Below are 56,959 nucleotides of genomic sequence, written 5' to 3'. Positions count from 1 at the left end.
CCACCTCGACCTGCCCGCCATCGAGCAGTTGGAGTCGGCCCTCGACTCCTACGAGGGCACCCTCCTGCTGGTCACCCACGACCGCCGCATGCTCGACGCCGTACACGTCACGCGCCGCCTGGAGGTGGCGGACGGCAAGGTGACCGAGCGCTAACGGGCCGTCAGGCGGCGGGCCAGCCGGGGGTAGTCGACGACGTACCCCTCCTCGTCGAACTCCAGGTCGCTGCGGAAGTCACCGGAGGCATACCGGACCCGCCCGGGTCCGAGATGCGTGTACGTCTGCCGGGACGGCCGCACCGCCAGGTCCGGCACCGACACCCAGGCCATCAGGAACTCCCGTTCGCCGGGAGCCCGATGCAGCCCGTGACGGAGCACCGGCATGGTGTTGGTGAGCGGGCACAGCCCCAAGTCGCAGTCGAGGGCGCCGTCGACACCGGGCAGCGGCTCGCCGTTTCCGGTCCACGTGCCATGACCGTCGTGCCGCAGGTCGAGAACGCGTTCCTGCGCCGCTGTCTCCACTGTGACGCTCAGCCGCCGGGTCACGAACCCTTCAGCGGTTTCGAGCTCGTACGAGACCCAGTACGGCTCGGGGACGGTTCCAACAGCCCGCCCGCGCGCCCGCATCGCACCGCCCCCGAGGCCGACCCAGGCGGTCTCGACCCCCCGGCTCGCGGACACGTCCCAGGTGATGACACGCGAAGCAGACATACCGGCCACTCTAGATCGTGAAGGGCGCGAAGCGCCTCTTCACCAGGGCTGTGGGGAACTGCGCGACCAGCCACAACGGGCCCGCAGCTCCCCACAGCCGAACGGTCAACGCTTGCCGTTCTTGGGGTCGACCAGGCCCGCGCGGCGCAACGCGTCGGCCATCGCGCCGTTGGCAGGCGGAGGCGCCTGACGCGAACCGCCACCGCCACCGCCGCCACGGCCGCCGCCACGACCACCCTGCCGCTGCTGCGGCGGACGCCCGCCCCGCTGCCTGCGCTCGCCCGTGCCGTCCTGCCCCTGCGGGGCCGCCTCGTCGTCCAGGCGCAGCGTCAGCGAGATCCGCTTGCGCGGGATGTCGACGTCGAGGACCTTCACCTTGACGATGTCCCCGGGCTTCACCACGTCCCGCGGGTCCTTGACGAACGTCTTCGACATCGCGGAGACGTGCACCAGACCGTCCTGGTGGACGCCGACGTCCACGAACGCGCCGAACGCGGCGACGTTCGTCACGACACCTTCCAGGATCATCCCGGCCGACAGGTCGGAGATCTTCTCCACGCCCTCCTTGAAGACGGCCGTCTTGAAGGCCGGACGTGGGTCGCGGCCGGGCTTCTCCAGCTCCTTGAGGATGTCGGTGACCGTCGGCAGACCGAACGTCTCGTCCACGAAGTCCTGCGGCTTCAGCGAGCGCAGCACCCCGGTGTTGCCGATGAGCCCACCGACCTCCTGCCCGGCGGTCTTCACCATGCGCCGGACCACCGGGTAGGCCTCCGGGTGCACGCTGGACGCGTCCAGCGGGTCGTCACCGCCGCGGATCCGCAGGAAGCCCGCGCACTGCTCGTACGCCTTCGGGCCCAGCCGCGCCACCTTCTTCAGCTCACCGCGGGACTTGAACGGGCCGTTGGCGTCCCGGTGCGACACGATGTTCTCGGCGAGCCCGGAGGTGATGCCGGAGACCCGGGCGAGCAGGGGGGCCGACGCCGTGTTGACGTCCACGCCCACGCCGTTCACGCAGTCCTCCACCACCGCGTCCAGCGAACGCGACAGCTTCACCTCGGACAGGTCGTGCTGGTACTGGCCGACACCGATCGACTTCGGGTCGATCTTCACCAGCTCGGCCAGCGGGTCCTGGAGCCGCCGGGCGATCGACACGGCGCCGCGCAGCGACACGTCCATGTCGGGCAGTTCCTGCGAGGCGAAGGCGGACGCCGAGTACACGGACGCCCCGGCCTCGGACACCATCACCTTCGTGAGGTTCAGCTCCGGGTGCTTGGCGATCAGTTCCCCGGCGAGCTTGTCGGTCTCACGGGACGCCGTGCCGTTGCCGATGGCGATCAGCTCGACCGCGTGCTCCTTCGCCAGCCGGGCCAGCTTGGCGATGGCCTCGTCCCACCGGTTGGCCGGGACGTGGGGGTGGATGACGTCCGTGGCGACGACCTTGCCGGTCGCGTCGACGACGGCCACCTTCACGCCCGTGCGGAAACCGGGGTCGAGGCCGAGCGTCGCGCGCGTGCCCGCCGGGGCGGCGAGCAGCAGGTCGCGCAGGTTGGCCGCGAAGACCCGCACCGCCTCGTCCTCGGCGGCCGTGCGCAGCCGCAGCCGCAGGTCGATGCCGAGGTGGACGAGGATGCGGGTGCGCCAGGCCCAACGCACGGTGTCCAGCAGCCACTTGTCGCCGGGCCGGCCCCGGTCGGCGATCCCGAACCGGTGCGCGACCGTCCCCTCGTACGACGACGGGCCGTCCGTCGGCTCCTCGGGCTCCAGGACGAGGTCGAGGACCTCCTCCTTCTCGCCGCGCAGCATCGCCAGGATGCGGTGCGAGGGCAGCTCGGTGAACGGCTCGGCGAAGTCGAAGTAGTCGGCGAACTTCGCGCCCGCCTCCTCCTTGCCCTCCCGCACCTTGGCGGCCAGCCGCCCGCGCACCCACATGCGCTCGCGCAGCTCGCCGATCAGGTCGGCGTCCTCCGAGAACCGCTCGGTGAGGATCGCCCGGGCGCCGTCGAGGGCCGCCTGCGGATCGGCCACGCCCTTGTCGGCGTCGACGAACGCGGCGGCCGCGGCGAGGGGCTCGACGGTCGGATCGCCGAGCAGCCCCTCCGCCAGCGGCTCGAGACCGGCCTCACGCGCGATCTGCGCCTTGGTACGCCGCTTGGGCTTGTACGGGAGGTAGATGTCCTCCAGGCGCGCCTTGGTCTCCGCGCCCCGGATCCGCGCCTCCAGTTCCTCGGTGAGCTTGCCCTGCTCGCGCACCGAGTCCAGGATCGCCGCCCGCCGCTCCTCCAGCTCCCGCAGATAGCGCAGCCGCTCCTCGATCGTGCGCAGCTGCGCATCGTCGAGCATCTCGGTCGCTTCCTTGCGGTAGCGGGCGATGAAGGGCACCGTAGAACCGCCGTCCAGCAGTTCCACGGCGGCCCTGACCTGCCGCTCCCGTACGCCGAGCTCCTCGGCGATCCTGCCTTCGATGGACCCTACTTCGAGGGACCCGGGTGTCGTCACGATCCCGTACCGCCTATCCACTGAGGTTGCGCGGCAATTGTGGCAGGTGGCACCGACACTCGGGGGTCAGGGCGGCACCCGGCAGGTCGGGACCGTTCTTGTCAGACCCTGCGGCTGCGGGTGGAGGACGAAGCGCCGCCGAAGAGCCGGGCCAGGGCCCGGAAGGGCAGGGTCACGACGGTGGCGATGGCACCGCCGATCTGGCGCAGCACATCTGCAATGGCACGGAACACGAAATTCCCCTTTCTCCTCTCCCGACCGCAGCGGCCGGGAGGGAACGGGTACCTCGCCAAGGCCTCACCATGCGTCACGGCCGAACACCTGCCCGGCACGGTGCGCAGATGAGGGGCGGGCCGCTTCCGTAAGCCCCGGTCAGCGCTTGCCGAGCAAGTCCGCCGGAAAGGCCCCGGCCGCGAGCGCCGCCTGCGCGAACGCCGCCCCCAGCTCGGTCAGCCGCGCCACCCCCTCCGCGCCCAGGTGCTCGTACGGTGCCCGGTCCAGGCGGTCCGTCTCCTGCTCGATCTCCTCGCGCAGGGCGACACCGCGCTCGGTGAGCTCGCCGGCCGCGTCCAGCAGCCCGCGCTCACGCAGCCGGCCCGCCGCCGCGTCCCAGTCCTCCTGGGTCCAGCCCCGGCTGCCGAAGACCCACTTCGGTGCCATGCCCTTGCCCGTCGCCGTGTGGGTCACCATGGCCTCCAGCCCGTCCAGCCCCGCGGACATCAGCACGGCCAGATGCCCGTCGCCCCGGTGCTCGCGCAGCAGGGTGGCCGCATGCCAGTACGCGAGGTGCGGCTCCTCGGGGACGGGCAGGTCGGCATGGGCGGCGTACAGCGGCCGCGCCCCGCGCGAGCAGGCCTCGGTGGCGTGCAGCGCCAGCCGCGCGGCCTCGGCCATCTCCGCCGACGCCAGGGCCTCTTCGCCGAGCAGGCGGCGCAGCGTCGCGTCGACCGCACGCGCGCGTGCCGCCAGCACCTGGCCGGGCGTCGCGGTCTCCCACACCGCCGGCACGTGCCGGGCCACGAGTTCGTACTTGTAGTTGTAGAAGGCCGCCGCCACCGTCCCGGCCCCGACCGGTCCGAGGGCGGCGGCCCGCACGGCGAAGTTCACGGCGCGGGGTCGAGTGATCCCGACAGCACCCAGTTCCCGCCCCAGATCCGGCGAGAAGTAGTGCGTCGCGTGCAGGGAGTTGAGCACGTTCTGGCAGCGTCGGCCGGCGAGCGGCGAGAGGGCGGCAGTCGTCATGCCCGGCAGGTTACCAACCGCTTGGTATGTCCTCTACGGCCGTGCCCCTCATGGCAGAAAAGGTGGGGGACTCGTCATTGCGGTCACACTCCGGACCCGCGAAGAATCGACGGCATGGCCCAGCGCACCGTTCTCGCCGTCCTCTTCGAGGGCGTGCAGAGCCTCGATGTCACCGGGCCCGTGGAGGTCTTCGCGGGCGCGGAGCTGCTCTCCCCGGACGCGTACCGGATCCGCACGGCGTCCCTGGACGGCGCGCCGGTGCGCACGACCAGCGGCCTGACCCTCGTACCCGACGAGTCCCTGACCACGGCGTCCGACCCGGACATCCTCCTGGTTCCCGGGGGGACGGGCTCCCTGCGCCCCGACCCGCGCCTGGTCGACTGGGTACGCGAGCACGGGCCGCGGGCCGCCCGGCTGGTCTCCGTGTGCACCGGCGCGGCCGTGCTCGCCGCGGCCGGCCTGCTGGACGGCCGCCGGGCAACGACCCACTGGGCGTACTGCGACCAGCTCGTCCGTGACCACCCGGCCGTCGAGATCGACCCCGACCCCGTCTACGTACGCGACGGACACATCTCCACGTCGGCCGGTGTCACCGCCGGCATCGACCTCGCCCTCGCCCTGGTGGAGGAGGATCTGGGCCGGGACGCCGCCCTCACCATCGCCCGCCACCTGGTCGTGTTCCTGCGCCGGCCCGGCAATCAGGCCCAGTTCAGCGCCCAGCTCGCCGCCCAGACCGCACACCGCGAGCCACTGAGGGAGGTCCAGCGCTTCATTGCCGACCGCCCTGACGCCGACCTCTCCGTCGAGGCCCTCGCCACCCGCGCCCGCCTGTCTCCCCGCCACTTCGCCCGCGACTTCCGGTCCGAGACCGGTATGACGCCGGGCCGGTACGTGGACCGGGTCCGCCTCGAACACGCCCGCCGCCTGCTGGAGGACACCGCCGACGGCATCGGGGAGATCTCCCGCACCAGCGGCTACGGCACCCCCGAGGCCATGCGCCGGGCCTTCGTCAAGGCTCTGGGCACGCCCCCGGCCGAGTACCGCCGCCGCTTCCGCCCCGCGACGACCCCCTGAACCCCGCCCGACCAACGAGAGGGACCCATGCAGATCGCCATTGTCCTCTACGACGGCTTCACCGCTCTCGACGCCATCGGCCCCTACGAGACCCTCGGCCGGCTTCCGGACGCGGAGACCGTCTTCGTCGCCGAGGAGACCGGCCCCGTACGGAACGACTCCCGGAACCTCGCGTTCCTCGCCGAACGGACCCTGGCCGACGTACCGAACCCCGACATCATCGTGGTCCCCGGCGGCCCGGGCCCGCTCCCCTTAGCGGCGGACGGGCCCCTGCTCACCTGGCTGCGCACCGCCGACGCCACCAGCACCTGGACGACGTCCGTGTGCACCGGCTCCCTGCTGCTCGCCGCCGCCGGACTCCTCCAGGGGCGCCGCGCGACCTCCCACTGGCTGGCCCTGGAGGAGCTGAAGCGCCACGGCGCCGAGCCCACGGGGGAGCGGGTCGTCACCGACGGCAAGTACGTCACCGCCGCCGGCGTCTCCTCCGGCATCGACATGGGCCTGACCCTGCTCGGCCGGATCGCCGGCGACGACCACGCGCAGATCGTCCAGCTCGCCACCGAGTACGACCCGCAGCCGCCCTACGACGCCGGATCACCCGAGAAGGCGCCCACGCACATCGTCGAACTGCTCCGGTCGCACGCGGACGTCATCCTGACGTAGGCACACTCCAGCCGAACCGCGGCTGCCTGCGCTCCAGGAACGCGGCGACGCCCTCGGCGGTGTCGCCGCTCTCGCGTGCCTGTGCGGCCCAGTGGACGTCGCGGTCCGTGCGCCCGTTCGCGAACTCCTTGGCCGCGGCCTGCGTCAGCTGCGAACGGGACACCAGGACCCGGGTGAACTCGGCGACGCGCTTGCCCAGTTCCCCCTCGGGCAGCACCTCGTCGGCCAGCCCGGTGCGCAGCGCACGCTCCGCGTCGATCAGTTCGCCGGAGAACAGGAGGTACTTGGCGGTGGCGGGCCCGACCACGGAGACCAGCCGCCGGGTCGAGGACGCCGGATAGACGATGCCGAGCTTCGCGGGCGTCACGCCGAACAGCGACCCCTCCTCGGCGAACCGCAGATCACAGGCCGCCGCCAGCTGCGCCCCACCGCCCACACAGTGCCCGCGCACCGCCGCCAGCGTCGGCTTCGGGAACGCGGCGAGCGCCTCCTCCGCCTCCACGGCCAGCCGCTGCGCCTCCTCCGGCGAGCCCCGCAGCGTCGAGATGTCGGCCCCGGCGCAGAACGTCCCGCCCTCGCCGGTGAGCACCAGCGCCCGCACGGCCGGATCGCCCGCGAGCCCCTCCAGCAACGGCGGCAGGGAGCGCCACATGGCGGCCGTCATGGCGTTGCGCTTCTCGGGATGGCGGATGACGACCGTCGCGACCGAGTCGGTCACGCTGTACAGCAGCTGCGGCTCCATGGGCCGGATGCTATCCGGATGCCAAACCCGTACAACCCGAATAGTTCGCCGAGACGGCACAACAGGGACAGGACCAGTCCCACAACTGACCGTGTCATACGCCAACGGTCAGAAGTGCTCGATACTTGCTGACTTCTGGTCAGCTCCGGGGTAGGGAGCGCCTCGTTACCAACACTCGGGGTGTGGCGACAATCGAGCGCGAGGGTGGCGACCGGACGATGGACAACGACGGGCGTGGGTTCGGTCCACGCCCAGAGGGCGGCGCGGCGCCCCTCGGCCAGGGGCCCGAGGATCCGCTGCCGTACGAAGGGGTCTGGCGGTTCACCGCACCAGCGGTCGACGCCTCGGTGCCGCAGGCGCGGCACGCCGTACGGGACCTGCTGCTGCGTCAGGGGGTGCCCGTCTCGGACGACCTGGCCCAGGGGCTGCTGCTGATCGTCTCGGAGCTGGTGACGAACGCCGTGAAGCACGCGGCGGTGCTCTCGCCGACCATCGCCGTCGAGCTGGCCGTCGGCGCCGAGTGGCTGCGCGTGTCCGTGGAGGACAGCCACCCGTACCGGCCGACCGCACTGGAGACCGATCACGGCCGGACCGGCGGCCGCGGACTGCTGCTGGTGCGCGAGATCACCCGGGAGGCGGGCGGGGTGTGCGAGGTCGACTACACCCCGAGCGGCGGCAAGGTGATCTGGGCCACCCTGCCGCTCAAACCCGCGCGCTACCTCTAGAGGGGTGCCGTCAGGGCCGTCGTCACCATCCGGCCGACGTGCCCGTCAGCTCCCTGATCGCCGGCCGGGCCGCGTCCAGGACGGTCATGAACCAGGACGAGAAGGTGTCCTTGGCGTGCCGCTCCGCCAGCTCGGGCGGGGTCACGAACGCCGTCGACGCCACCTCTTCCGGATCCGGCCGCAGCACGGCCTGCAGCATGCCGACGAAGAGGTGGTTGTACTCCTGCTCCACCAGGCCGGACTCCGGGTCCGGGTGGTTGTAGCGGACCGTGCCCGCCTCGGCCAGCAGGGAGGGGGAGGCGCCGAGCTCCTCGAAGGTCCGCCGCGCCGCCGCCGCGAAGGGCGCCTCACCCGGGTAGGGGTGGCCGCAGCAGGTGTTCGACCACACACCGGGGGAGTGGTACTTGCCCAGCGCCCGCTGCTGGAGCAGCAGCCGGCCGTACTCGTCGAAGAGGAACACGGAGAACGCGCGGTGCAGCTGCCCGGGCGGCTGGTGGGCGGTGAGCTTCTCCGCGGTGCCGATCGTCACGCCGTCCTCGTCGACCAGTTCCAGCAAAATCGCGTCTGCGGTGCCGTTCGACGGGCTGTGCGTCGCGGTGGCAGGTGTGATCGGCATACCCATCCTTCACATCGGTCTTCGCGCCCCAAGTCTGCCGTACGAATCCGGCACTCCCGGCACTTCGCGCCGCGCCCGCATGTCCCGCGCGGCGGCGCGGAGCGCGGACGGCGCCACTCGGCCCGGGAACAGGGACCCAGTAGGTGAGCGTGCCCGGCCCGGTGGGCCGAAAATCGTCTCCGCCGGTGCGGTGAGAGCCAGGGCGCGGGCGTGCGCCGGAGTGCTGCGTACCCCGGCGCACTCAAGACCGAATGCGCCCCACGAGCGCCATCAGCCCCACACGCCTCAGCAGGGGGCGCGTCAGTGACAGAGGTGCGCCTCGTGCTCCCGGTGCCCGCTCGGCTCCAGCTGGAAGGTGCAGTGCTCCACGTCGAAGTGGCCGCCGAGGCAGTCCTGGAGCTCGTGGAGCATCTTCTCGTGGCCTATCGCGCTCAGCACCTCCGAGCTGACGACCACGTGCGCCGACAGCACCGGCATGCCGGAGGTGATCGTCCAGGCGTGCAGGTCGTGGACGTCCTCCACCCCGTCGGTCGCCAGGATGTGGGCCCGCACCTCCGCCATGTCGACGCCCTTGGGTGCCGCCTCCAGCAGGACGTTCAGGGTCTCGCGCAGCAGCTTCACCGTGCGCGGCACGATCATCAGCGCGATGACGAGCGAGGCGATCGGGTCGGCGGCCTGCCAGCCGGTGAACATGATCACCAGGGCCGAGACGATCACGGTGACCGAACCCAGGGCGTCCGCCGCCACCTCCAGGAACGCGCCGCGCACGTTCAGGCTCTCCTTCTGGCCCCGCATCAGCAGCGCCAGCGACACCATGTTCGCGACCAGGCCGATGGCACCGAACACGACAGCGAGGTGGCCCTCGGTGTCCGCCGGGGTGACGAAGCGCTGGACCGACTCGTACACCACGTACCCGCCGACCCCGAGCAGCAGCAGACAGTTGGCCAGGGCGGCGAGTATCTCGGCGCGGGCGTATCCGAAGGTCGCCTGGTCGCTGGGCGGGCGGAGCGCGAAGCGGATCGCCAGCAGCGCCATGCCCAGGCCCAGCGCGTCCGTCGCCATGTGCGCCGAGTCCGCGACGAGCGCGAGCGAGTCGGCGAGCACCCCGCCGACGATCTGGACCACCACGATGCCGATCGTGATCGCCAGCGCGACCCGCAGCCTGCCGCGGTACGCCGAGGTCGCCGTACCGCCGGCCGGCGCGCCGTGCGCGTGCCCGTGATCGTGCCCAGCCCCCATGAAAGCCATCCTCCCGTGTCCGCCCGAGTACCCCTCTGATCGCGCTCGGCACCCCAGTGAACTACGGGGAGGGGGTATGTGCAACGCGGCACTGAACACCGTTGTCATGTGCCCTGACCTGCGGAAACGATGCGCAGGTCAGGGCGCCCTCAGCGGGTCGCGAGCCGCGCTCAGGAGCCGTGGTGCAGGAGCCAGCCCCGCCACGCCGACTCGGCCATCTCGCGCACCCCGCGCCGCGCGGTCCACCCGAGTTCCCCGGCCGCCCGGGCCGCCGAGGCGACCGCCCGCGGCGCGTCCCCGGGGCGGCGGCCCTCGACGAGCGGTGGCCGCCGGTCGCCGGTGACCTCGCCGATGACCGTGATGAGTTCACGCACCGAGACGCCCTCGCCCCGGCCGATGTTGACCGTCAGATCGCCCGTGACGTCCCCGCCGGCGAGCCGCCGCGCCGCCGCGAGATGCGCCTCGGCCAGATCGGCGACGTGAATGTAGTCACGGACGCAGGTGCCGTCCGGGGTCGGATAGTCGTCACCGAAGATCCTGGGCGCCTCGTCGCGCGTCAGCCGGTCGAAGACCATCGGGACGATGTTGAAGACACCCGTGTCGGCCAGTTCCGGCGCGGCGGCGCCCGCCACGTTGAAATAGCGCAGGCATACGGTGGAGATCCCGTGCGCGCGGCCCGCCGCCCGCACCAGCCACTCCCCGGCGAGCTTGGTCTCGCCGTACGGGTTGACCGGCGCACAGGGCGTGTCCTCCGTGATGAGGTCCACCCCCGGGTCGCCGTACACCGCGGCCGACGACGAGAACACGAAGCGCTCGATCCCGGCTTCGGCGACAGCGTCCAGGAGGGTCACCAGACCGCCCACGTTCTCCTGGTAGTACCGCGTCGGCCGCGCGACCGACTCGGCGACCTGCTTGCGCGCCGCGAGATGCACCACACCCGTCACGCCGTGCTCGGCGAACACCCGCTTCAGCAGGTCACCGTCGAGCGAGGAGCCCTCGACGAGCGGTACGTCCGCCGGGAGCCGAGCGGGCACGCCGAACGACAGGTCGTCCAGGGCGAGGACGCGCTCCCCGGCCTCGTTCATGGCCCTGGCCACGTGGGCCCCGATGTAGCCGGCCCCGCCGGTGATCAGCCAAGTCATGGTCGTCCACCCTATGCGGCCACGGCCGGACCCGGCGCGATGTCCCCGATGTCCGATCTGGGGGGCGCGGTTTGTGGGGCAAGCCCCGGATCCACGATGATGATCGCGGCAAGGGCTTGTGCGAACCACGTAGATCGATCTGCCGAACAGGCGGTGAACGTGGCCCTCCCGGCATCCGATAGCCTCTGCCGACATGCCGCCCGGGAGCTTCCGGTGCGGGCGCCCCCACCATGTACAGCACTGGCGCGGACGCGTCGGTCCCCAGGGAGTGAATTCGGTTGTCGACCGCCATCCTCACCGGTCAGCCGGTCCCCGGATCGTCGATCGAGGGCGATCTGCGGTCCCTCGGCTTCGACGTGCGGATGGCGGCCGACGCCGCCGAGGCGGAGACCCTGCTCGCCGGGGTGCCGGGCGAGGAGAGGGTCGCCCTGGTCGACGCCCGGTTCGTAGGGCATGTGCACGCGCTGCGCCTCGGTCTGACCGACCCCCGCTTCCCGCTCGCCGCGATCCCGGGCGCCGTCACGGCCCAGCCGGCCGGCCGCCAGGCCCTGACCCGGGCGATGGCCCGCGAGAACTCCGCGGGCGGCGGCACCACCCTCGTCGACAGCCTCGCCGACCGCATCCTCACCGCCCTCGACGCCGACGGCGCCGACGTGCACCGCCCCGAACTGGGCAGCCTCGTCGCCACCGTCCCCGCCGACCCGCAGGCCCGCAACGAGGCACGGCAGGCGGTGGCGGACGTCGACGACGAGGCCGTACGCCTGAAGTCCGCCGTGAAGTCCCGCGACGGCTTCTTCACCACCTACTGCATCAGCCCGTACTCCCGCTACATCGCCCGCTGGTGCGCCCGCCGCGGCCTGACCCCCAACCAGGTCACCACCGCCTCGCTCGTCACCGCCCTCATAGCGGCGGCCTGCGCGGCCACCGGCACCCGCGGCGGCTTCGTCGCGGCCGGCGTCCTGCTGATCGCGTCCTTCGTGCTGGACTGCACCGACGGCCAGCTCGCCCGCTACTCCCTCCAGTACTCCACGCTCGGCGCCTGGCTCGACGCCACCTTCGACCGGGCCAAGGAGTACGCCTACTACGCCGGACTCGCCCTCGGTGCCGCCCGCGGCGGAGACGACGTCTGGGCCCTCGCCCTCGGCGCCATGGTCCTCCAGACCTGCCGGCACGTCGTGGACTTCTCCTTCAACGAGGCCAACCACGACGCCACCGCCAACACCAGCCCCACCGCCGCCCTCTCCGACAAGCTCGACAGCGTCGGCTGGACGGTCTGGGTGCGCCGCATGATCGTCCTGCCGATCGGCGAGCGCTGGGCGATGATCGCGGTCCTCACGGCGGTGACGACTCCCCGTATCACCTTCTACGCGCTGCTCATCGGCTGCGCCTTCGCGGCGACCTACACGACGGCGGGCCGGGTGCTGCGGTCCCTGACCCGCAAGGCCCGGCGGACCGACCGGGCGGCCGGGGCGCTCGCCGACCTCGCGGACAGCGGCCCGCTCGCCCAGGGCGTCGCGGAGGCCCTCAAGAAGCCCGCGCGCAGGCTGCCGGGCTTCGCGACCCCCGCCGTCGCCCTCCTCGGCGGTCTCGCCGTGGTCCTCACGGCCGCGCTGACCGGCTTCGGCGGACCCTGGCCGATCGTCGCCGCCCTCGCCTACGCCCTCACCTCGGGTCTGGCCGTCGCCCGCCCCCTCAAGGGCGCCCTCGACTGGCTGGTCCCCCCGTTCCTCCGCGCCGCGGAATACGGCACCGTCCTGGTCCTGGCGGCCCGGGCGGACGTGAACGGAGCCCTTCCTGCGGCTTTCGGGCTGGTGGCCGCGGTCGCCTACCATCACTACGACACGGTGTACCGCATCCGCGGCAACGCCGGAGCGCCCCCGGCCTGGCTGGTGCGTTCCATCGGGGGGCACGAAGGACGGACGCTGCTGGTCACCGTCCTCGCCGCGCTGCTCACCGCCTCGCAGTTCACGGTCGCGCTCACGGTTCTCGCCGTGGCCGTGGCCCTGGTGGTGCTCGTCGAGAGCATCCGCTTCTGGGTGTCCGCAGGGGCGCCCGCCGTACACGATGAAGGAGAACCCGCATGATCGGCCTCGTGCTGGCGGCCGGCGCCGGACGGCGTCTGCGCCCCTACACCGACAGCCTTCCCAAGGCGCTGGTGCCGGTGGGGCCCGCGGGCATAGAGGGCGAACCCACGGTTCTCGACCTGACCCTCGCCAACTTCGCCGAGGTCGGCCTCACCGAGGCCGCGATCATCGTCGGCTACCGCAAGGAGGCCGTGTACGCGCGCAAGGAGGCGCTGGAGGCGAAGTACGGCCTCAAGCTCACCCTCATCGACAACGACAAGGCCGAGGAGTGGAACAACGCCTACTCCCTGTGGTGCGGGCGTGACGCCCTCAAGGACGGTGTGATCCTCGCCAACGGCGACACCGTCCACCCGGTCTCCGTCGAGAAGACGCTGCTCGCCGCCCGCGGCGACGGCAAGAAGATCATCCTCGCGCTGGACACCGTGAAGGACCTGGCCGACGAGGAGATGAAGGTCGTCGTCGACCCCGCCAAGGGCATGACGAAGATCACCAAGCTGATGGACCCCGCCGAGGCCACCGGCGAGTACATCGGCGTCACCCTCATCGAGGGCGACGCGGCCGCCGAACTGGCTGACGCGCTGAAGACCGTGTGGGAGACCGACCCGCAGCAGTTCTACGAGCACGGCTACCAGGAGCTGGTGAACCGCGGCTTCCGGATCGACGTGGCGCCGATCGGCGACGTCAAGTGGGTGGAGATCGACAACCACGACGATCTCGCCCGTGGACGGGAGATCGCATGCCAGTACTGACCCGGCTCATCCCCTCGCCGCTGGTCGTGGACATCCGCCCGGGTGCCCTCGACGACCTGGCGTGCGTCCTCGCCGACGAGCGCATCTCGCACTCCGGCCGCCTCGCCGTCGCGGTCAGCGGCGGCTCCGGCGCCAAGCTGCGCGAGCGCATCTCGCCCGGCATGCCCGGCGCCACCTGGTACGAGGTCGGCGGGGGCACCCTCGACGACGCGGTCCGGCTGGCCGGCGACATAAAGGCCGGCCATTACGACGCGGTCGTCGGCCTCGGCGGCGGCAAGATCATCGACTGCGCGAAGTTCGCCGCGGCCCGGGTCGGCCTGCCCCTGGTCGCCGTGCCCACGAACCTGGCGCACGACGGCCTGTGCTCGCCGGTCGCCACCCTCGACAACGACGCCGGCCGCGGCTCCTACGGCGTGCCGAACCCGATCGCGGTCGTCATCGACCTGGACGTCATCCGCGAGGCCCCGGTCCGCTTCGTCCGCGCCGGCATCGGCGACGCCGTCTCCAACATCTCGGCGATCGCCGACTGGGAGCTGGCCAACCGCGTCAAGGGCGAGCGGATCGACGGACTCGCCGCGGCCATGGCCCGCCAGGCCGGCGAGGCCGTACTGCGGCACCCGGGCGGCATCGGGGACAACGACTTCCTCCAGGTGCTCGCCGAGGCGCTGGTCCTCAGCGGCATCGCGATGTCGGTGTCCGGTGACTCGCGGCCGTCCTCCGGGGCGTGCCACGAGATCAACCACGCCTTCGACCTGCTCTATCCGAAGCGGGCCGCCGCCCACGGCGAGCAGTGCGGTCTCGGCGCGGCCTTCGCGATGTGGCTGCGCGGGGCGCACGAGGAGTCGGCCTACATGGCCGGGGTGCTGCGCCGGCACGGGCTGCCCGTGCTGCCGGACGAGATCGGCTTCACGACGGACGAGTTCGTCAAGGCCGTCGAGTTCGCCCCGGAGACCCGGCCCGGCCGCTACACCATCCTCGAACACCTCGACCTGAACACCGAACAGATCAAGGACACCTACGCCGACTATGTCAAGGCCATCGGTAGCTGAACTACGCCCCGTCGTTCACCCCGCGGGGGTGAAGGACCGGCGCAGCGGTGAGCACTGGATGGGACGCCTCTACATGCGTGAGGTGTCCCTGCGGGTCGACCGTTACCTGGTGAACACCCGGGTCACGCCCAACCAGCTCACGTACCTGATGACCGTCTTCGGTGTGCTCGCGGCCCCGGCACTGCTCGTGCCGGGGATCGCGGGCGCCGTCCTCGGCGTGGTGTGCGTCCAGATGTACCTGCTGCTGGACTGCGTCGACGGCGAGATCGCGCGCTGGAAGAAGCAGTACTCGCTCAACGGCGTCTACCTGGACCGCGTCGGCGCCTACCTCACCGACGCCGCCGTGCTCGTCGGCTTCGGCCTGCGCGCCGCCGACCTGTGGGGCACCGGCCGGATCGACTGGCTGTGGGCCTTCCTCGGCACCCTGGCCGCCCTCGGCGCCATCCTGATCAAGGCCGAGACCGACCTCGTCGGCGTCGCCCGGCACCAGACCGGAAAGCCGCCGGTCCAGGAGACCGCGTCCGAGATGCGCTCCTCCGGCATGGCGCTGGCCCGCAGGGCCGCCGCCGCGTTCAAGTTCCACCGCCTGATCCTCGGCATCGAGGCGTCGCTGCTGATCCTGGTCCTGGCGATCGTCGACCAGGCCCGCGGCGACCTGTTCTTCTCCCGGCTCGGCGTCGCCGTGCTGGCCGGCATCGCGCTGGTCCAGACCCTGCTGCACCTGGTCTCCATCCTCGCTTCGAGCAGGCTGAAGTGAGCGGCATGAAGGTCGGCGCCGTCATCATCACCATGGGCAACCGCCCCGACGAGCTGCGCGCCCTGCTCGACTCGGTCGCCAAGCAGGACGGCGACCCGGTCGAGGTGGTCGTCGTCGGCAACGGCTCGCCCGTCCCGGACGTCCCCGAGGGCGTCCGCACGATCGAGCTGCCCGAGAACCTCGGCATACCCGGCGGGCGCAACGTCGGCATCGAGGCCTTCGGCCCGGCCGGCCGGGACGCCGACATCCTGCTGTTCCTCGACGACGACGGCCTGCTGGCCGGTCACGACACCGCCGAGCTGTGCCGGAAGGCCTTCGAGGCCGACCCGAAGCTCGGCATCATCAGCTTCCGCATAGCCGACCCGGACACCGGCGTCACCCAGCGCCGCCACGTCCCCCGGCTGCGCGCCGCCGACCCGATGCGCTCCTCCCGGGTCACCACCTTCCTCGGCGGCGCCAACGCCGTCCGCACCCGGGTCTTCGCCGACGTCGGTGGACTCCCGGACGAATTCTTCTACGCCCACGAGGAAACCGACCTGGCATGGCGGGCCCTCGACGCGGGCTGGATGATCGACTACCGGTCCGACATGGTGCTGTACCACCCGACGACCGCACCCTCGCGGCACGCGGTCTACCACCGCATGGTCGCCCGCAACCGCGTCTGGCTCGCCCGCCGCAACCTCCCCGCACCCCTCGTCCCCGTCTACCTCGGCGTGTGGCTGCTGCTCACCCTCGTACGCCGTCCCTCCCGCTCCGCCCTGCGGGCCTGGTTCGGCGGATTCCGCGAGGGCTGGACCAGCCCGTGCGGACGCCGCCGCCCCATGAAGTGGCGTACGGTGTGGCGGCTGACCCGACTGGGCCGGCCCCCCGTCATCTGACAAGCTCGTATCCGGAAGTATCCGGGAGCTCTCGGGCCGTACCCTGGCCCCCGGCTCATACCGGCCCGGACAGGCCGCGCATCTCGAAGACGAAAGTTTCCACTAGTGAGTGAGACAACGCACGACGCCACGGTCGCGGTGAGCGCGCCCGCGGCGCCCGACGAGGGACTCACGGCGAGGGAGCTCGCCGCCAAGTACGGGCTGAGCGTGAGCGGCGCCCGGCCGTCCCTCATCGAGTACGTCCGTCAGCTCTGGGGACGGCGGCACTTCATCATCGCCTTCTCCCAGGCGAAGCTGACCGCCCAGTACAGCCAGGCCAAGCTCGGCCAGCTGTGGCAGGTGGCCACACCGCTGCTGAACGCGGCCGTGTACTTCTTCATCTTCGGCCTGCTCCTGGAGGCCGACCGGGGCATGTCCCGCGAGGTGTACATCCCGTTCCTGGTCACGGGCGTCTTCGTGTTCACCTTCACGCAGAGCTCGGTGATGGCGGGCGTGCGCGCGATCTCCGGCAACCTCGGCCTGGTCCGCGCCCTGCACTTCCCGCGCGCCTCCCTGCCGATCTCCTTCGCGCTCCAGCAGCTCCAGCAGCTGCTGTTCTCGATGATCGTGCTGTTCGCCATCGCGGTCGGCTTCGGCCACTACCCGGACCTGTCCTGGCTGCTGATCGTGCCGGTGCTCGCCCTCCAGTTCTGCTTCAACACCGGCCTCGCGCTGATCATGGCCCGGGCGGGCGCCAAGACCCCGGACCTCGCGCAGCTGATGCCGTTCGTGATGCGGACGTGGATGTACGCCTCCGGCGTGATGTTCTCCATCCCGATCTTCCTCGAGGACAAGCCGGACTGGATCGCGAACGTCCTCCAGTGGAACCCGGCCGCGATCTACATGGACCTGATGCGCTTCGCCCTCATGAACGACTACGGCTCCGAGTACCTCCCCGACCACGTGTGGGCGGCCGCGGGCGGCTGGGCGGTGCTCTTCGCCCTGGGCGGCTTCGTGTACTTCTGGAAGGCGGAGGAGAGGTACGGCCGTGGCTGAGCAGACGCAGGACGAACGGATCCCCACCGTCGTCGCGGACGACCTGCACATCGTCTACCGCGTCAACGGCGCCAAGACCGGCAAGGGCAGCGCCACCGCCGCCCTCAGCCGCATCCTGAAGCGGGGCTCCGACGACGCGGCGCGGGGCGTGCGCAAGGTGCACGCCGTACGGGGCGTCTCCTTCGTGGCGTACCGGGGCGAGGCCATCGGCCTGATCGGCTCCAACGGCTCGGGCAAGTCGACCCTGCTGCGCGCCATCGCCGGTCTGCTCCCCGCCGAGCAGGGCAAGGTCTACACCGACGGCCAGCCCTCGCTGCTCGGCGTCAACGCGGCCCTGATGAACGACCTCACCGGCGAACGGAACGTCATATTGGGCGGGCTGGCCATGGGCATGTCCCGGGAGGAGATCAAGGAGCGCTACCAGGACATCGTCGACTTCTCCGGAATCAACGAGAAGGGCGACTTCATCACCCTGCCCATGCGCACCTACTCCTCCGGCATGGCGGCCCGTCTCCGCTTCTCCATCGCCGCCGCCAAGGACCACGACGTCCTGATGATCGACGAGGCCCTGGCCACCGGCGACCGCAAGTTCCAGAAGCGCTCCGAGGACCGCATCCGGGAGCTGCGCAAGGAAGCCGGCACCGTGTTTCTCGTCAGTCACAACAACAAGTCGATCCGCGACACCTGCAACCGCGTCCTGTGGCTGGAACGCGGTGAGCTGCGGATGGACGGCCCGACCGACGAGGTGCTCAAGGAGTACGAGAAGTTCACCGGAAAGTAGCCCGGTTCGGCCAGGGCCCCGACGGCACTGTTCCGGCGGGGCCCCGCGTCTGCAAAGGAAACGTCAACTCCGGCCCATCTCAGGAATCTTGGGGCCAATCGGTGTGTTCTCGTGATGTGCAGGACACCCTGACGAACCGTGATGCGTTGTACAACGTAAGCTGTACCGGTCCCGAAACACGGCAATCAGGGCAATAATGCGCGACACCGCTCGTCGGTCCACCGTGCGGACGGCTGGGCGGCGTGTCCGAAATAGTATGTATTGGGTCGGCAGTGTAGAACGGGAGATGTGACGGCAATGGCTACGGAAACTCCCCAGCTCCACGCAGCACGTGCCGTCCTCGAGCCGGGCAGCCGGCGGTGACGGGAACCGGCACGGCGCGCGCCCTCGATCCGGAGCGCGGCACGCTCGACAAGGCCGCGGGTGAGAACTTCCCCGTGGCCCCCTTCTTCTTGCCCCGGGCCTGGCGCACCGACCTCATGGCCGTCTACGGCTTCGCCCGTCTCGTCGACGACATCGGCGACGGCGACCTGACCCCCGGCGGCGCCGACGCCCGGCTGCTCGGCGTGTCCCCGCAGGAGGCCGAGGACCGGCTGGTGCTGCTGGACGCCTTCGAGGCCGACCTGCACAGGGTTTTCGACTCGACCCCGCGTCATCCCCTGCTGCGCCGCCTCCAGCCGACCGTCCGCCGCCGCTCCCTGACACCCGGGCCGTTCCTCGGCCTGATCGCCGCCAACCGCCAGGACCAGTTGGTCGGCCGGTACGAGACCTACGACGACCTCCTCGCCTACTGCGAGCTCTCCGCCAACCCGGTTGGCCGTCTCGTGCTCGCCGTCACCGGCACCTCGACGCCCGAGCGGATCCGCCGCTCCGACATGATCTGCACGGCCCTCCAGATCGTCGAGCACCTCCAGGACGTGGCCGAGGATCTCGGCCGCGACCGCGTTTACCTGCCCGCCGCCGACATGAAACGCTTTCACGTCCAGGAGGCGGACCTTGCCGCGGAATCCGCCGGAGCGTCGGTCCGTGCGCTGATTGCGTACGAAGCGCAAAGGGCCCTGGATCTCCTGAATGAAGGCGCCCCCCTGGTGGGTAGCGTCCACGGCAGGTTGAAGCTGCTGCTCGCAGGGTTCGTGGCGGGGGGAAGGGCGGCCGTCCGCGCCATCGCCGCCGCTGATTACGACGTACTTCCCGGCCCGCCCAAGCCCGGCAAGGTCCAGTTGCTGCGTGAGGTGGGCGTGACTCTGCGAGGAGAGGGGTGATCCGGACCGTGGAGTCGGAACCACACGCATCCCCGCCGGTACTCGCCGCCTACAGCTACTGCGAGGCCGTCACCGGGCGGCAGGCCCGTAACTTCGCCTACGGCATCCGGCTGCTGCCGACGCCCCAGCGCCGTGCGATGTCGGCGCTGTACGCGTTCTCGCGGCGGGTCGACGACATCGGCGACGGCGCGCTCGCCGACGACGTCAAGGTGGCCAGGCTGGAGGAGACCCGGACGCTGCTCAGCCGGATCCGCGAGGGAGGCGTGGCGGACGACGACATCGACCCGGTCGCCGTCGCCCTCACGCACGCCGCCGGGCACTTCCCGATCCCGCTCGGCGGCCTGGACGAGCTCATCGACGGCGTCCTGATGGACGTACGCGGCGAGACGTACGAGACCTGGGACGACCTGAAGGTCTACTGCCGCTGTGTGGCGGGGGCCATCGGGCGGCTCTCGCTCGGTGTGTTCGGCACGGAACCGGGGGCACGCGGTGTCGAGCGCGCGCCGGAGTACGCGGACACGCTCGGGCTGGCGCTTCAGCTCACCAACATCCTCAGAGACGTCCGCGAGGACGCCGTCGGCGGACGGACCTATCTGCCCGCCGACGACCTCGCCAAGTTCGGCTGCTCGGCCGGCTTCGGCGGGCCGCGGCCACCGGAGGGCTCCGACTTCGCGGGCCTCGTGCACTTCGAAGTGCGTCGGGCCCGCGCTCTTTTCGCCGAGGGGTACCGGCTGCTCCCCATGCTCGACCGGCGCAGCGGCGCGTGCGTCGCCGCCATGGCCGGCATCTACCGACGCCTCCTCGACCGCATCGAGCGCGACCCCGAGGCCGTGCTGCGCGGCCGCGTCTCCCTGCCCGGCCGGGAGAAGGCCTACGTCGCCGTGCGCGGTCTGTCCGGCCTCGACGCCCGCCATGTGACCCGACGAGCCGTCAGGAGGCGCGCGTGACGAACGAACCGGTCCAGGGGAATGCCCCCGGCGCCCGGGCTCACGCCCGCCACCAGACCGAGCAGGTGTCCTCCCTGGCCTGTCGCCGCAGGCGCGTCGCGGTCGTCGGCACCGGGTCAGGCGGTCCCACACGCGTGACCCCGTCAGCCGAGCGCCGCCACGACGTCCCGCAGGCCCGCTACGAGGCCGAGGCACTGTCCTCCTCGGTGCGCCGGCGGGGGAGCGCCCCGGTTTCCGGCGCCGGGCCGGGCGGTCCCGCCCGCGTCGCCCCGGCGGCCGAACGTGGCGACGACGTCCCGCAGGCCCGCCACGAGATCGGACCGGCGTTCTCCCTGGCCTGTCGCCGCAGGCGCGTCGCGGTCGTCGGCACCGGGTCAGGCGGTCCCACACGCGTGACTCCGGCGGCCGAGCGTGAGCACGACGCCCCACTCGCCCAAACCGTCGGAGACAAGCGGTGGGCAACCCTCCGGCGTGGGACGGCGTCCCCCACGGAGACGGTCGGTCGCGCACCGTTCGAGCTGGACGGCCGCCGCGCAGGGGAGGGCGCACGATGACCCACGGCACGGGATCCCGGGGACCGGTCGCGGACGGGCGGCACACCGTCGTGGTGGGCGGCGGCCTCGCCGGCGTCACCACGGCGCTCGCGCTCGCCGACGCCGGCGTGCGCGTCACCCTGCTGGAGGGCAGGCCGAGGCTCGGTGGCCTGGCCTTCTCCTTCCAGCGCGGCGAGCTGACCGTCGACAACGGACAGCACGTGTACCTGCGCTGCTGCACCGCCTACCGCTGGTTCCTCGACCGCATCGAGGGCGCGGCGCTGGCTCCGCTCCAGGACCGGCTCGACGTGCCCGTCCTGGACGTCGCGCGGCCCGCGGGGCGGCGCCTCGGCAGGCTGCGGCGCGACGCGCTGCCCGTGCCCCTGCACCTGGGCCGCAGCCTCGCCACCTATCCGCACCTGTCGCTCGCCGACCGCGCCAAGGTGGGCCGGGCCGCGCTCGCGCTCAAGGGGCTCGACCTCGCCGATCCGGCCCTGGACGCCCAGGACTTCGGCAGCTGGCTGGCCGCGCACGGCCAGTCGGAGCGCGCCATCGAAGCCCTGTGGGACCTGGTCGGGGTCGCCACCCTCAACGCGGTCGCGGGCGACGCGTCCCTGGGGCTCGCCGCGATGGTGTTCAAGACCGGTCTGCTCTCCGACCCGGGCGCGGCCGACATCGGCTGGGCGAGTGTCCCGCTCGGCGACCTGCACGACCGGCTGGCCCGCAAGGCGCTCGACTCCGCGGGCGTCCGCACCGAGGTCCGTACACGCGTCACCTCCGTCGCGCGCGACGGGAACGGCGGGTGGAGCGTCCAGGTTCCCGGCGAGACGCTTGAAGCGGACGCGGTGGTGCTCGCCGTACCGCAGCGCGAGGCGCACGACCTGCTGCCCGAGGGTGCCCTCGACGCGCCCGAGCGGCTCCTGGAGATCGGCACCGCGCCCATCCTCAACGTCCATGTGGTGTACGACCGCAAGGTGCTCGGCCGGCCGTTCTTCGCCGCCCTGGGCACCCCGGTGCAATGGGTCTTCGACCGGACCGAGGCGTCCGGGCTGCGCGAGGGGCAGTACCTCGCCCTGTCCCAGTCGGTGGCCCAGGACGAGATCGACGAGCCCGTGGCCGTGCTGCGCGAGCGGTACCTGCCCGAGCTGGAGCGGTTGCTGCCGCTGACCCGCGGCGCCGAAGTGAAGGACTTCTTCGTCACCCGGGAGCGCACCGCGACGTTCGCTCCCACCCCCGGCGTCGGGCGCCTCAGGCCCGGCGCCCGCACCAAGGCATCCGGCCTGTACCTGGCCGGAGCGTGGACCGCCACCGGGTGGCCCGCGACCATGGAGAGTGCGGTCCGCAGTGGTGTGAGCGCGGCGGACGCCGTGCTGGGCGCCCTGGGCCGGCCCCGCCCTCGCCACCTCTTCGAGTTCGAGGAGGCGGCGTGACGCTCGGACGGAGCGCGGCAGACGGCCCCCGCACCCCCGGTACCGCAACAAGAGGAGAGACTGTGCCCACTGTGCCCCCGGCCTCGAAGACTGCCGAGGCGGTGGACGTGACCGCGCTCCTGGAGCGCGGCCGGACCCTGGCCACTCCGGTACTGCGGGCGGCCATCGACCGCCTGGCACCTCCCATGGACACTGTTGCCGCCTACCACTTCGGATGGATCGACGCCCAGGGCCGGCCCGCGGTGGGGGACGGCGGCAAGGCCGTGCGCCCCGCCCTGGCGGTGCTGTCCGCCGAAGTCATGTCAGCCGCCCCCGAGACCGGCATCCCCGGCGCCGTCGCCGTGGAACTCGTCCACAACTTCTCCCTCCTCCACGACGACCTGATGGACGGCGACGAACAGCGCCGCCACCGCGACACGGTCTGGAAGGTGCACGGCCCCGCCCAGGCCATCCTGGTCGGCGACGCCCTGTTCGCCCTCGCCAACGAGGTGCTGCTCGAACTCGGCACCGTCGAGGCCGGCCGCGCCACCCGCCGTCTCACCACCGCCACCCGTGCCCTGATCGACGGTCAGGCCCAGGACATTTCCTACGAGCACCGTGACCGCGTCACCGTCGAGGAGTGCCTGGAGATGGAGGGCAACAAGACCGGCGCCCTGCTCGCCTGCGCCAGCTCCATCGGTGCCGTCCTCGGCGGCGCCGACGACCGCACCGCCGACACGCTGGAGAAGTACGGCTACCACCTGGGCCTCGCCTTCCAGGCCGTCGACGACCTCCTCGGCATCTGGGGCGACCCGGTCTCCACCGGCAAGCAGACCTGGAGCGACCTGCGCCAGCGCAAGAAGTCGCTGCCGGTCGTCGCCGCGCTCGCGGCGGGCGGATCCGCCTCCGAGCGGCTCGGCGAACTCCTCGCCGCCGACGCCAAGAGCAGCGACTTCGAGAACTTCTCCGAGGAGGAGTTCGCGGCCCGCGCCGCCCTCATCGAGGAGGCGGGCGGCCGCGAGTGGACCGCCGACGAGGCCCGCCGTCAGCACACCATCGCCATCGAAGCCCTCGACGCCGTCGACATGCCCGACCGGGTGCGGGAGCAGTTCACGGCACTCGCGGACTTCGTCGTCGTACGAAAGAGATGATCACTATCGGTCGAATAGCCCTCGCGTAGTCGCCGGCCGGTGCCGCGAGACACCACGGAGCACCGGCCGACGGCGGACCCACAGCAGCTGCACACCTTGCACCACTGCACGAAGGGGAAGCCATGACAGCGACGACCGACGGAAGCACCGGGGCCCTGCCACCCCGCGCCGCCGCGGCCAGCGAAACCGACACCGACACCCCCGTGGCGGCCGGGGTACGAGAAGCCGCCGCCCGCGCCGCACAGCGCGCCACGGACTTCCTGCTCTCGCGCCAGGACGCCCAGGGCTGGTGGAAGGGCGACCTCGAGACCAACGTCACGATGGACGCCGAGGACCTGCTGCTCCGTCAGTTCCTCGGCATCCTGGACGAGAAGACCACACAGGCCGCCGCGCTCTTCATCCGCGGCGAGCAGCGCGAGGACGGCACCTGGGCCACCTTCTACGGCGGCCCCGGCGAACTCTCCACCACCATCGAGGCCTACGTCGCCCTCCGCCTGGCCGGCGACGAGCCCGGCGCACCGCACATGGCGAAGGCCTCGGCCTGGATCCGCGAGCAGGGCGGCATCGCCGCCGCCCGGGTCTTCACCCGGATCTGGCTGGCCCTGTTCGGCTGGTGGAAGTGGGAGGACCTGCCCGAACTGCCTCCGGAGCTCATCTACTTCCCGAAGTGGATGCCGCTCAACATCTACGACTTCGGCTGCTGGGCGCGGCAGACCATCGTCCCGCTGACGATCGTCTCCGCGAAGCGGCCGGTACGCCCCGCGCCCTTCCCGCTGGACGAGCTGCACACCGACCCGGACCGTCCGAACCCGGCCGAGCCGCTCGCCCCGGCGTTCAGTTGGGACGGCGCCTTCCAGCGGATGGACAAGGGGCTGCACGCCCTGCGGAAGGCAGCGCCGCGCCGGCTGCGCAGAGCCGCGATGAACAGCGCCGCCCGCTGGATCATCGAGCGGCAGGAGAACGACGGCTGCTGGGGCGGCATCCAGCCTCCCGCCGTGTACTCGATCATCGCGCTGCACCTGCTCGGCTACGACCTCCAGCACCCCGTGATGCGCGAGGGACTCGCCTCGCTGGACCGGTTCGCCGTGTGGCGCGAGGACGGGGCCCGGATGATCGAGGCCTGCCAGTCACCGGTGTGGGACACCTGCCTGGCCGCGATCGCGCTCGTCGACGCCGGACTGCCCGCCGACCACCCGCAGCTGGTGAAGGCCGCGGACTGGATGCTGGGCGAGGAGATCCTCCGGCCCGGTGACTGGTCGGTGCAGAGACCCGGACTGCCGCCCGGGGGCTGGGCGTTCGAGTTCCACAACGACAACTACCCCGACATCGACGACACCGCCGAGGTGATCCTCGCGCTGCGCCGGATCGCCCACCACGACCCATTGCGCATGGACAAGGCCGTCGGGCGGGGCGTGCGCTGGACCCTCGGCATGCAGTCGAAGAACGGCGCGTGGGCCGCCTTCGACGTCGACAACACCAGCCCGTTCCCGAACCGGCTGCCGTTCTGCGACTTCGGCGAGGTCATCGACCCGCCCTCCGCCGACGTCACCGCCCACGTCGTCGAGATGCTCGCGGTGGAGGGGCTCGCCCACGACCCGCGCACCCGGCGCGGCATCCAGTGGCTGCTGGCCGAACAGGAACCCGACGGCTCGTGGTTCGGACGCTGGGGTGTCAACTACGTCTACGGCACCGGGTCCGTCGTACCCGCCCTGGTGGCCGCGGGCCTCCCCGCGGCGCACCCGGCGATCCGCCGGGCCGTGACCTGGCTGGAGTCGGTCCAGAACGACGACGGCGGCTGGGGTGAGGACCTGCGCTCCTACAAGTACGTCAGGGAGTGGAGCGGCAGGGGCGCCTCGACCGCCTCCCAGACGGCTTGGGCCCTGATGGCCCTGCTCGCGGCCGGGGAGCGGGACTCCAAGGCCGTCGAACGCGGCATCGAGTGGTTCGCCGCCACCCAGCGGGAGGACGGTTCCTGGGACGAGCCGTACTTCACGGGGACGGGTTTCCCGTGGGACTTCTCGATCAACTACCACCTCTACCGGCAGGTGTTCCCGCTCACCGCGCTCGGCCGGTACCTGCACGGGGAGCCCTTCGCCGACCGGCACCAGGGCGGCGGAGCTGCCGGGACGTCGCTCGCCGCGGCCAAGGGGAGCGGAGACACCGGAACGCCGCTCGCCGACGCCAAGGGGAGCTGATGAGCACACAGCCCGCTCCGGCCCCGCTGCTGATCGCCTGCGCGCTCGGCATCGAGCAGCTCGCCCTGCGCGCGGGTGACCGTGGCGGCGCCGGCGGGCCGGTCACCGTGCTGCGGACCGGTATGGGGCCGGCGGCGGCCGAGCGGTCCGTCACCCGGATGCTCGCCGACCCGGCCCTGCGCGACGCCGCCGTCCTCGCCACCGGCTTCTGCGCGGGGCTCGCGCCCGGCATGCACCCCGGTGACCTGGTCGTCGCCGAGGAGACCCGCGACCGGCGCGGTACGACCGCCTGCGTCGGGACCGACCTGCTGGTCAAGGAGCTGGGCCGCGCGGTGCCCGGGCGGACCGTGCACACCGGGCCGCTCACCGGCTCCGACCACGTCGTCCGCGGTCACGAACGGTCGGATCTGCGCGCGACCGGTGCGATCGCGGTCGACATGGAGTCGGCGGCCACGCTCCTGAGCGCCGTGCGCGCGGGCGAGCGCCCGGTTGCGGCCGTCCGGGTGGTCGTGGACGCTCCAGAACATGAACTCGTCCGGATCGGCACGGTGCGCGGTGGAATATCGGCTTTCCGTGTCCTTCGTTCCGTTCTTCCCGCATTCTTCGAATGGCACCGTTCCTTGCTGCTCCCCAGGAGGTGAGCCAGATGGCCATGCCGCTCCGACAGTCCATCAAGGTCGCTACATACTTGGCTGAACAGAAGCTCCGCCGGCGGGACAAGTTCCCGCTCATCGTGGAGCTGGAGCCGCTGTACGCCTGCAACCTCAAGTGCGAGGGGTGTGGCAAGATCCAGCACCCGGCCGGGGTGCTCAAGCAGCGGATGCCGGTCGCGCAGGCCGTGGGGGCCGTGCTGGAGTCCGGTGCCCCCATGGTGTCCATCGCCGGTGGCGAGCCGCTGATGCATCCGCAGATCGACGAGATCGTGCGTCAGCTGGTGGCCAAGCGGAAGTACGTTTTCCTGTGCACCAACGCCCTGCTGCTGCGCAAGAAGATGGACAAGTTCAAGCCCTCCCCCTACTTCGCCTTCGCGGTGCACATCGACGGGCTGCGCGAGCGGCACGACGAGTCGGTGGCGAAGGAGGGCGTGTTCGACGAGGCGGTCGAGGCCATCAAGGAGGCCAAGCGGCAGGGCTTCCGGGTGACCACCAACTCGACCTTCTTCAACACCGACACCCCGCAGACCATCATCGAGGTGCTGAACTTCCTCAACGACGACCTCAAGGTCGACGAGATGATGATCTCGCCCGCCTACGCCTACGAGAAGGCCCCCGACCAGGAGCACTTCCTGGGCGTGGAGCAGACCCGAGAGCTGTTCAAGAAGGCCTTCGCGGGCGGCAACCGGCGCCGTTGGCGGCTCAACCACTCCCCGCTCTTCCTGGACTTCCTGGAGGGCAAGGTCGACTTCCCGTGCACCGCCTGGGCGATCCCTAACTACTCGCTGTTCGGCTGGCAGCGCCCCTGCTACCTGATGAGCGACGGGTATGTGCCGACGTACCGGGAGCTGGTCGAGGACACCGACTGGGACAAGTACGGCCGCGGCAAGGACCCGCGGTGCGCCAACTGCATGGCGCACTGCGGCTACGAGCCCACCGCCGTCCTCGCCACCATGGGATCGCTGAAGGAGTCCCTGCGCGCCATGCGCGAGACGGTCTCCGGAAACCGGGAGTGACACTATGACCGCCATCTCGCTGGGCGTTCCCGAGGTACCGGTCCGGCCGATCGCGGAGCGGCGCGTCTCGCGCCGGATCCAGGTCGGTCCGGTGGCGGTCGGGGGCGGGGCCCCGGTGTCGGTGCAGTCGATGACCACGACCCGTACCTCGGACATCGGCGCCACCTTGCAGCAGATCGCCGAACTCACCGCGTCAGGCTGCCAGATCGTCCGGGTCGCCTGCCCCACGCAGGACGACGCGGACGCGCTCGCGACCATCGCGCGCAAGTCGCAGATCCCGGTGATCGCGGACATCCACTTCCAGCCGAAGTACGTGTTCGCGGCGATCGAGGCGGGCTGCGCGGCGGTCCGCGTCAACCCCGGCAACATCAAGCAGTTCGACGACCGGGTCAAGGAGATCGCGCAGGCCGCCAAGGACCACGGCACTCCGATCCGGATCGGCGTCAACGCCGGGTCGCTGGACCGGCGGCTGCTCCAGAAGCACGGCAAGGCGACCCCCGAGGCGCTCGTGGAGAGCGCGCTGTGGGAGGCGTCCCTGTTCGAGGAGCACGACTTCCGGGACATCAAGATCTCCGTCAAGCACAACGACCCGGTCGTGATGATCGAGGCGTACCGGCAGCTCGCCGAGCAGTGCGACTACCCGCTGCACCTCGGTGTGACGGAGGCGGGCCCGGCCTTCCAGGGCACGATCAAGTCGGCGGTGGCCTTCGGCGCGCTGCTGTCGCGGGGCATCGGCGACACGATCCGGGTGTCGCTGTCGGCGCCGCCGGCCGAGGAGGTCAAGGTCGGCATCCAGATCCTTGAGTCCCTCGGGTTGCGGCAGCGCAGGCTGGAGATCGTCTCCTGCCCGTCCTGCGGGCGCGCCCAGGTCGACGTCTACAAGCTCGCCGACGAGGTCACGGCCGGACTCGAAGGCATGGAAGTGGCGTTGCGGGTCGCCGTCATGGGGTGTGTGGTCAACGGACCCGGCGAGGCGCGGGAGGCCGATCTGGGGGTGGCCTCCGGCAACGGCAAGGGGCAGATCTTCGTCAAGGGCGAGGTCATCAAGACCGTTCCCGAGTCGAAGATCGTCGAGACGCTGATCGAAGAGGCGATGAAGCTCGCCGAGCAGATGGAGCAGGACGGCGTGGGGTCGGGGGAGCCGGCCGTCACCGTGAGCTGAACAGCACGGAACCGAAGGGGGCCCGACCGTGACGATTCTGGAGACCATCCGGGGACCACGCGACCTGAAGGCGCTGTCCGAGGCGGAACTCGGCGAACTGTCCGACGAGATCAGGGAGTTCCTGGTGCACGCGGTCGCCAGGACCGGAGGTCACCTGGGGCCCAACCTGGGGGTGGTGGAGCTCACCGTCGCCCTGCACCGGGTCTTCGAGTCGCCGGTCGACCGCATCCTGTGGGACACCGGCCACCAGAGCTACGTCCACAAGCTGCTGACCGGACGCCAGGACTTCTCCAAGCTGCGCGGCAAGGGCGGCCTGTCCGGCTACCCCTCGCGCGAGGAGTCCGAGCACGACGTCATCGAGAACAGCCACGCCTCCACGGCGCTCGGCTGGGCCGACGGGCTCGCCAAGGCCCGCCAGGTGCAGGGGGAGAAGGGCCATGTCGTCGCGGTCATCGGCGACGGCGCCCTGACCGGCGGCATGGCCTGGGAGGCGCTGAACAACATCGCGGCCGCCAAGAACCGCCCGCTGATCATCGTCGTCAACGACAACGAACGCTCCTACGCCCCCACCATCGGCGGCCTCGCCAACCACCTCGCGACCCTGCGCACGACCGACAGCTACGAGAAGGTGCTGGCCTGGGGCAAGGACGTGCTCCAGGGCACGCCCCTGGTCGGCAACACCCTCTACGAGGCCCTGCACGGCGCGAAGAAGGGCTTCAAGGACGCGTTCGCCCCGCAAGGTCTGTTCGAGGATCTGGGCCTGAAATACGTGGGCCCGATCGACGGGCACGACATCGGGGCCGTGGAGTCCGCCCTGCGGCGTGCGAAGCGCTTCCACGGTCCGGTCCTCGTCCACTGCCTCACGGAGAAGGGCCGCGGCTACGAACCCGCCCTCGCCCACGAGGAGGACCACTTCCACACCGTCGGCGTCATGGACCCGCTGACCTGCGCGCCGCTGTCTCCGGCGGGCGGCCCCTCCTGGACCTCCGTGTTCGGCGACGAGATCGTCAGGATCGGCGAGGAGCGGGACGACGTGGTCGCGATAACCGCCGCCATGCTCCACCCGGTCGGCCTGGGCAGGTTCGCCGAACGGTTCCCGGACCGGGTGTGGGACGTCGGCATCGCCGAGCAGCACGCGGCCGTGTCCGCGGCGGGCCTGGCGACGGGCGGCCTGCACCCGGTCGTCGCCGTCTACGCCACCTTCCTCAACCGCGCCTTCGACCAGCTCCTGATGGACGTGGCCCTGCACCGCTGCGGGGTGACCTTCGTGCTGGACCGGGCCGGTGTCACCGGCGTCGACGGGGCCTCGCACAACGGCATGTGGGACCTGTCCGTCCTCCAGGTCGTGCCGGGCCTGAGGATCGCCGCGCCGCGCGACGCCGACCAGTTGCGTGCCCAGCTGCGTGAGGCGGTGGCCGTGGACGACGCGCCGACGCTGCTGCGCTTCCCGAAGGAGTCCGTCGGCCCGTCGATCCCGGCGGTCGACCGGGTGGGCGGACTGGACGTGCTGCACCGCGCCGACCGAGCGGAGGTGCTTGTGGTCGCGGTCGGTGTCATGGCGCCGGTGTGCCTCCAGGCGGCGGAGCTGCTCGAAGCCCGCGGCATCGGCTGCACCGTCGTCGACCCCCGCTGGGTCAAGCCGGTCGATCCGGCCCTCCCGGGCCTCGCCTCCGAACACCGCCTGGTCGCCGTCGTCGAGGACAACAGCCGGGCGGCCGGAGTCGGCTCGGCCGTGGCGCTGGCCCTGGGCGATGCCGAAGTCGACGTCCCGGTACGGCGCTTCGGGATCCCGGAGCAGTTCCTCGCGCACGCCAAGCGCGGGGAGGTGCTCGCCGACATCGGCCTGACACCCGTCGAGGTCGCCGGGCGGATCAGCGCGAGCCTGACCGTGAAGGAAGAGCTGTCCAAGGAGCCACAGGAATGACAACCGCCGAGTCCGCGTCGGAGTCGTCGCAGGCCGGGGCGTTCGACCTCGGCGCGCTGCTGGCCGAACGCGGAGCCGAGCGCTACGAGCTGCACACCCGGTACCTCAACCACCAGCTCCCGCGCATGCTGCACACCATCGGCTTCGACAAGGTCTACGAGCGCGCCGAGGGCGCCTACTTCTACGACGCGGACGGCAACGACTACCTGGACATGCTCGCCGGCTTCGGGGTGATGGGGCTCGGCCGCCACCACACCGTGGTGCGCAAGGCGCTGCACGACGTCCTGGACGCCCGGCTCGCCGACCTCACCCGGTTCGACTGCCAGCCGCTGCCCGGTCTGCTGGCCGAGAAGCTGCTCGCGCACAGCCCGCACCTGGACCGGGTGTTCTTCGGCAACAGCGGCACGGAGGCGGTCGAGGGCGCCCTGAAGTTCGCCCGGTTCGTGACCGGCAGGCCCAGGGTTCTGTACTGCGCGCACGCCTTCCACGGCCTGACCACCGGCGCCCTCTCCGTGAACGGGGAGTCCGGTTTCCGCGACGGCTTCGCCCCGCTGCTGCCGGACACGGCCGTGCCGCTCGGCGACCTCGACGCGCTGGAGCGGGAGTTGAGGAAGGGCGACGTCGCCGCCCTGATCGTCGAGCCCATCCAGGGCAAGGGCGTGCTGGAGTCCCCGCCCGGCTATCTGCGGGCCGCCCAGGAACTGCTGCACCGGCACAAGGCGCTGCTGATCGCCGACGAGGTGCAGACGGGCCTCGGCCGCACCGGCGACTTCTACGCCTACCAGCACGAGGAGGGCGTGGAGCCCGACCTGGTGTGCGTGGCCAAGGCGCTCTCCGGCGGCTATGTACCGGTGGGAGCGACGCTCGGCAAGGACTGGATCTTCAAGAAGGTCTACTCGTCGATGGACCGGGTGCTGGTCCACTCGGCGAGCTTCGGGTCCAACGCGCAGGCCATGGCGGCGGGTCTGGCGGTGCTGTCGGTGATGGAGAACGAGCAGATCGTCGCGGGCGTCCGCGCCACCGGGGAACAGCTCAGATCCCGGCTCGCGGCGCTGACGGACAAGTACGAGATGCTCGCGGACGTCCGCGGCCGGGGCCTGATGATCGGCATCGAGTTCGGCCGGCCGAAGTCGCTGAAGCTGCGCAGCCGCTGGGCCGTGCTCCAGGCCGCGCGCAAGGGACTGTTCGCGCAGATGGTCGTCGTACCGCTGCTCCAGAAGCACCGGATCCTCACCCAGGTCTCCGGCGACCACATGGAGGTGATCAAGCTGATCCCGCCGTTGATCATCGGCGAGCGGGAGGTGGACCGGTTCGTCGACGCCTTCACGGCCGTGATGGACGACGCGCATGACGGCGGGCTCGTCTGGGACTTCGGGAAGACGCTGGTCAAGCAGGCGGTGGCCAACCGGTAGCGCCTGCCCCGGACGGGGACGACCGACTTTTGCCTCAGAGGCAAGAAATTTGCCGCTGAGGCAAGGCTCCGGCTGAATGGAGGCATGAGCTCCTCCGAGACCGGGCGGCCGGGGGCCGACCCGTCGGCTGACCAGGCGGCCGGTGCGCTGCCCGCCGTCGCACCGCAGCTGCGCGCACTGCGGCGCCGGGCCTCCCTGACCCTGGAAGCCGCGGCCCGCGCCGCCGGGCTGTCGCCCGCCCACCTCTCCCGCCTGGAGACCGGGCAACGCCAGCCCTCCCTGCCGATGCTCCTCGCGCTCGCCCGCATCTACGGTACGACGGTCTCCGAGCTGCTCGGCGAGACGGTCGCCGACCGGGACGCCGTCGTCCGCGCCGCCGCCATGGAACCGACCGCGGCGGGCGGCTGGACGTACTGGCAGGCGGGCGCCTCCGGCCGCGGGATGCAGGCCCTGCGCGTCCACGTCCCCCACGGCTCCCAGGGCGACATCGTGCGCGTCCACCCCGGCGAGGAGTGGCTCCACGTGCTCCGGGGACGGCTGCGGCTGAGCCTCGGCGACACCACGCACCAGCTCGCACCCGGCGACAGCGCGCACTTCGACTCGCTGACCCCGCACCGGATCGCCGCCCAGGACCCGGACGGCGTCGAACTGCTCTTCGTCCACACCCTCTTGCAGAGCCCCACGGCCGCCCTGTGCCTGGGCCCCACCCCTGGAGACATGCCATGAAGGACATGGAGGAGAAGTTCCCCCGCGCGCTGTGGGTGCGGTTGTTCGTCTACCTCGTGGTGGGGCACATCTTCGCCGCGTTCGTCTACTTCCTGTTCGAGGCGGGGGCCCGTTAGCCGTGTTCCTCAGTCGAGCAGTCGCTCGCGCAGCCGCTCCCGGGTCTCCGGGGTGAGCCCGAGCCCCTTCTCCAGATAGGAGTCGACGCCTCCCCAGGTCGCCTCGATGGTGTCGAAGGCCGCCGCCAGGTACTCGGCGCGCGCGTCGAACAGGGGGCTGAGCAGCTCCATGACCTCGGGGGAGTAGGCCGAGGCGGCGGAGCTGCTGCGGTGCACCTTGTAGCGGCGGTGCTTGGCGTTGGACTTCAGGTAGTCGTCGACGATCGCCTCGCGCTCGACGCCCAGAGCGAGCAGCGTCACGGCGATGGACAGACCCGCGCGGTCCTTGCCCGCCGCGCAGTGCATCAGGGCGGGGACGCTGTCCTCGGCGAGCGCGTGCAGCACCCGGGAGTGCTCGGCCGTGCGGGTCCGGATGATCATGCGGTACGAGGCGATCATCCGGTCCGCGCCCTTGCCGTCCGAGAGGATCGCGCGCAGCTGGTCCAGGTCGCCGTCGCGGACCATCCGCCAGAACTCGGCGCCGTCGGCCGGGTCGCTCAGCGGCAGGTTCACATTGCGCACGCCCGGAAGCTCGACGTCCGGCCCCTCGAGCTTCTGGTCGGCGGCGTTGCGGAAGTCGAAGATCGTGTGCAGGCCCAGGGTGGTCAGGAAGGCGGCGTCGTCACCGGTCGCGTGCGCGAGGTGGCCGCTGCGGAACAGCACTCCCTGCCGCACCCGCCGTCCGTCCACGGTCGGCAGTCCGCCCACATCACGGAAGTTGCGCACTCCGGCCAGCTCGGGCTCGGTCGACGGGACCTGCTGTGTCACGAGGGCTCCTCCCCTTCGGCGCCGCCGGCGCGGCTCGTCGACGGGCACCACTCGACGATACGACATGCCTGCCTGGGGCAATGAGTTGTCCACAGGCGTTGCCGGGAGCCCCCGCAGCCCTTGATGATGTTGGGACCTGGTCGCACCTGATCGGGCCTGTTCGAACCTGTGAGGGCTTGATGCTGGACATCTCCGAAGACGGTCGTACGTGGGTCCTCTCGGGGACGGCCAGTAGTTACGCCGTCCACGTCACCGACCGCGACGAACTGCTGCACCTGCACTGGGGCCCCCGGATCGGCCTCGCCGACGCCGAGGCCCTCGCCGTCCGGCCGCTGCCGGACTACTGGCCCTTCGAGTCGCCGCTCGACGGGCGCGAGGAGTATCCGGTCGAGGGCGGACCCCGTTTCGTCCGGCCCGCCCTGTCCGTCCGCACCCCGGAGCGGCGCGGCACCGAGTGGACCTACGAGGGACATGACACCGGGGACGGTGCGCTGCGGCTGCGCTTCCGCGACGGTGACCTGACCATCACGCTGCACTACCGGATGCGCTCCTCGACGGACGTCGTGGAGCGCTGGGTGACCCTCGACAACCACGGGCCGTCCGTCGAGGTGCTGCGCGCCGACTCCGCGACCTGGACCCTGCCCGACCGCGACGCCTGGCGGCTGTCCCAGCTGCACGGCCGCTGGGGCGCCGAGTCCCGGCTGGAGCGCTCCGCCCTCACTCATGGCGAGAAGGTCATCGGCAGCCGCCGCGGCCACACCGGTCACCAGCACCTGCCGTGGGTGGCGCTCGACACCGACGCCACCGAGGACCGCGGCGAGGTCTACGGATGTGCCCTGGGCTGGTCCGGGTCCTGGCGGATCGCCGTGGCTCAGCTCCCGGACGCGCGCGTACAGATCACCGGCGGGGCCGGGTACGACGACTCGGGCCTGCTGATGCTCGGCACGGGGGAGTCGTACACGACTCCCGTTTTCGCCGGGCTCTGGACCGACGGCGGCTTCGGCGGGGCGAGCCGCGCCTGGCACGCCTACCAGCGGGCGCACGTGATCCCGGACGCCGACCGGGACCGGCCGGTCCTGTTCAACTCCTGGGAGGCCACCGAGTTCGACATCTCCGAGGAGCAGCAGCGGGCGCTCGCCGAGCGGGCCGCCGCCATGGGCGTCGAGCTGTTCGTGGTCGACGACGGCTGGTTCGGAGCGCGTACGAGTGACCGGGCCGGACTCGGCGACTGGACCCCCAACCCCGACCGTTTCCCGGGCGGCCTCAAACCGCTCGCCGACCACGTGCACGGCCTCGGCATGCAGTTCGGTATCTGGGTCGAACCGGAGATGGTCAACGCCGACAGCGACCTGTACCGCGCACACCCGGACTGGGTGCAGTACCAACCGGGACGAAAGCGGACGGAGTTCCGCAATCAACTCGTACTGAACCTCGCCCGCGAGGATGTCCAGGAGTACCTCTGGCGACAGCTCGACGGGCTCCTCTCCAGCGCCCCGATCGACTACGTCAAGTGGGACTTCAACCGCTGCTTCACCGACGCCGGCTGGCCGGACGACCCCTACCCGCAGCGGCTGTGGGTCGACCACGTCCATGCCCTGTACGCCCTGCTGGACCGGCTGCGGGCCGCTCACCCCGGGGTGGCCTTCGAGTCCTGCTCGGGCGGCGGCGGCCGGATCGACCTCGGTGTGCTCAGCCGCACGGACCAGGTGTGGACCTCGGACAACACCGACCCGCTCGACAGGCTCGCCATCCAGCACGGCTTCAGCCAGATCCATCCGGCCCGGGTCATGGCCGCCTGGGTCACCGACAGTCCGAACGCCATGCTCAATCAGCGGGCCAGCTCCCTGCGGTTCCGCTTCGTCAGCGCCATGGCCGGAGTGCTCGGGGTCGGCGGCGACCTCACGAAGTGGACGGATGGGGAACTCGCCGAGGCGCGGGACTGGGTGGCGCTCTACAAGGAGATCCGGCCCGTGGTGCAGCGCGGCGACCAGTACCGGCTGCGCCCGCCGGAGGGCGGCCTGAGCGCCGTGCAGTACGCCCTCGGCGACGAGACCGTCGTCCTGGCCTGGCTCCAGGCGCAGCGCTACGGCGAGCCCGTAGCGGCGCTCCGGCTGCGCGGCCTCGATCCCACGGCATCGTACGAATGCCTCGAAACGGGCGAAGTTCACCGGGGTGCCGTGCTGCTCCATCACGGGCTGCGGGTCGGTCTGCGCGGGGATCTGGACGCCACCGTCGTCCGGCTTAAGCGTAAGTAGCCGTTCTGTCCGAATAGGGAGTGCTTCGGTTATTTCGGCATAACGTGCCCCGATCGTAAAGGAGATGAGGTCGGGGTGCGTGAGCATCGTCATATTCGTGACGATGTGTTGTTGCCATGTGCACGTAATTACGGCTTTATTCAGGGGCATTGAGGAAAGCGGGAGATCGGTAATCCACGCTCGGTGACGAAAAATGTGCCGGTGCGTCAAGAAAAACGCCGTCGCACGCAACCGCGAACTTGTCCCTTTGCGTCTTGGTCGCTTACGTTCCACCCCAATCCGGACGGACGCCTAATCCTGCCGCCGCCCGGAGCCCCACACACTGACCCGACGTACGGCAGGAGCGGGGGACCCACAGGTAAGACGCCTGTTCCGGTTCCCGGAACGGCTTGGGGTTAAGCCGCGCCTCGGCGTGGCCGGGCATCTCCAGCCCGAACCCGACAGCTCACCTCGCAGGCGACGGAGAGGAATTCGCCATGCCCGCGAAGGGTAAGCACCGCCGCCCGAAGACCCAGCGCTTCACCCGCTCCATCGCCGTCGCCGGAACCGGTGGAGCCGCTCTCGCCCTTCCGCTCATGGGGGCCGCCGGCGCCCACGCCGCCACCCCGCAGTCGGCTGCGGAAAAGACCGTCCAGTCCGCTCCGGCCGCCGAGAAGAAGGCAGCCGAAAAGGCCACGGGCGCCCGCACGTACACCGTGCAGTCCGGTGACTATCTCGCGAAGATCGCCGACGAGCAGAACGTCGACGGGGGCTGGAAGAAGCTCTACACGGACAACCGTGACGCCGTCGGCGACGACCCGTCGCTGATCCACCCGGGCCTGAAGCTGTCGATCGGCAAGAAGGCGGCGGGTGAGTCCAAGGCCTCGGCCCCGGCCCCGTCGAAGTCCTCGGCCTCCAAGTCCTCGAAGTCCTCGGCTGTCAAGCCCTCGGCTCCGAAGTCGTCCGCCTCCGAGTCCTCCTCCAAGCCGGCTGCCGCCAAGCCGGCCGCCGCGACCTCCAGCGGCTACAGCGCCCCGGTGGACGGCGCCACCGTCGGCACCCCGTACCGGATGTCCGGCAGCATGTGGTCCAGCGGCTACCACACCGGTGTCGACTTCGTCGTCCCGACGGGCACCTCGCTCAAGGCCGTCGGCGCCGGCACGGTCGTCTCCGCCGGCTGGGGCGGCGCGTACGGCAACCAGGTCGTCATCAAGCTGAACGACGGCAGCTACGCGCAGTACGCCCACCTGTCCTCGCTCTCCGTCTCGGCGGGCCAGACCGTGAGCGCGGGACAGCAGGTCGGCCTCTCCGGTGCCACCGGCAACGTGACCGGTCCGCACCTGCACTTCGAGATCCGCACCACGCCGGACTACGGCTCGGACGTGGACCCGGTCGCCTACCTGCGCTCGCACGGCGTCTCCGTCGGCTGACCGACCGCACGACCACCCGCCTGACACGCGACCGTCGGCCGGACTCCGATCCCCGGGTCCGGCCTTCGGTGTGTCCGGGCTCGTGGTGATCGGCCGTCTCCAAGGGATCGACAGCGGGCGGCAGTTGGGACACAGTGATCCAGTCCGGAGCGCAAGCGCTTTCTAGAGCCTTCCAGGCGGATCCCCGAGGAGAGTGTCCCGTGCCGACCACTCGCAGAGCGTTCGCAGCCCTGACCGCCGGAGCCGCCCTGGCGGCCCTCGCCCCGACGGGCGCAGCCCACGCCGCGCCCCGGCACCGCCGCCTCATCGCCCGCGACGACTTCTGTCACGGCCTCTCCCAGTGGGCGACCGAACTCCAGGACGGCGGGACCGTGACCGCCTCTCGCGGCGTCCTGGAGATCGACGTACCGAGCGGGGCGACCGTGTGGTTCAGGCGGCGGCTCGACGGGCCGTACGTCCTCGAGTACACCGCCACGCCGGTCTCCGAGGGCGGGGTCAACGACCGTGTCTCGGACCTCAACAACTTCTGGAACGCGACCGACGTCCGCTCCCCGGGCGATCTCTTCGCCACGCCGCGCGGTGGGGCGCTGGAGGAGTACGACCACCTGACGACGTACTACGCGGGCTACGGCGCGAACTACAACACCACGACCCGGCTGCGGCGGTACGTCGGCGAACCCGGCGTGCGGCCCTTGGTCTACGACTACACCGAGCCGCTGCTGGTCCCCAACGGGCCCCACCGGGTCCGGATCGTCTCGGACGGCTCGACGGTCAGGTGGTGGAACAACGGGCGCCTCGTCTTCGACTACACGGACCCGCAGCCGTACACCAGCGGGCACTTCGCCTTCCGGACCGTGTGGAGCCACTTCCGGATCACGGGCTTCCGGGTGTGGCGACTGACCCCCCAACGTCGCTGACGGGTGACCTATTCCGGAGTTGGCGAACACTTGGGAAGTGGCTTATCTCACCGCCCGTCAACCCCTGCCTACGGTCGCGTAGGTCACATTAGAGGGTGAATCATGAGCGGCTGTGGCAGACGATTCGAAGAGTGACAGCAGAGCAGTGATCGGGTCGTACGTGGCGGTGGGGGACAGCTTCACCGAGGGCGTCGGTGACCCCGGCCCCGACGGGGCGTTCGTCGGCTGGGCCGACCGGTTCGCCGTCCTGCTCGCCGACCGGCGGCCCGAAGGCGACTTCCGGTACACCAACCTCGCGGTGCGCGGGAAGCTCCTCGACCAGATCGTGGCGGACCAGGTTCCGCGGGCCGTCGAAATGGCCCCCGACCTCGTCTCGTTCTGCGCCGGGGGCAACGACATCCTCCGGCCCGGAACCGACCCGGACGAGGTGGCCGAGCGGTTCGAGCGGGCCCTCGTGCGGCTCACCGCCGTGGCCGGCACGGTGATGGTGACGACCGGGTTCGACACCCGGGGGATGCCCGTGCTCAAGCACCTGCGCGGCAAGATCGCGACGTACAACGGGCATGTCCGGGCCATCGCCGACCGGTACGGCTGCCCTGTCCTCGACCTGTGGTCCCTGCGCAGCGTCCAGGACCGCAGGGCCTGGGACGCCGACCGGCTGCACCTGTCGCCCGAGGGGCACACGCGAGTGGCGCTGCGCGCGGGGCAGGTGCTCGGGCTGGAGGTTCCGGCCGACCCGGAGCAGCCGTGGCCGCCGCTTCCGGCCCGCGGGCCGCTCGAGGTCCGGCGGGACGATGTGCACTGGGCGCGGGAGTTCCTGGTGCCGTGGATCGGGCGGCGGCTGCGTGGGGAGTCGTCGGGGGATCACGTGACGGCCAAGGGGGCTCTGTCGCCGGAGGACATCAGGATGCGGATCGCTGCGGTGGCGTGAGGGGGCGGGCGTGCGCGTGCCCCCGGCGGTTGTTGGGCGGGGTGCCTGCGGCGGCCTGTGCGGCTTCGGTGGGGGTGCGCCGCCTGCGCCTGCGCGGTGGTGGTGGGTCGGGGCCGCGCCGGGGGGTGTCCGTCCTCGGAACGGCGCGATGGGGCCGGACGCCGACTGACTGGCGTCGACGCGCCAACCGCTGCGGGCGGCCCCCCGACACGTCCCCTTCTCGCCGTAGGCGGGCGCGGGCGCGTCCTGGGCAAGGGCGCGTGGAGGTCATGTCACTGCATTCGCACTGCCTCGGGGGATCTCTTCGTCCTTGGTCTGCGGCTTCAGGGCGCCCCGCCCACGCGTACGGTCCATGTCGCGCCATTCCGGCCGCAGTCCGGCCAGGTTCGTGGTGAGGAAGTACGCGGCGCCGCAGGCGAGCAGCACCGGCACGAGTCCGACAGCGGTCACCGTCGGTCCGGCGACCAGCCCGCCGAGAGGGATACCGGCCCAGGCCAGCGAGTCACCGAGCGCGTTGACCCGGCCCAGCATCTGGCGCGGCACTCGCTCGACGAGGACGGCTCCCAGCACCGGGTTGACGAAGCCGGCACCGAACCCGCTGACCGCGAAGACGGCCAGTACCACGCCCAACGGGGCGTCGAAGGCGAGGATCAGGAACCTCGGTGCTCCGACCAGCAGGAATCCGGTGAGAACCACCACCCGCCGCCGCAGCCGGTGCGCGACCACTGTGGCGATCAGGCTGCCGCCGACCGCCGCGGCCCCCATCACGCTGCCCATGAGGCCGATCGCGGTCGGCCCGTTGCCGGACTCTCTGGCCCAGACGGGTATGAGCACCGAGTTGAGCGCCGCGTCCAGCAGGTTGGTGATGCCGACCATGGCGATGACGGTGAGCAGCAGCGGCTCGCCGCGCAGGAAGGTGAAGCCCTCGCCGAACCGCCGCCAGTAGCCCGGTGACGTTCCTCCGGTCCGCGAGGGGGCTTCCTCCACCGCGTGCCCCATGCCGCGAGGTAGCGCGAGTTTGATGATCAGCGATCCGAGCGCGAAGCAGACCGCGTTGACGGCCAGTCCGGTCAGGGGACCGAGCAGCGCCACCAGGGATCCGCCGGCCGCCAGGCCGACGGTGGAGGCGAGCCGCTCGGTCACACCGGACAGACCGGTGGCCCGCTCCAGTGGCACCCGGCCGCGCTCGGCCGCTTCCGGGACCATCACCTCCTTGGCCAGGTCGCCGGGTCCACGCGCCGCGCCGATCAGCGCGACCAGGGCCAGCAGGAGCGGAAAGGACAGCAGGTCCAGGGTGTGGAGCAGGGGAACCGCCGCGGCGGCGGTCGCGCTGGCCAGATCGGTGGTCCAGGAAACGGCCCGCGGGCCGATCCGGTCCACCAGCGGTCCGGTGAACGCCTTGACCACCACGTAGGGAGCCATCTCGCAGAAGGCGACCAGTCCGGTCTGAGTGGCGCTGCCGGTTGTGACGAGGACGAACCAGGGCAGTGCCACGACGGAGATCCGAGTGCCGGTCAGCGACACGGCCATGGCCGCCAGCACCCCGCCCAGCGGCCGTAGGGATCTCTTGCCGGGTAAGCCGCCGGCCTCCGAGGCGTCGTCGGTCATGACGTCGGACTTCCTTCCTCTTCCTGAGGGCCGGAAGGGGGCGACGGCGCGGCAGGCGCATCCAGTTCGGGCAGGATCTGTGTGATCAGGGCGACCCGTTCGGCTCCCTCGGGGGCGCTTGCCGCCGTCTCCGGCGCGTCTCGCCGGTAGCGCGCGATGACTTCCGTCAAGTCCCGGTACAGGGCGGTGGCTTCCTCGGGCGTGAGCCGCAGGGCCCAGTCGCTCATGTCGAAGGTGTTCCGCCATGCGCGGGGCATCGTCTGAAGCCCGTTCAGGGTCTGCTGCGTGCGCAGGGTGTAGATGGCGGCGACGGACTGCTGGTAGGCCAGTGCGGCCTCGGGTTCCCGCTCGGCCAGCTCCGGATCGTTGAACCAGGTCGTCCGGTGCACCGAACGCCACCAGCGCTCTCGCGCGTTGCCGCGTTCGGTGTCCTCCTCGACAAAACCGGCCGCGCCGAGCTGTCGGAGGTGGTAGCTGGCCGTACCGGAGTTCACGCCCAGCCGCTCCGCGAGGCGGGTGGCCGTCGAGGGGCCGAATTTCCGCAACAGCCCGACCAACTGCACGCGCACGGGATGCGCCAGGGCACGCAGCCCCTTGGCATCCAGGACAACCGAGTCCTCTTCACCGCTCGGGGCTTCCGGCCCCTCCACTGCATCAGCCATACGAGACACGGTAGTTCGCAAAGGGTTCTTCGCAAAGGGGTCTTCGCGAAGAACTCTTTGCGGTTCACCTCGCTTGCGATGTGCTTGCTCGAAAGAGTGATCACTGCGAGGCGGGCCTCGCTTTTTGCGCAAACAGTGACCATTGCCGTGAATCATGTGCGTCGCGCGCTTGGTGAGTGCCGTCTCTTCCACCCGTCGGACGGGACGGCAAACGGCTCGGACCACGGAGGACTCCATGGACCGTCGTACGTTTCAGCGAGGGCTTGTCGCGCTCGGCGCCGCGGGAGGAGCCGGTCTCGCGCTCGGTCCGGACGCCGCGTCGGCCGCACCTGCCGGCTCTGGCCCCGCCACGCCGGACGCGCTCCGGAGCCGGTCGTTGAGGGAGTACGCCCTTCCCGAGGCCGGGCAGACCCACGAACCGGTGAAGGTGCCCGGCGCCCCGCTGCTTCTCGTCACCCAGTGGTACCCGAGCCGACTGCTCAAGCTCTCCCTGGACCCGCACACCGAACAGGTCACCGGGCTGGCGCAGTTCCCGCTGGGAGACGACGCGGACCTGCCGCACGGCCTGGCCGCCTCCACCCGTTATCCGGGCCGGATCTGGGCCACGCTGGAAGGTGCGCACCACTTGCTGCTGCTGGACCCGGCCCCGCACTCGTTGCAGGCGGCGCCGCGGGTACTGCGCGACATCCCGCTCCCCGCCGGCGGATTGGGCCCTCACTACGTGGGGGAGTACGGCGACCTGCTGTGGGTCAGCCTCAAGGGCAGCAACCAGGTGCTGGCCATCGACCACCGTCACCCCGACCGTCACTGGTTCTTCGAGGCCCGCGCGCAGCCGATCTTCGTCGGCCGGCACCCGGTGAGCGGGGAGTGCTACGCGAGCCAGGACAAGGCCGGTTCCCTGCTGCGGATTCCCTTCCCGTCCGGCCGTACGACGACCCAGATCGCGATTCCGCCCGAGCGCGGTGCCACCCCCGCCGGGGTGATCGCCTGTCTCGACGCGCTGTGGGTGGCGCTGCTCGGTACGGAGGACGGCGGCACGGGCAGCTTCGGGAGGATCGACGAGCACGGCCGGATCACCTGGTACCGCCTGTCCTCTCCCATGGCGCGCTCGGCCGGTCTGCTGCACATCGCCTTCGACCCGCCCAAGTCGGGCCGCGGGCCGGGGCTGTGGCTCCTGGGCTCGTCCATCATCAGCGACCGTGTCCTGGATCTGATCCTGCGTGTGGAGCTGGACCGCTCGCATCGGCGGATCGTCGCCGAGGAGGCGGTGGCGCTGCCCACCCAGTTGTCGAAAGCCCACCGCCTGCTGGTGACCCGACGCAGCGTCTTCGCCACGGAGATGCGCAGCTCGACCCTCGCCCATCTGGAAGTACCCCAGGACAACCGCTGATCCGCTCACGCCGAGCCCGGCGTGACCACTGTCCTCAGAACACCTCCCTGACCAGCATCCGCGTCACCTCCTGGAACGGTCCGGCCAGTGACATCGTCGCGTCGTCCACATAGTTCAGCGCGGCGGTCAGGGTCTTGCTGCCGTCGGGCGTGCTGTACATCAGTGCCGCGTGGCCCGTGATGCCGCCGTTGTGGGTGATGATCGTGCCGCCGCGCTCCGTTTCCTGCACGAACACCCCCAGGCCGTAACCCGCCTTGGGATGCGGCTTGCACATCTCGGCCAGCAGCGAAGGCGGCAGGAGCTTGCCGCGCATGAGGGCGGAGATGAACGTGTGGAGGTCCTGGGTCGTCGAGATCGCCGGTGAAGTTGAACACCCCGCTGGTGTGCTGGAGCCGCATCCGTACCGTGATCCGCCGGTCCAGCCGGAGCGCGGGCAGGTATTCATCCGCCGGGGTGTCCAGCCCGATCCCGCCTTCCGCCACCAGTTGCAGCACCAGGGTCGCGATGAAGGTCTTCGTGTTGCTGCCGATCCGGCAGTGTCCGTCGGTCGGAGGCTCGGCACTCTCGCCCAGCCTGCCGACCCCTGCGCTGCCGACCCACTCGCCCCGCTCGTCGTGCACGCGCAACTGCACCCCGGTGCAACCGGAGTCGACGATCTCCTGAAGGGCCTTCTGCAACATGGCTGTACCACTCCTTCGACTCTTCGTTTCGAACAATGGAAAAGCTACGTTGCGTTCATGGTCGCAGTAACATACTTGTTGCGCTTGATTGCTATTATCCGAGTTCAAATGCGTGAAAACGTTGCAATGGGCTTAGTTTTAATGCAACGATCGCCGCATGCTCGTTGCAATGAATGGAAAGTGAACGCTATGCTCGACGCGTCGGGCAACACGAAGGAGACCGCGATGCCGGGAGGCAGGCTCAGCCAGCAGGAACGCCAGCAGATCGCGCAGGGGCTGGCCGACGGCCTCGCCTACGCGGAGATCGCCAGACGTCTCGATCGTCCGACCTCGACGGTCACGCGTGAGGTGATGCGCAACGGCGGGCCCACCACCTACCGCGCCGACCTGGCCCACCGCGCCACCGAACGCCGCACCCGCCGGCGCAGGCAGGCCACGCCCCGGGGAGCGGAGGCGCCCGCGCTGGGCCACGGGCGCGACGTCGAGGCCGTGCGCGAGTACGAGGAGATGTTCACGACCCTCCTGATGGGGCAGGGCCTGCCCAAGATGATGTCCCGGGTGCTGACCTGCCTCTACACCACCGACGCGGGCAGCCTCACCGCGTCCGAACTCGTCCGGCATCTCCAGGTCAGCCCGGCGTCCGTCTCCAAAGCGGTCGCGTTCCTCGAAAGTCAGGGCCTCATCCGCCGGGAACGCGACGAGGGCCGCCGCGAGCGCTACGCCGTCGACGACGACGTCTTCTACCAGTCGATGATCGCCAGCGCCCGGTCCAGCGCCCAGCTCGCCGAGACCGCACGGCAGGGCGTCGGCGTCCTCGGCCCCGACACCCCGGCCGCCACCCGCCTCGAGAACATCGCGCGCTTCGTCGACTTCGTCGCCGAGAGCCTCATCCGCGCCGCGGAGCAGGCCCGCGAGGTCCTCCACACCAAACCCGAGACGGCCTCGGACGGCACCGGCAATCGCGCATAGACAGCGGATGGATGGCTCTCCCGGGTGGCCGGACCGGTCAGGGCCGGGTCAAGGCCGCGGATTCCAGGCCCAGTTCGCGAGCCAGCGCTTCCTCGGCCCACTCCTGCGCCCGGGCCCGCGGCAGCGCGCCCGCGTAGGACGTCAGCTGGACGGCGAGGCCGTCGAGGAAGGCGGTGAGGCGGAGGGCCGTGCCGTGCGGGTCGGGGCAGGGGAACTCGCCCGCCGCCACGCCCTCCGCGATGACCTCGGCGAGGGCCGCCTTCCACTGCCTGTCGAGGTCCTGGGTGACCTCACGCAGCGCGGGCTCGCGCAGTGCCGCCGCCCAGCCCTCGATCCACAGCGGCCAGCCCTTGGCCTGGCCTGTCGGGGCGTACCACCGTACGGCCGACCGCAGCCGGCGCAGTGCCGACGTACGGCGGCCGAGGAGCCTGCGCAGATGGGCGAGGTCGGCCTCGGCCGCGTGCCGGAACGCTGCGGCGACCAGCTTCTCCTTGGTCGAGAAGTGATAGAGCACCAGCGCGTTGCTCACGCCGAGCGCCGAGGCCACGTCGGCGATCCTGACCGCCGCCACACCCCGGGCCTCGATCTGCTCGACGGCGGCCCGCAGCAGTTCGCCGCGCCGTTCCGCCACGGTCAACCGGACTCTCGTCACGCCGTCACCCTACACACGCGCGTGGACCCGCTTGACGTGTGTATTCGGCCGGTCCGGCGAGGTGCCCGCGGGTGCCTCGCCGTCCGTCAGCGGTACCAGCCGAAGCGTTCCGCTATGACCGGCAGCCGGTCCGCCACGAGCGCGTGGGCGGCGGCCCGCGGTGTCGTGCCGTCGGACTGTGCGCGGGCCAGCATCCGCTCGACCAGGGACCGCATCGAGCGGCGTGTGTGCGCGAACGCCTCCTCGGCGTCGGCGCCGATGTCCCCGAACAGCGTCCACCACCACCAGGCGTTCGTCCCGGAGTTGACCACGACGTCCGGCAGTACGGTCACGCCCCGTGCGGCCAGCAGCAGTTCCGCCTCCGGCCGTACGGGCATGTTGGCCGCCTCGACGACCCAGCGGGCGGTGATCCGCCCCTGGTTCCCGGCGTCGATCGCGTACGAGACGGCGGCGGGCACCAGGACGTCCGCGTCGGCCGACAGCCAGGCGTCGCCCGGCAGTTCGCGGTCGCCGGGGCGCAGCACGGAACGGTCCACCGTGCCATGGGCATCCCGCGCGGCGAGCAGCGCCTCGATGTCGAGCCCCGCCGGGTTGGCGATCGTGCCCTTGATGTCCGCGACGGCCACGACGGTGAGTCCCGCGCGGCCGAGGAAGCGCGCGGTGGCCCCGCCCATGGTGCCGAGCCCCTGGAGGGCGACCCGCGTTCCCGCGTGGGGCACCCCGGAACGGTCCAGCGCCGTGAGGGCCGCCTCGGCCACTCCGCAGCCGCCGACCAGCTCGTCCAGGCCGATCCCGTCCACCTCCACCGCGAACGCGTCCCCGAGCCGCCGCCGGGCCTCGGCCCCGTCCTCCAGCAGCGGGTACACGGCCTGGATGGAGGAGACCAGCCCCGCCTCGGCCGCGGCCCGGTCCACCAGGTCCTGGCTGAGTCCGAGGTCCTCGCCGGTCGTCCAGAAGCTCTCGATGTGCGGCCGCATGGCGCGCAGATACCGCACCAGCAGCGGGTAGGCCTCCGGATCGCGCGGGTCGCAGTCGATGCCGCCCTTGGCGCCGCCGAGCGGGACGTAGCGGCTGTCGGGGTCGTAGTGGAGGGCCTCCTTCATGGTCATGCCGCGTGCCAGGCCGGTGACCTCGTCCAGGGTGCAGCCCGGGCGCATCCGCAGGCCGCCGCTGGCGACACCGCGCACCAGCCGGTCGACGACCAGGAAGCCCTGACGGCCGGTGATGTGGTCGGTCCAGGTGACGGACAGCAGGGGACTGGCCATGCGGGCTCCTTCGCCGTGATTACTGAATATCGGTTCAGTATCACCGTCGTGGGACCCCTGCGGCCCAGTGTTGCCGGAGGGGCCGCCCATAATGGAAAGCCTGACCGACTCCACCTGGAGGTACCGTGGCCGGTTTCCGTTCTCTGAGCTCCGGGCTCCGCGCGCTCCGGCCCGGCGCGTTCGGCGCGGACCCGAGCGGGGAGCGCATGGCGCGCATCCGCAGATCGCCCCACTTCGAGAACGGGGTCTTCCGGAACCCCGGCGGCCCCGCGCGGACCCGGCCCTCGGGCTCCGCCCTGGACTTCGCGAAGGTCTTCTTCGACAAGGAGACCCGGCCCCGCCGCAGTCCGAAGGGCACCGTGCCGGTGCACGCCACCACCCTCGCCGACATCGCCCGGCCGCCGGCCACCGGGCTGCGGCTGACCTGGATGGGGCACTCCAGCGTGCTCGCCGAGATCGACGGCAGGCGTGTTCTCTTCGACCCGGTGTGGGGCGAGCGGTGCTCCCCGTTCCCCTTCGCCGGCCCCAAGCGGCTGCACCCGGTGCCCCTGCCGCTGGCCGCGCTCGGCCCGGTCGACGTCGTGGTCATCTCGCACGACCACTACGACCACCTGGACATGCCCACCATCAAGGGCCTGGCCGGCACCGACACGCTGTTCGCCGTACCGCTCGGCGTCGGTGAGCACCTGGAGCGCTGGGGCGTGTCCGCCGGCCGGCTGCGCGAACTGGACTGGCACGAGGCCACGAAGATCGGCGGCCTCACCCTGACCGCCACTCCGGCCCGCCACTTCTGCGGCCGGGGGCTGCGCAACACCCAGCACACCCTGTGGGCCTCCTGGGTCGTCGCCGGTGACGAGCACCGGATCTACCACAGCGGCGACACCGGCTACTTCGACGGCTTCCAGGAGATCGGCGCGGAGCACGGACCGTTCGACGCCACGATGATCCAGATCGGCGCGTACTCCGACTTCTGGCCCGACATCCACATGACTCCCGAGGAGGGCATGCGCGCCCACCTCGACCTCCAGGGCGGACCGGAGCACGGCCCGATGCTGCCGATCCACTGGGCCACGTTCAACCTGGCGACCCACCCTTGGGCGGAGCCCGGCGAGGGGACGCTGGCGGCCGCCCGTGACGTGGGCGCCCGGATCGCCCTGCCGCACCCCGGTGAACCCTTCGAGCCCACGGCCGGGACGGTCCCGTCCGAGCCGTGGTGGCGTGGGGTGGCGCTCGCCCCGACGGGTGGCTTCCCGGCCGGCGAAACCCTCGCCGACGCCACGATCAGGACCGCGTCGAACGCGGCAGCCGTGGCCCAGGCCGATACGTTGAGTGACGAAGAGGGCAAGGCGGGAAAGGGCACGGAGGACCCTGAAACGCTTCCGGCGGGCTGAGCCGGAGCGGACGGCGGGCAGGCGGCGAGGGCCGGGGAGCGTGAGGCTCCCCGGCCCTCGCCGTGTCTGTGTGACGGCTTCTGACCAGGTCGGATCGAACTGCTTTCGGTCGTGCTCGGACGTGTCTCGGAGTTATCGGTCTGTCGTACGAGACCTCATACCAGAGCGGGACGCTCACCGTATGAGTTTGTCAACTGCCCACCGCACATGATGCGCTGACGACTACTGTCAGTGTCCGTCGGGAAACAGGCGGATCAGGGAGTGGGGACCGGCACGTGCAGGCGCAAGGCGGACGAGGGAGTCGACGCGAGGGGGATTCCCGCTGCCCGCGCACGGCCGACGCCGGTACGGGCGCCGCCGTGGTGGCCTCCTCCGGCCCCGGGCAGCGCACGGACCCCGGACGCGGCGGTGCAGGGCGGGAGCGGGGCGAGCCCGGACTGACGGCTCGGAGCGCGCGGAAGCGACCCCGTGAGCCCGGTCGTACCACCGCAAGCCCCCCTGGCACCCAGGCCCGACGGACCAGTTCGAGGACACCGATGTCGCACCTCCGCGCCCCGGCCGCACGCGCAGACCGCCGTGAAGGCGGGCGGCATGGGCGGCCGGCCGCCCGCACCGCACCGGCGCTGCCCGAGACCCATATACGGCCCCAGCTGCTGCGTCTCGCCGTGCTGCCGCCCACCGCCGTCGCCCTCAGCGGCTGTGCCGCCGTCCTCTTCACCGTCCGGTCCACCGGAGCGCGGCCGGGACCGATGCTGTGGGCCGTGCTCGCCGGGGCGGTCTCGGTGACCCTCGTCGGCATCGTCGTCGCCGCGGTCGCCGCCAACCGGGCCGCCCGGACCGTGTACGACCGCATCGGTGTCCTGCGCCGCACCACCGCACGGCGCGAGGCGGACCTGCGCGCCCTGGTCGAGACGCTGCGCCGCGGCGACGGACCGCCGCAGCTCGGCCCGCCGGCCGGTCAGCGGGGCGGTCCCGCCGAGGGCGCCGACGACTTCGAACTCCTCGGCGCCGACCTGACCCGTGCGCACGACGGCGCCCTCAGCGCCGTCGTCCAGGCCTCACAGCTCTCCAGCCAGGCGGGCAGCGAACAGAAGCTCGAGGTGTTCGTCAACCTCGCCCGGCGCCTCCAGTCGCTGGTGCACCGCGAGATCTCCATCCTCGACGAGCTGGAGAACGAGATGGAGGACCCCGACCTGCTCAAGGGGCTCTTCCACGTCGACCACCTCGCCACCCGCATCCGCCGTCACGCCGAGAACCTCGCCGTGCTCGGCGGGGCCGTCTCCCGCCGCCAGTGGAGCAACCCGGTCTCCATGACCGAGGTGCTGCGCTCGGCCATCGCCGAGGTCGAGCAGTACTCGCGGGTCAAGCTCGTGCCGCCGATCGACGGCACCCTGCGGGGACACGCCGTGGCCGACGTCATCCACCTGCTGGCCGAACTCGTCGAGAACGCCACGGTGTTCTCCGCCCCGCACACCCAGGTGCTGCTGCGCGCCAACCTCGTCACCTCCGGGCTCGCCGTCGAGGTCGAGGACCGCGGACTGGGCATGCCCCTGGAGGAGCAGACGCGGATGAACGCGCTGCTCGCCGACCCGGACCAGGTCAACGTCGCCCGGCTCCTCGCGGACGGCCGCATCGGGCTGTTCGTCGTCTCGCAGCTGGCCAGGCGGCACGGCATCACCGTCCGCCTCCAGAGCAACATCTACGGCGGGGTACAGGCGGTGCTCGTCGTGCCGCAGGCGCTGCTGGGGGCGGAGACGGGCGCGCCCGGGGGCACCGGGCAGCCGGAGGGAGGGGCGGGCGGTACGGATCGCCCGGCCGTACCGCTGCGGCAGACCCGGCAGAACGGACAGCAGGGACAGCTCGGGCAGTCCGCGGCCGGGGCAGGAGACGGCCTGGCGTCCAGGGGGACCTCCCGGGCCGAGGGGGCCGCGTCCGGTGGGGCCGGGCCCGGAAGCTCGCCCGGGGCCGGATCAGCGCCCGCGCCGGTGGGATACGGAGTCTCGTCCGGGGCAGGTGCCGCGCCCGAAGCGCCGCAGTCTGTCCCGCCCGCCGCATCCCGGGCGCCCCGCCAGGAGGCCGAACGGGGCTCCGGCGGAAGCCCGCAGAGCGGTCGGCCCGCGCCCCTGCCCGTGCGCGGGACCCACCGGGAGCGGTCCAACCCGGCCGAGGCGCGGCCCGGTATCAGTGCCGAAGACCGGCGCGTCCTCGCCGAGAACGTGACCGAGCCGCCGACCCCGCGCAACGGCACCGTGCGCGGCACCATGGGCAAGCCCCAACTGCCCCGCCGCCGCGCCCAGGAGCACATCGCCCCGCAGCTGCGCGACGGTCCCACGCCGCGCCAGGACTCCGACCACCTCGTCAGCCACGACCCCGGCCTGATGGCGGCCTTCCAGCGCGGCATCAGCCTCGCCGAAGCCCAACAGCACATGGAGGCCGGGCACACGGAGTGGGGCGACATGGAGCCGACGCACATGGAGCCGACGCATATGGAGTCGGCGCACACGGGGCCGGTACACGTGCAGCCGCCCCACAGCGAGCCCACATACGGGGAGCTCACACACCGGGAGTCCACACACTGGGAGTCCGCACACAGGGACCCGATCCCCATGGAGCCGGTGCACACCGAGTCCCTCCCCATCGTGGACGCGACCCGTACCACCGAGGCGCACGGCGCCCGGGACGGTGTGACCGCGTCCCGCCCCGACCACACCACCACCCGGCACGACGGGAGCGCACCCGCCGGATGACCACCCCCGTTTCCACCCCCACCCCCAGCGCTCCCGCAGACCTTCGTACCCCAAGGAGTCGATCCACCATGGCGAGCGATGCGCCGACCGCCCATGTTTCCGATCTCGACTGGCTGATGAGCGGCCTCGTGCAGCGCGTACCGCACACGACCGCCGCGGTGCTCCTGTCCTGCGACGGACTCGTGAAGTCCGTGCACGGCCTCGACCCGGACAGCGCCGACCACATGGCCGCCCTGGCCTCCGGCCTGTACTCCCTCGGCCGCAGCGCCGGCGTCCGCTTCGGCGACGGCGGCGACGTCCGGCAGGTCGTGGTCGAACTGGCCTCGACGCTGCTGTTCGTCACCACCGCCGGCTCCGGAACCTGCCTGGCCGTGCTCGCCGGCCGTGAGGCCGACGCGGCCGTCCTCGGCTACGAGATGGCGATGCTGGTCAAGAGCGTCCGCCCGTACCTGGTCACCGCTCCCCGCCAGCAGTCCGTCGAATCCCCGGCGATGAGGCCTTGAGCGTGGCGGCGGCCGGTGACGGGCCCTGGCTCGACGACGCGGCCGGGCGGCTGGTGCGCCCGTTCACGGTCAGCAACGGCCGCACCCGTCCCACCGTCGCGCTCGACCTCATGTCGCAGGTGATGGCCACTGGGGCGACCCCCCTCGGCTACCTCGGCCCCGAGCACGCGCAGGCACTCGAGCGGTGCAGTGTGCCCGTCGCGGTCGCGGAGGTCGCCGCCCATCTGAAACTGCCGGTGGCCGTCACCAAGGTGCTGCTGGCGGACCTCGTCGACTGCGGGGCGCTGACCACCAAGCCCCCCGCGTTCCACCACAACCCGACGGACCGGGCCCTTCTGGAGGCAGTGCTCGATGGACTACGACGACAGCTCTGACTACGCCGACGCTTCCGGCCACGGCGGCGATCCCTTCCCCACCGCCCTCAAGATCCTGGTGGCGGGCGGCTTCGGCGTGGGCAAGACGACCCTCGTCGGCGCGGTCAGCGAGATCGCGCCGCTCAGCACGGAGGAGCTGCTCACCACCGTCAGTGCCGCGACCGACAACCTCGACGGCATCGAGAACAAGGTCGAGACGACCGTGGCCATGGACTTCGGCCGCATCACGCTCGACCCGAGACACGTGCTGTACCTGTTCGGCACCCCCGGCCAGGAGCGGTTCTGGTTCATGTGGGACGAGTTGTGCGAGGGCGCGCTCGGTGCGGTCATCCTCGCCGACACCCGCCGCCTCGAGGAGTGTTTCGCGGCCGTCGACTTCTTCGAACAGCGCGGCCTCGGCTTCATCGTCGCCGTGAACGAGTTCGACGGCTCCTACCGCTACGACCCCGAGGAGGTGCGCGCGGCCCTCGATCTCTCCGAGGAGATCCCCGTCGTGTGCTGTGACGCCCGGATCTCCAGCTCCGGGGTCCAGACCCTGCTGACCCTCGTGCGTCACCTCATCGCCCATGCGCCCGCCTCCACGACGGGGTATGGCGCCCACATGTGATTCCCCAACACCCGCCAGGGAGCCCGTATATGACGCATGCCCACAGTCCGGGAGGACGCCCATGAGCTACGACCCGCCGCGCCCGGCCGGTCGTCTACTGCTCACACCCGAGGACAAGGAGGCCCCCGCCCGAGCCGGCCGACTGCGCCTGCTGGGCCTGGGGGAGCGCCCCGAACCCGCACTCGACGCCTTCGCGCACCGCCTCGCCGAGTTCACCGGGGCGCCGTACGCCATGGTCAACTTCCCGGACGAGCGGGGCCAGTTCTACGCGGGGCTGTACGTTCCGGCCGTCGCGCCGGTGGTGCGGAGCGACGGCTCCAGCCCCCGGGTGGGCCGTACTCTGCCCCGCGACCACGGTTTCTGCCCCCATGTGGTGGCGCGGCGCAAAGCCCTGGTCCTGGAGGACGTCCACGACTATCCGCGCTTCGCGGGCAATCCGGTGGTCGACGAGTTCGGTATCCGCTCCTATCTGGGAGCACCGCTCATCGACGGCTCGGGCCTGGTGCTGGGCACGGTCAGCGTCGCCGACATCGGGCCCCGGCCCTGGGGGAAGCCGGGCCTGACGGCCATCAAGGAACACGCGGCGCAGCTCGTCGTGCAGCTGGAGGGCTGGGACGGCAGGCTGCCCTACTGATACGCCCCGGGTTTCCGCGGCGCACCCGCGGGCGTGAAGGAAAGCTGAGGCGCCGCTTAAGAAAACCTCGATGGACCGGTGCGGCCGCCGTACGGCAGATTGCTGTGCGATTCCACTCCTCTCCCGGCCCAGGGGCACCTTCGGCGTGCCCGGACCCGGGACTCATCCCCTGGAGCCGTAGCGGTGAAGGCGCTGGTCAAACAGAAGGCGGAGCCCGGACTGTGGCTCGCGGACGTCCCTGAGCCCGCCGTCGGGCCCGGAGACGTACTGATCAAGGTGCTGCGCACCGGCATCTGCGGTACCGACCTGCACATCAGGGCCTGGGACGGCTGGGCGCAGCAGGCCATCCGCACCCCGCTCGTGCTCGGCCACGAATTCGTCGGCGAGGTCGTCGGGACCGGGCGGGACGTCACCGACATCGCCGTCGGCGACCGGGTGAGCGGCGAGGGCCACCTGGTGTGCGGCAAGTGCCGCAACTGCCTGGCGGGCCGCCGTCACCTGTGCCGGGCCACCATCGGGCTGGGCGTGGGCCGGGACGGGGCGTTCGCCGAGTACGTGGCCCTGCCCGCCGCCAACGTCTGGGTGCACCGGGTGCCCGTCGACCTCGACGTGGCCGCGATCTTCGACCCGTTCGGCAACGCCGTGCACACCGCGCTGTCGTTCCCGCTCGTCGGCGAGGACGTGCTGATCACCGGCGCGGGCCCGATCGGCCTGATGGCCGCCGCCGTGGCCCGGCACGCCGGAGCCCGCAACGTCATGATCACCGACGTCAGTGAGGAGCGGCTGGAACTGGCCCGCAAGATCGGTGTCAGCCTCGCGCTCAATGTCGCCGGCGCCACCATCGCCGACGGGCAGCGCACGCTCGGCCTGCGCGAGGGCTTCGACATCGGCCTGGAGATGTCCGGCCGCCCCGAGGCCATGCGGGACATGATCGCCAACATGACGCACGGCGGCCGGATCGCGATGCTCGGCCTGCCCGCGCAGGAGTTCCCCGTCGACTGGGCCCGGATCGTCACCTCGATGATCACCGTCAAGGGCGTCTACGGCCGCGAGATGTTCGAGACCTGGTACGCGATGTCCGTGCTGCTGGAAGGCGGTCTCGACCTCGCGCCCGTGATCACCGGCCGGTACGGCTTCCGCGACTTCGAGGCGGCGTTCGCCGACGCGGCGAGCGGCCGCGGCGGCAAGGTCATCCTCGACTGGACCGCGTAACTCCCCCTCACCGCCAAGCACTTCAGGAGCCCTCATGTTCGACTCCGTGCGCGACGACCTGCGCGCCACCCTGGACGAGATCCGCGCCGCCGGACTGCACAAGCCCGAGCGCGTGATCGGCAGCCCGCAGTCCGCCACCGTGAACGTCACCGCGGGTGGCCGGCCGGGCGAGGTCCTCAACTTCTGCGCCAACAACTACCTCGGCCTCGCCGACCACCCCGAGGTCGTCGCCGCCGCCCACGAGGCCCTGGACCGCTGGGGCTACGGCATGGCGTCCGTCCGCTTCATCTGCGGCACCCAGGAGGTGCACAAGGAACTGGAGGCGCGGCTGTCGGCGTTCCTCGGCCAGGAGGACACGATCCTGTACTCCTCCTGCTTCGACGCCAACGGCGGCGTCTTCGAGACGCTGCTCGGCCCCGAGGACGCGGTCATCTCCGACGCGCTCAACCACGCGTCGATCATCGACGGCATCCGCCTGTCCAAGGCCCGCCGCCTGCGGTACGCCAACCGCGACCTCGCCGAGCTGGAGGCCCGGCTGAAGGAGGCCTCCGACGCGCGCCGGAGGCTGATCGTCACCGACGGCGTCTTCTCCATGGACGGCTACGTCGCCCCGCTGCGCGAGATCTGCGACCTCGCCGACCGCTACGACGCGATGGTCATGGTCGACGACTCGCACGCCGTCGGCTTCGTCGGCCCCGGCGGCCGCGGCACACCCGAGCTGCACGGCGTCATGGACCGCGTCGACATCATCACCGGCACCCTCGGCAAGGCGCTCGGCGGCGCCTCCGGCGGTTACGTCGCCGCCCGCGCCGAGATCGTCGCCCTGCTGCGCCAGCGCTCCCGGCCGTACCTCTTCTCCAACACCCTCGCCCCCGTGATCGCGGCGGCCTCCCTGAAGGTGCTCGACCTGCTGGAGTCGGCGGACGACCTGCGCGTCCGGCTCGCCGAGAACACGGCCCTCTTCCGCAGCCGCATGACCGAGGAGGGCTTCGACGTCCTCCCCGGTGACCACGCCATCGCCCCGGTGATGATCGGGGACGCGGCGGTCGCCGGGCGCATGGCGGAGTTGCTGCTGGAGCGCGGTGTGTACGTGATCGGCTTCTCGTACCCGGTGGTGCCGCAGGGCCAGGCCCGGATCCGCGTCCAGCTGTCGGCCGCGCACTCGACCGAGGACGTCAACCGCGCGGTCGACGCCTTCGTGGCGGCACGGGCGGAGCTGGCCGGCTGAAAAACACCGGCGACCTGAGAGAATCGATCGCATGATCGAAGCGCGGCGGCTCCACATCCTCCGTGCGGTGGCCGACCACCGCACGGTGACGGCGGCGGCCGCCGCGCTGTACCTGACCCCGTCGGCCGTGTCCCAGCAGCTCGCCGCGCTGGAGCAGGAGACCGGGCACCGGCTCGTCGAGCGCGGCGCCAAGGGCGTACGCCTCACCCCCGCCGGCGAGATCCTGCTCAGCCACACCAACGCGGTCCTCGCCCAGCTGGAGCGGGCCGAGGCCGAACTGGCCGCCTACAGCTCGGGAGCGGCCGGCACCGTCACGGTCGCCTCCTTCGCGACCGGCATCGTCCTGGTCGTCGCGCCCGCGGTGGCCCGCCTCGCCGAGTCGGCGCCCGGGATCCGCATCCGCGTCCAGGACGCCGAGGGCGACGCCAGCCTGCCGATGGTGCTGGACCGGCAGGTCGATGTCGCCGTCGCCGTCGAGTACCGGGGCGCCCCGGCCGCCGACGACCCGCGACTGACCCATGTGCCGCTCTATGCCGAGCCCTTCGACGCGGTCGTGCCGGTCACCCACCGTCTGGCCGACGCGGCGGAGGTCCCGCTCGCCGAACTGGCCAAGGACTCGTGGATCGGCCCGTACCCCGGCAATCCCTGCCACGACGTGGTGGTCCTGGCCTGCGAGAACGCCGGCTTCCAGCCCCGCATGGAGCACTCCTCGGACGACTTCCGCGCGGTCGTCGCCCTCGCCTCCGCCGACGCGGGCGTCGCCCTCGTGCCGCGTTCGGCGCTGCGCGGCATGGACCTCGCCGGAGTGGTCGTCCGTCCCGTCGACGGCACGGCCCCCACCCGGCGGGTCTTCGCCGCCGTACGCCGGGGAGCCGAGGGGCATCCCCTGATCCGCCCGGTGCTGGACGCGCTCGGTGCGGCGGCCCAGGTGTGAGGGCTCGTTAACGCGGCTGTCTCATATCCGGGATAGCGTCCCATATATGAGAAGCGACGACGTGGACGCGGTCGACACCCGGCTGGGTGCCCGCCTGGCCGAGCTGCGGACCGAACACGGCTACTCTCTGGGCGAGTTGGCGGACCGCAGCGGAGTGAGCCGGTCCACGCTGTCCCGGGCCGAGCGGGCGGAGATCAGCCCCACGGCATCCCTCCTGAACCGCCTGTGCGCCGTCTACGGGCGGACCATGTCCCAGCTGCTCAGCGAGGTAGAGGCCGAACCGGCCCCCGTGGTGCGGACCGCCGACCAGCCCGTCTGGCAGGACCAGGCCTCCGGCTTCGTACGGCGGTCCGTGTCACCACCGCACTCCGCGCTGCGCGGCGAGCTCGTCGAGGGACGCCTCACCGCCGGCGCCGACATCGCCTACGACCGTCCGCCCGTGGCCGGTCTGGAGCAGCACATCTGGGTCCTGGAGGGGGCCCTCGACGTGACCGCGCAGGACACCGAACACCACCTGGGTGCCGGGGACTGCCTGCGGATGCGCGTGTGGGGCCCGGCCCGGTTCCGGTGCGCCGATCCCGACGGCGTCCGGTATCTGCTGGCGGTGGTGCGGCCGTGATCCGTCTGGACGAGACTCAACTGCTCCGGTGCTCCGGGGCGTTGGCGGACCTGTTGACCGACACCGTGAACGGCGGTGCCTCGGTCGGCTTCCTCGCTCCGCTCGACCGCGCCGAGGCGCTCGCCTGGTGGGAGGAACGGGCCGCCGACGTGGCAGCGGGACGGCTCGCCGTGTGGGCGGCGCACGACCGGGACCGGGTGCTGGGCACCGTGAGCCTGGCCTTCCCCGCCAAGCCGAACAGCCGCCACCGCGCCGAAGTCGTCAAACTCATGGTGCACCGGGACGCCCGCGGCCGTGGCCTCGGACGCGGGCTCCTGGCCACGGCGGAGGGCGCTGCCGCCGAGGCGGGCGTCACCCTCCTGCACCTGGACACCGAGACCGGCAGCCCCGCCGAGCAGCTGTACCGGTCCGCCGGCTGGACCGCGATCGGCGCGATCCCCGACTACGCGGCGAGCCCCGACGGCGAGCTGCGCCCGACGACGATCTACTACAAGCGCGTACCGGCAACCGCTCTCACCAGGTGATTGTCAGTGGCAGCCGATACCGTGCCTGCCATGCCGGATGCCGAAGACGTAAGACGTATCGCTCTGTCCCTGCCGGACACGACGGAGAAGATCGCCTGGAGCATGCCCACGTTCCGGGTCGCGGGAAAGATGTTCGCCACGCTGCCGGAGGACGA

55 protein-coding genes, 1 pseudogene and 1 riboswitch (2 of these 57 cut by a window edge) are annotated in these 56,959 nt (G+C 71.4%); of the genes and pseudogenes, 42 read left to right on the top strand and 14 right to left on the bottom strand.

The window, feature by feature from the left end; all coding sequences use genetic code 11:
- On the top strand, positions 1–154 hold the end of the coding sequence (locus tag QC385_RS10760; RefSeq protein ID WP_279541034.1) for an ABC-F family ATP-binding cassette domain-containing protein. Its footprint begins 1,487 nt before the window's first position; the window shows 154 of its 1,641 coding nt (coding positions 1,488–1,641); its start codon lies off the left edge, out of view; it ends in the stop codon at positions 152–154.
- Here the strand turns inward: QC385_RS10760 and QC385_RS10755 are convergent.
- From QC385_RS10755 to QC385_RS10740, 4 genes are all read right to left on the bottom strand, one after another.
- Positions 151–708, bottom strand: a complete 558-nt coding sequence (locus QC385_RS10755) for a putative glycolipid-binding domain-containing protein (protein WP_279541033.1) — start codon at positions 706–708, stop codon at positions 151–153. The two genes, QC385_RS10760 and QC385_RS10755, sit on opposite strands and share 4 nt — an antisense overlap.
- A gap of 105 nt (positions 709–813) precedes the next feature.
- Positions 814–3,204, bottom strand: coding sequence for a Tex family protein (locus QC385_RS10750; RefSeq protein WP_279541032.1), 2,391 nt, complete (start codon positions 3,202–3,204; stop codon positions 814–816).
- A gap of 101 nt (positions 3,205–3,305) precedes the next feature.
- On the bottom strand, positions 3,306–3,437 hold the full coding sequence (locus QC385_RS10745) for an LPFR motif small protein (RefSeq protein ID WP_010042827.1): 132 nt from the start codon (positions 3,435–3,437) through the stop codon (positions 3,306–3,308).
- A 139-nt stretch (positions 3,438–3,576) separates the two neighbouring features.
- The gene (locus QC385_RS10740; protein ID WP_279541031.1) at positions 3,577–4,446 is read right to left on the bottom strand and encodes an SCO6745 family protein; all 870 of its coding nucleotides are present in this window, start codon (positions 4,444–4,446) and stop codon (positions 3,577–3,579) included.
- Between the two features lie 114 nt (positions 4,447–4,560).
- Between QC385_RS10740 and QC385_RS10735 the strand changes: the two genes are divergently transcribed.
- Together QC385_RS10735 and QC385_RS10730 are read left to right on the top strand one after the other, a co-directional pair.
- Positions 4,561–5,520: a GlxA family transcriptional regulator gene (locus QC385_RS10735; RefSeq protein ID WP_279541030.1), complete on the top strand. Its 960-nt coding sequence runs from the start codon at positions 4,561–4,563 to the stop codon at positions 5,518–5,520.
- Positions 5,521–5,547: 27 nt separating this feature from the next.
- Positions 5,548–6,183: a DJ-1/PfpI family protein gene (locus QC385_RS10730; RefSeq protein WP_279541029.1), complete on the top strand. Its 636-nt coding sequence runs from the start codon at positions 5,548–5,550 to the stop codon at positions 6,181–6,183.
- Here the strand turns inward: QC385_RS10730 and QC385_RS10725 are convergent.
- Positions 6,170–6,925 (bottom strand): enoyl-CoA hydratase/isomerase family protein, encoded by a 756-nt coding sequence (locus QC385_RS10725; protein WP_279541028.1) that lies wholly within the window; start codon positions 6,923–6,925, stop codon positions 6,170–6,172. The genes QC385_RS10730 and QC385_RS10725 overlap by 14 nt on opposite strands.
- A 218-nt stretch (positions 6,926–7,143) precedes the next feature.
- Here QC385_RS10725 and QC385_RS10720 point away from each other — a divergent pair, with 218 nt between their 5' ends.
- Positions 7,144–7,650 (top strand): ATP-binding protein, encoded by a 507-nt coding sequence (locus QC385_RS10720; RefSeq protein WP_279541244.1) that lies wholly within the window; start codon positions 7,144–7,146, stop codon positions 7,648–7,650.
- Between the two features lie 22 nt (positions 7,651–7,672).
- Here the strand turns inward: QC385_RS10720 and idi are convergent, their stop codons facing one another.
- The 3 genes from idi to galE form a co-directional block, all read right to left on the bottom strand.
- A complete protein-coding gene (idi, locus tag QC385_RS10715; RefSeq protein ID WP_279541027.1) occupies positions 7,673–8,266 on the bottom strand; it encodes an isopentenyl-diphosphate Delta-isomerase in 594 nt (197 codons plus the stop codon).
- A 300-nt stretch (positions 8,267–8,566) separates the two neighbouring features.
- A complete protein-coding gene (locus tag QC385_RS10710) occupies positions 8,567–9,505 on the bottom strand; it encodes a cation diffusion facilitator family transporter (protein ID WP_279541026.1) in 939 nt (312 codons plus the stop codon).
- Between the two features lie 170 nt (positions 9,506–9,675).
- The gene (galE, locus tag QC385_RS10705) at positions 9,676–10,647 is read right to left on the bottom strand and encodes a UDP-glucose 4-epimerase GalE (RefSeq protein ID WP_279541025.1); all 972 of its coding nucleotides are present in this window, start codon (positions 10,645–10,647) and stop codon (positions 9,676–9,678) included.
- A 278-nt stretch (positions 10,648–10,925) separates the two neighbouring features.
- Here galE and QC385_RS10700 point away from each other — a divergent pair, with 278 nt between their 5' ends.
- From QC385_RS10700 to QC385_RS10605, 20 genes are all read left to right on the top strand, one after another.
- Entirely contained in the window at positions 10,926–12,731 is a 1,806-nt protein-coding gene (locus QC385_RS10700; protein WP_279541024.1) for a DUF5941 domain-containing protein, read from the top strand.
- On the top strand, positions 12,728–13,480 hold the full coding sequence (locus tag QC385_RS10695; RefSeq protein ID WP_086854303.1) for a phosphocholine cytidylyltransferase family protein: 753 nt from the start codon (positions 12,728–12,730) through the stop codon (positions 13,478–13,480). Before QC385_RS10700 ends, QC385_RS10695 begins: the two co-directional genes overlap by 4 nt.
- The gene (locus tag QC385_RS10690; RefSeq protein WP_279541023.1) at positions 13,468–14,529 is read left to right on the top strand and encodes an iron-containing alcohol dehydrogenase family protein; all 1,062 of its coding nucleotides are present in this window, start codon (positions 13,468–13,470) and stop codon (positions 14,527–14,529) included. The genes QC385_RS10695 and QC385_RS10690 overlap by 13 nt, the downstream gene beginning before the upstream one ends.
- On the top strand, positions 14,507–15,286 hold the full coding sequence (locus QC385_RS10685) for a CDP-alcohol phosphatidyltransferase family protein (protein WP_279541022.1): 780 nt from the start codon (positions 14,507–14,509) through the stop codon (positions 15,284–15,286). The genes QC385_RS10690 and QC385_RS10685 overlap by 23 nt, the downstream gene beginning before the upstream one ends.
- Positions 15,287–15,291: 5 nt before the next feature.
- Positions 15,292–16,164 (top strand): glycosyltransferase family 2 protein, encoded by an 873-nt coding sequence (locus QC385_RS10680; RefSeq protein ID WP_279541243.1) that lies wholly within the window; start codon positions 15,292–15,294, stop codon positions 16,162–16,164.
- A gap of 105 nt (positions 16,165–16,269) precedes the next feature.
- The gene (locus QC385_RS10675) at positions 16,270–17,199 is read left to right on the top strand and encodes an ABC transporter permease (protein WP_279541021.1); all 930 of its coding nucleotides are present in this window, start codon (positions 16,270–16,272) and stop codon (positions 17,197–17,199) included.
- Positions 17,192–17,980 (top strand): ABC transporter ATP-binding protein, encoded by a 789-nt coding sequence (locus QC385_RS10670; RefSeq protein WP_279541020.1) that lies wholly within the window; start codon positions 17,192–17,194, stop codon positions 17,978–17,980. The genes QC385_RS10675 and QC385_RS10670 overlap by 8 nt, the downstream gene beginning before the upstream one ends.
- Before the next feature lie 359 nt (positions 17,981–18,339).
- Entirely contained in the window at positions 18,340–19,242 is a 903-nt protein-coding gene (gene hpnC / locus QC385_RS10665) for a squalene synthase HpnC (protein ID WP_279541019.1), read from the top strand.
- Positions 19,239–20,189: a presqualene diphosphate synthase HpnD gene (hpnD, locus tag QC385_RS10660; protein WP_279541018.1), complete on the top strand. Its 951-nt coding sequence runs from the start codon at positions 19,239–19,241 to the stop codon at positions 20,187–20,189. Before hpnC ends, hpnD begins: the two co-directional genes overlap by 4 nt.
- Positions 20,186–20,743: a DUF6380 family protein gene (locus QC385_RS10655; protein ID WP_279541017.1), complete on the top strand. Its 558-nt coding sequence runs from the start codon at positions 20,186–20,188 to the stop codon at positions 20,741–20,743. Before hpnD ends, QC385_RS10655 begins: the two co-directional genes overlap by 4 nt.
- Positions 20,740–22,152: a hydroxysqualene dehydroxylase HpnE gene (gene hpnE, locus QC385_RS10650; protein WP_279541016.1), complete on the top strand. Its 1,413-nt coding sequence runs from the start codon at positions 20,740–20,742 to the stop codon at positions 22,150–22,152. The genes QC385_RS10655 and hpnE overlap by 4 nt, the downstream gene beginning before the upstream one ends.
- On the top strand, positions 22,149–23,282 hold the full coding sequence (locus tag QC385_RS10645) for a polyprenyl synthetase family protein (RefSeq protein ID WP_279541015.1): 1,134 nt from the start codon (positions 22,149–22,151) through the stop codon (positions 23,280–23,282). The genes hpnE and QC385_RS10645 overlap by 4 nt, the downstream gene beginning before the upstream one ends.
- Positions 23,283–23,404: 122 nt before the next feature.
- Complete coding sequence (gene shc / locus QC385_RS10640; RefSeq protein WP_279541014.1) at positions 23,405–25,477, top strand: squalene--hopene cyclase; 2,073 nt, start codon at positions 23,405–23,407, stop codon at positions 25,475–25,477.
- Positions 25,477–26,118, top strand: coding sequence for a phosphorylase family protein (locus tag QC385_RS10635; protein WP_279541013.1), 642 nt, complete (start codon positions 25,477–25,479; stop codon positions 26,116–26,118). Before shc ends, QC385_RS10635 begins: the two co-directional genes overlap by 1 nt.
- Before the next feature lie 5 nt (positions 26,119–26,123).
- Positions 26,124–27,146, top strand: coding sequence for an adenosyl-hopene transferase HpnH (gene hpnH, locus QC385_RS10630; RefSeq protein ID WP_086600136.1), 1,023 nt, complete (start codon positions 26,124–26,126; stop codon positions 27,144–27,146).
- Positions 27,147–27,150: 4 nt separating this feature from the next.
- On the top strand, positions 27,151–28,308 hold the full coding sequence (gene ispG / locus QC385_RS10625) for a flavodoxin-dependent (E)-4-hydroxy-3-methylbut-2-enyl-diphosphate synthase (RefSeq protein ID WP_279541012.1): 1,158 nt from the start codon (positions 27,151–27,153) through the stop codon (positions 28,306–28,308).
- Positions 28,309–28,336: 28 nt separating this feature from the next.
- Positions 28,337–30,232, top strand: coding sequence for a 1-deoxy-D-xylulose-5-phosphate synthase (gene dxs / locus QC385_RS10620; RefSeq protein WP_279541011.1), 1,896 nt, complete (start codon positions 28,337–28,339; stop codon positions 30,230–30,232).
- Positions 30,229–31,644, top strand: a complete 1,416-nt coding sequence (locus QC385_RS10615) for an aspartate aminotransferase family protein (protein ID WP_279541010.1) — start codon at positions 30,229–30,231, stop codon at positions 31,642–31,644. Before dxs ends, QC385_RS10615 begins: the two co-directional genes overlap by 4 nt.
- Before the next feature lie 84 nt (positions 31,645–31,728).
- On the top strand, positions 31,729–32,370 hold the full coding sequence (locus tag QC385_RS10610) for a helix-turn-helix domain-containing protein (RefSeq protein ID WP_279541009.1): 642 nt from the start codon (positions 31,729–31,731) through the stop codon (positions 32,368–32,370).
- Positions 32,367–32,486 (top strand): DUF6126 family protein, encoded by a 120-nt coding sequence (locus tag QC385_RS10605; protein WP_086600141.1) that lies wholly within the window; start codon positions 32,367–32,369, stop codon positions 32,484–32,486. The genes QC385_RS10610 and QC385_RS10605 overlap by 4 nt, the downstream gene beginning before the upstream one ends.
- Before the next feature lie 9 nt (positions 32,487–32,495).
- Here QC385_RS10605 and QC385_RS10600 read toward each other — a convergent pair whose 3' ends face one another.
- Positions 32,496–33,293 (bottom strand): tyrosine-protein phosphatase, encoded by a 798-nt coding sequence (locus QC385_RS10600; RefSeq protein WP_279541008.1) that lies wholly within the window; start codon positions 33,291–33,293, stop codon positions 32,496–32,498.
- A gap of 179 nt (positions 33,294–33,472) precedes the next feature.
- Here QC385_RS10600 and QC385_RS10595 point away from each other — a divergent pair, with 179 nt between their 5' ends.
- The 4 genes from QC385_RS10595 (at position 33,473) to QC385_RS10580 (ending at position 38,805) form a co-directional block, all read left to right on the top strand.
- Positions 33,473–35,548 (top strand): alpha-galactosidase, encoded by a 2,076-nt coding sequence (locus tag QC385_RS10595; protein WP_279541007.1) that lies wholly within the window; start codon positions 33,473–33,475, stop codon positions 35,546–35,548.
- A gap of 310 nt (positions 35,549–35,858) precedes the next feature.
- A riboswitch (cyclic di-AMP (ydaO/yuaA leader) is annotated at positions 35,859–36,020 on the top strand.
- Between the two features lie 4 nt (positions 36,021–36,024).
- Complete coding sequence (locus QC385_RS10590) at positions 36,025–36,957, top strand: M23 family metallopeptidase (protein ID WP_279541006.1); 933 nt, start codon at positions 36,025–36,027, stop codon at positions 36,955–36,957.
- Between the two features lie 200 nt (positions 36,958–37,157).
- On the top strand, positions 37,158–37,874 hold the full coding sequence (locus tag QC385_RS10585) for a DUF6250 domain-containing protein (protein ID WP_279541005.1): 717 nt from the start codon (positions 37,158–37,160) through the stop codon (positions 37,872–37,874).
- Positions 37,875–38,019: 145 nt separating this feature from the next.
- Positions 38,020–38,805, top strand: coding sequence for an SGNH/GDSL hydrolase family protein (locus QC385_RS10580; protein ID WP_279541242.1), 786 nt, complete (start codon positions 38,020–38,022; stop codon positions 38,803–38,805).
- A 267-nt stretch (positions 38,806–39,072) separates the two neighbouring features.
- Here the strand turns inward: QC385_RS10580 and QC385_RS10575 are convergent, their stop codons facing one another.
- Together QC385_RS10575 and QC385_RS10570 are read right to left on the bottom strand one after the other, a co-directional pair.
- Positions 39,073–40,413 (bottom strand): MFS transporter, encoded by a 1,341-nt coding sequence (locus QC385_RS10575; protein WP_279541004.1) that lies wholly within the window; start codon positions 40,411–40,413, stop codon positions 39,073–39,075.
- Positions 40,410–41,075: an ArsR/SmtB family transcription factor gene (locus QC385_RS10570; RefSeq protein WP_279541003.1), complete on the bottom strand. Its 666-nt coding sequence runs from the start codon at positions 41,073–41,075 to the stop codon at positions 40,410–40,412. The genes QC385_RS10575 and QC385_RS10570 overlap by 4 nt, the downstream gene beginning before the upstream one ends.
- Positions 41,076–41,310: 235 nt before the next feature.
- Here QC385_RS10570 and QC385_RS10565 point away from each other — a divergent pair, with 235 nt between their 5' ends.
- Complete coding sequence (locus QC385_RS10565) at positions 41,311–42,465, top strand: hypothetical protein (protein WP_279541002.1); 1,155 nt, start codon at positions 41,311–41,313, stop codon at positions 42,463–42,465.
- A gap of 34 nt (positions 42,466–42,499) precedes the next feature.
- Here the strand turns inward: QC385_RS10565 and QC385_RS10560 are convergent.
- Positions 42,500–43,145 (bottom strand): annotated as a pseudogene (locus tag QC385_RS10560) (serine hydrolase domain-containing protein).
- 225 nt (positions 43,146–43,370) lie between these two features.
- Between QC385_RS10560 and QC385_RS10555 the strand changes: the two are divergent.
- Positions 43,371–44,114 (top strand): helix-turn-helix domain-containing protein, encoded by a 744-nt coding sequence (locus QC385_RS10555; RefSeq protein ID WP_279541241.1) that lies wholly within the window; start codon positions 43,371–43,373, stop codon positions 44,112–44,114.
- Between the two features lie 37 nt (positions 44,115–44,151).
- Here QC385_RS10555 and QC385_RS10550 read toward each other — a convergent pair whose 3' ends face one another.
- Together QC385_RS10550 and QC385_RS10545 are read right to left on the bottom strand one after the other, a co-directional pair.
- Positions 44,152–44,766, bottom strand: a complete 615-nt coding sequence (locus QC385_RS10550; RefSeq protein WP_279541001.1) for a TetR/AcrR family transcriptional regulator — start codon at positions 44,764–44,766, stop codon at positions 44,152–44,154.
- Positions 44,767–44,852: 86 nt separating this feature from the next.
- Complete coding sequence (locus tag QC385_RS10545) at positions 44,853–46,031, bottom strand: glutamate dehydrogenase (protein ID WP_279541000.1); 1,179 nt, start codon at positions 46,029–46,031, stop codon at positions 44,853–44,855.
- A gap of 125 nt (positions 46,032–46,156) precedes the next feature.
- Between QC385_RS10545 and QC385_RS10540 the strand changes: the two genes are divergently transcribed.
- The 12 genes from QC385_RS10540 to QC385_RS10485 form a co-directional block, all read left to right on the top strand.
- Positions 46,157–47,422: an MBL fold metallo-hydrolase gene (locus QC385_RS10540; protein ID WP_279540999.1), complete on the top strand. Its 1,266-nt coding sequence runs from the start codon at positions 46,157–46,159 to the stop codon at positions 47,420–47,422.
- 536 nt (positions 47,423–47,958) lie between these two features.
- Positions 47,959–50,169: an ATP-binding protein gene (locus tag QC385_RS10535; RefSeq protein WP_279540998.1), complete on the top strand. Its 2,211-nt coding sequence runs from the start codon at positions 47,959–47,961 to the stop codon at positions 50,167–50,169.
- A gap of 68 nt (positions 50,170–50,237) precedes the next feature.
- A complete protein-coding gene (locus QC385_RS10530) occupies positions 50,238–50,672 on the top strand; it encodes a roadblock/LC7 domain-containing protein (protein ID WP_010044671.1) in 435 nt (144 codons plus the stop codon).
- Between the two features lie 2 nt (positions 50,673–50,674).
- Entirely contained in the window at positions 50,675–51,046 is a 372-nt protein-coding gene (locus tag QC385_RS10525) for a DUF742 domain-containing protein (protein ID WP_010044672.1), read from the top strand.
- Positions 51,024–51,653, top strand: coding sequence for a GTP-binding protein (locus tag QC385_RS10520; RefSeq protein ID WP_279540997.1), 630 nt, complete (start codon positions 51,024–51,026; stop codon positions 51,651–51,653). Before QC385_RS10525 ends, QC385_RS10520 begins: the two co-directional genes overlap by 23 nt.
- Before the next feature lie 61 nt (positions 51,654–51,714).
- The gene (locus tag QC385_RS10515; RefSeq protein ID WP_279540996.1) at positions 51,715–52,287 is read left to right on the top strand and encodes a GAF domain-containing protein; all 573 of its coding nucleotides are present in this window, start codon (positions 51,715–51,717) and stop codon (positions 52,285–52,287) included.
- A 183-nt stretch (positions 52,288–52,470) separates the two neighbouring features.
- Complete coding sequence (tdh, locus tag QC385_RS10510; RefSeq protein WP_279540995.1) at positions 52,471–53,499, top strand: L-threonine 3-dehydrogenase; 1,029 nt, start codon at positions 52,471–52,473, stop codon at positions 53,497–53,499.
- Positions 53,500–53,533: 34 nt separating this feature from the next.
- On the top strand, positions 53,534–54,727 hold the full coding sequence (locus QC385_RS10505) for a glycine C-acetyltransferase (protein WP_279540994.1): 1,194 nt from the start codon (positions 53,534–53,536) through the stop codon (positions 54,725–54,727).
- 31 nt (positions 54,728–54,758) lie between these two features.
- Positions 54,759–55,661, top strand: coding sequence for a LysR family transcriptional regulator (locus QC385_RS10500; protein ID WP_279540993.1), 903 nt, complete (start codon positions 54,759–54,761; stop codon positions 55,659–55,661).
- Positions 55,662–55,707: 46 nt separating this feature from the next.
- Positions 55,708–56,280, top strand: coding sequence for a helix-turn-helix domain-containing protein (locus QC385_RS10495; RefSeq protein WP_279540992.1), 573 nt, complete (start codon positions 55,708–55,710; stop codon positions 56,278–56,280).
- Positions 56,277–56,804 (top strand): GNAT family N-acetyltransferase, encoded by a 528-nt coding sequence (locus QC385_RS10490; RefSeq protein WP_279540991.1) that lies wholly within the window; start codon positions 56,277–56,279, stop codon positions 56,802–56,804. Before QC385_RS10495 ends, QC385_RS10490 begins: the two co-directional genes overlap by 4 nt.
- A gap of 30 nt (positions 56,805–56,834) precedes the next feature.
- Positions 56,835–56,959: the 5' portion of an MmcQ/YjbR family DNA-binding protein gene (locus tag QC385_RS10485; RefSeq protein ID WP_279540990.1), read on the top strand. The gene runs 235 nt beyond the window's last position; the window shows 125 of its 360 coding nt (coding positions 1–125); the start codon lies at positions 56,835–56,837; its stop codon lies beyond the right edge, outside the window.

Origin of the sequence: Streptomyces sp. DH10 (genome assembly GCF_029813805.1) — a bacterium.
Taxonomy (GTDB): domain Bacteria; phylum Actinomycetota; class Actinomycetes; order Streptomycetales; family Streptomycetaceae; genus Streptomyces; species Streptomyces coeruleofuscus.
The sequence above is the reverse complement of the archived record's forward strand: the minus strand, read 5'-3'. Positions and strand labels throughout refer to the sequence as shown.

Excerpts from the sequence above, each read along its gene's own strand:
- QC385_RS10755 (WP_279541033.1), bottom strand. The coding sequence starts at position 708 with ATGTCTGCTTCGCGTGTCATCACCTGGGACGTGTCCGCGAGCCGGGGG.
- QC385_RS10740 (WP_279541031.1), bottom strand. The coding sequence starts at position 4,446 with ATGACGACTGCCGCCCTCTCGCCGCTCGCCGGCCGACGCTGCCAGAAC.
- QC385_RS10735 (WP_279541030.1), top strand. The coding sequence starts at position 4,561 with ATGGCCCAGCGCACCGTTCTCGCCGTCCTCTTCGAGGGCGTGCAGAGC.
- QC385_RS10730 (WP_279541029.1), top strand. The coding sequence starts at position 5,548 with ATGCAGATCGCCATTGTCCTCTACGACGGCTTCACCGCTCTCGACGCC.
- QC385_RS10725 (WP_279541028.1), bottom strand. The coding sequence starts at position 6,925 with ATGGAGCCGCAGCTGCTGTACAGCGTGACCGACTCGGTCGCGACGGTC.
- QC385_RS10720 (WP_279541244.1), top strand. The coding sequence starts at position 7,144 with ATGGACAACGACGGGCGTGGGTTCGGTCCACGCCCAGAGGGCGGCGCG.
- idi (WP_279541027.1), bottom strand. The coding sequence starts at position 8,266 with ATGCCGATCACACCTGCCACCGCGACGCACAGCCCGTCGAACGGCACC.
- QC385_RS10710 (WP_279541026.1), bottom strand. The coding sequence starts at position 9,505 with ATGGGGGCTGGGCACGATCACGGGCACGCGCACGGCGCGCCGGCCGGC.
- galE (WP_279541025.1), bottom strand. The coding sequence starts at position 10,647 with ATGACTTGGCTGATCACCGGCGGGGCCGGCTACATCGGGGCCCACGTG.
- QC385_RS10695 (WP_086854303.1), top strand. The coding sequence starts at position 12,728 with ATGATCGGCCTCGTGCTGGCGGCCGGCGCCGGACGGCGTCTGCGCCCC.
- QC385_RS10690 (WP_279541023.1), top strand. The coding sequence starts at position 13,468 with ATGCCAGTACTGACCCGGCTCATCCCCTCGCCGCTGGTCGTGGACATC.
- QC385_RS10685 (WP_279541022.1), top strand. The coding sequence starts at position 14,507 with ATGTCAAGGCCATCGGTAGCTGAACTACGCCCCGTCGTTCACCCCGCG.
- QC385_RS10680 (WP_279541243.1), top strand. The coding sequence starts at position 15,292 with ATGAAGGTCGGCGCCGTCATCATCACCATGGGCAACCGCCCCGACGAG.
- hpnE (WP_279541016.1), top strand. The coding sequence starts at position 20,740 with ATGACCCACGGCACGGGATCCCGGGGACCGGTCGCGGACGGGCGGCAC.
- shc (WP_279541014.1), top strand. The coding sequence starts at position 23,405 with ATGACAGCGACGACCGACGGAAGCACCGGGGCCCTGCCACCCCGCGCC.
- QC385_RS10635 (WP_279541013.1), top strand. The coding sequence starts at position 25,477 with ATGAGCACACAGCCCGCTCCGGCCCCGCTGCTGATCGCCTGCGCGCTC.
- hpnH (WP_086600136.1), top strand. The coding sequence starts at position 26,124 with ATGGCCATGCCGCTCCGACAGTCCATCAAGGTCGCTACATACTTGGCT.
- ispG (WP_279541012.1), top strand. The coding sequence starts at position 27,151 with ATGACCGCCATCTCGCTGGGCGTTCCCGAGGTACCGGTCCGGCCGATC.
- QC385_RS10615 (WP_279541010.1), top strand. The coding sequence starts at position 30,229 with ATGACAACCGCCGAGTCCGCGTCGGAGTCGTCGCAGGCCGGGGCGTTC.
- QC385_RS10610 (WP_279541009.1), top strand. The coding sequence starts at position 31,729 with ATGAGCTCCTCCGAGACCGGGCGGCCGGGGGCCGACCCGTCGGCTGAC.
- QC385_RS10605 (WP_086600141.1), top strand. The coding sequence starts at position 32,367 with ATGAAGGACATGGAGGAGAAGTTCCCCCGCGCGCTGTGGGTGCGGTTG.
- QC385_RS10595 (WP_279541007.1), top strand. The coding sequence starts at position 33,473 with ATGCTGGACATCTCCGAAGACGGTCGTACGTGGGTCCTCTCGGGGACG.
- QC385_RS10590 (WP_279541006.1), top strand. The coding sequence starts at position 36,025 with ATGCCCGCGAAGGGTAAGCACCGCCGCCCGAAGACCCAGCGCTTCACC.
- QC385_RS10575 (WP_279541004.1), bottom strand. The coding sequence starts at position 40,413 with ATGACCGACGACGCCTCGGAGGCCGGCGGCTTACCCGGCAAGAGATCC.
- QC385_RS10570 (WP_279541003.1), bottom strand. The coding sequence starts at position 41,075 with ATGGCTGATGCAGTGGAGGGGCCGGAAGCCCCGAGCGGTGAAGAGGAC.
- QC385_RS10565 (WP_279541002.1), top strand. The coding sequence starts at position 41,311 with ATGGACCGTCGTACGTTTCAGCGAGGGCTTGTCGCGCTCGGCGCCGCG.
- QC385_RS10555 (WP_279541241.1), top strand. The coding sequence starts at position 43,371 with ATGCCGGGAGGCAGGCTCAGCCAGCAGGAACGCCAGCAGATCGCGCAG.
- QC385_RS10545 (WP_279541000.1), bottom strand. The coding sequence starts at position 46,031 with ATGGCCAGTCCCCTGCTGTCCGTCACCTGGACCGACCACATCACCGGC.
- QC385_RS10535 (WP_279540998.1), top strand. The coding sequence starts at position 47,959 with ATGTCGCACCTCCGCGCCCCGGCCGCACGCGCAGACCGCCGTGAAGGC.
- QC385_RS10530 (WP_010044671.1), top strand. The coding sequence starts at position 50,238 with ATGGCGAGCGATGCGCCGACCGCCCATGTTTCCGATCTCGACTGGCTG.
- QC385_RS10520 (WP_279540997.1), top strand. The coding sequence starts at position 51,024 with ATGGACTACGACGACAGCTCTGACTACGCCGACGCTTCCGGCCACGGC.
- QC385_RS10515 (WP_279540996.1), top strand. The coding sequence starts at position 51,715 with ATGAGCTACGACCCGCCGCGCCCGGCCGGTCGTCTACTGCTCACACCC.
- QC385_RS10505 (WP_279540994.1), top strand. The coding sequence starts at position 53,534 with ATGTTCGACTCCGTGCGCGACGACCTGCGCGCCACCCTGGACGAGATC.
- QC385_RS10500 (WP_279540993.1), top strand. The coding sequence starts at position 54,759 with ATGATCGAAGCGCGGCGGCTCCACATCCTCCGTGCGGTGGCCGACCAC.
- QC385_RS10495 (WP_279540992.1), top strand. The coding sequence starts at position 55,708 with ATGAGAAGCGACGACGTGGACGCGGTCGACACCCGGCTGGGTGCCCGC.